58 protein-coding genes, 1 tRNA gene, 1 pseudogene and 1 riboswitch (1 of these 61 only partly in view) are annotated in these 56,763 nt (G+C 42.1%); of the genes and pseudogenes, 33 read left to right on the plus strand and 27 right to left on the minus strand.

The annotated features are described in order from the left end of the window. The first annotated feature begins 213 nt into the window (after positions 1 to 213). Positions 214 to 732: a hypothetical protein gene (locus tag JUI58_RS25850; protein ID WP_204106743.1), complete on the plus strand. Its 519-nt coding sequence runs from the start codon at positions 214 to 216 to the stop codon at positions 730 to 732. A 41-nt stretch (positions 733 to 773) separates the two neighbouring features. On the opposite strand, the gene JUI58_RS25855 is transcribed toward JUI58_RS25850, so the two are convergent. Then, entirely contained in the window at positions 774 to 1,868 is a 1,095-nt protein-coding gene (locus tag JUI58_RS25855; RefSeq protein ID WP_204106744.1) for a HAMP domain-containing sensor histidine kinase, read from the minus strand. 61 nt (positions 1,869 to 1,929) lie between these two features. Next, positions 1,930 to 3,078, minus strand: coding sequence for a WG repeat-containing protein (locus JUI58_RS25860; protein WP_204106745.1), 1,149 nt, complete (start codon positions 3,076 to 3,078; stop codon positions 1,930 to 1,932). A gap of 229 nt (positions 3,079 to 3,307) precedes the next feature. On the opposite strand from JUI58_RS25860, the gene JUI58_RS25865 reads away from it, so the two are divergent. The 4 genes from JUI58_RS25865 to JUI58_RS25880 all read left to right on the plus strand — a co-directional run bounded on the left by JUI58_RS25865 (position 3,308) and on the right by JUI58_RS25880 (position 6,367). Further along, positions 3,308 to 4,156, plus strand: a complete 849-nt coding sequence (locus JUI58_RS25865) for a hypothetical protein (RefSeq protein ID WP_204106746.1) — start codon at positions 3,308 to 3,310, stop codon at positions 4,154 to 4,156. Beyond that, a complete protein-coding gene (locus JUI58_RS25870) occupies positions 4,143 to 4,442 on the plus strand; it encodes a hypothetical protein (protein ID WP_204106747.1) in 300 nt (99 codons plus the stop codon). Before JUI58_RS25865 ends, JUI58_RS25870 begins: the two co-directional genes overlap by 14 nt. 1 nt (position 4,443) lies before the next feature. Next, on the plus strand, positions 4,444 to 5,226 hold the full coding sequence (locus tag JUI58_RS25875; protein ID WP_204106748.1) for an ABC transporter permease: 783 nt from the start codon (positions 4,444 to 4,446) through the stop codon (positions 5,224 to 5,226). A gap of 145 nt (positions 5,227 to 5,371) precedes the next feature. Further along, positions 5,372 to 6,367, plus strand: a complete 996-nt coding sequence (locus JUI58_RS25880) for a saccharopine dehydrogenase-like oxidoreductase (protein WP_204106749.1) — start codon at positions 5,372 to 5,374, stop codon at positions 6,365 to 6,367. A gap of 89 nt (positions 6,368 to 6,456) precedes the next feature. On the opposite strand, the gene thiC is transcribed toward JUI58_RS25880, so the two are convergent. The 4 genes from thiC to gloB form a co-directional block, all read right to left on the minus strand. Beyond that, positions 6,457 to 7,842, minus strand: a complete 1,386-nt coding sequence (thiC, locus tag JUI58_RS25885) for a phosphomethylpyrimidine synthase ThiC (protein WP_204106750.1) — start codon at positions 7,840 to 7,842, stop codon at positions 6,457 to 6,459. A 7-nt stretch (positions 7,843 to 7,849) separates the two neighbouring features. Next, a riboswitch (TPP riboswitch) is annotated at positions 7,850 to 7,946 on the minus strand. 69 nt (positions 7,947 to 8,015) lie between these two features. Further along, positions 8,016 to 8,564, minus strand: coding sequence for a transcriptional repressor (locus tag JUI58_RS25890; RefSeq protein ID WP_204106751.1), 549 nt, complete (start codon positions 8,562 to 8,564; stop codon positions 8,016 to 8,018). Positions 8,565 to 8,694: 130 nt separating this feature from the next. Further along, entirely contained in the window at positions 8,695 to 9,153 is a 459-nt protein-coding gene (gene rplI, locus JUI58_RS25895) for a 50S ribosomal protein L9 (protein WP_204106752.1), read from the minus strand. 66 nt (positions 9,154 to 9,219) lie between these two features. Then, the gene (gene gloB, locus JUI58_RS25900; RefSeq protein ID WP_204106753.1) at positions 9,220 to 9,993 is read right to left on the minus strand and encodes a hydroxyacylglutathione hydrolase; all 774 of its coding nucleotides are present in this window, start codon (positions 9,991 to 9,993) and stop codon (positions 9,220 to 9,222) included. Positions 9,994 to 10,060: 67 nt separating this feature from the next. On the opposite strand from gloB, the gene JUI58_RS25905 reads away from it, so the two are divergent. Both JUI58_RS25905 and JUI58_RS25910 read left to right on the plus strand, forming a co-directional pair. After that, complete coding sequence (locus tag JUI58_RS25905; RefSeq protein ID WP_204106754.1) at positions 10,061 to 10,261, plus strand: hypothetical protein; 201 nt, start codon at positions 10,061 to 10,063, stop codon at positions 10,259 to 10,261. A 26-nt stretch (positions 10,262 to 10,287) separates the two neighbouring features. Then, entirely contained in the window at positions 10,288 to 10,614 is a 327-nt protein-coding gene (locus JUI58_RS25910; protein WP_204106755.1) for a hypothetical protein, read from the plus strand. 193 nt (positions 10,615 to 10,807) lie between these two features. Here JUI58_RS25910 and JUI58_RS25915 read toward each other — a convergent pair whose 3' ends face one another. Together JUI58_RS25915 and JUI58_RS25920 are read right to left on the minus strand one after the other, a co-directional pair. Further along, the gene (locus JUI58_RS25915; protein WP_204106756.1) at positions 10,808 to 13,015 is read right to left on the minus strand and encodes a hypothetical protein; all 2,208 of its coding nucleotides are present in this window, start codon (positions 13,013 to 13,015) and stop codon (positions 10,808 to 10,810) included. A 112-nt stretch (positions 13,016 to 13,127) separates the two neighbouring features. After that, positions 13,128 to 13,367, minus strand: coding sequence for a NifU family protein (locus JUI58_RS25920; RefSeq protein WP_204106757.1), 240 nt, complete (start codon positions 13,365 to 13,367; stop codon positions 13,128 to 13,130). A gap of 270 nt (positions 13,368 to 13,637) precedes the next feature. Between JUI58_RS25920 and JUI58_RS25925 the strand changes: the two genes are divergently transcribed. Further along, positions 13,638 to 14,387, plus strand: a complete 750-nt coding sequence (locus JUI58_RS25925; RefSeq protein WP_204106758.1) for a glycosyltransferase — start codon at positions 13,638 to 13,640, stop codon at positions 14,385 to 14,387. A gap of 48 nt (positions 14,388 to 14,435) precedes the next feature. Then, positions 14,436 to 15,449 (plus strand): STELLO glycosyltransferase family protein, encoded by a 1,014-nt coding sequence (locus JUI58_RS25930; RefSeq protein WP_204106759.1) that lies wholly within the window; start codon positions 14,436 to 14,438, stop codon positions 15,447 to 15,449. 248 nt (positions 15,450 to 15,697) lie between these two features. Here the strand turns inward: JUI58_RS25930 and JUI58_RS25935 are convergent, their stop codons facing one another. Continuing rightward, positions 15,698 to 17,122: an AAA-like domain-containing protein gene (locus JUI58_RS25935; protein ID WP_204106760.1), complete on the minus strand. Its 1,425-nt coding sequence runs from the start codon at positions 17,120 to 17,122 to the stop codon at positions 15,698 to 15,700. 209 nt (positions 17,123 to 17,331) lie between these two features. Between JUI58_RS25935 and JUI58_RS25940 the strand changes: the two genes are divergently transcribed. The 4 genes from JUI58_RS25940 to JUI58_RS25955 are packed head-to-tail and all read left to right on the plus strand — an operon-like array spanning position 17,332 to position 20,040. Then, positions 17,332 to 17,982: a DUF938 domain-containing protein gene (locus JUI58_RS25940; RefSeq protein WP_348539978.1), complete on the plus strand. Its 651-nt coding sequence runs from the start codon at positions 17,332 to 17,334 to the stop codon at positions 17,980 to 17,982. A 59-nt stretch (positions 17,983 to 18,041) separates the two neighbouring features. Beyond that, complete coding sequence (locus tag JUI58_RS25945; protein ID WP_204106761.1) at positions 18,042 to 18,671, plus strand: hypothetical protein; 630 nt, start codon at positions 18,042 to 18,044, stop codon at positions 18,669 to 18,671. Then, a complete protein-coding gene (locus JUI58_RS25950) occupies positions 18,586 to 19,455 on the plus strand; it encodes a transporter substrate-binding domain-containing protein (RefSeq protein ID WP_239121722.1) in 870 nt (289 codons plus the stop codon). Before JUI58_RS25945 ends, JUI58_RS25950 begins: the two co-directional genes overlap by 86 nt. Positions 19,456 to 19,503: 48 nt before the next feature. After that, the gene (locus JUI58_RS25955) at positions 19,504 to 20,040 is read left to right on the plus strand and encodes a tetratricopeptide repeat protein (protein ID WP_204106762.1); all 537 of its coding nucleotides are present in this window, start codon (positions 19,504 to 19,506) and stop codon (positions 20,038 to 20,040) included. A 33-nt stretch (positions 20,041 to 20,073) separates the two neighbouring features. Here the strand turns inward: JUI58_RS25955 and JUI58_RS25960 are convergent, their stop codons facing one another. Continuing rightward, positions 20,074 to 21,063 (minus strand): pentapeptide repeat-containing protein, encoded by a 990-nt coding sequence (locus JUI58_RS25960; RefSeq protein WP_204106763.1) that lies wholly within the window; start codon positions 21,061 to 21,063, stop codon positions 20,074 to 20,076. A 120-nt stretch (positions 21,064 to 21,183) separates the two neighbouring features. Further along, entirely contained in the window at positions 21,184 to 21,816 is a 633-nt protein-coding gene (locus JUI58_RS25965) for a LysE family transporter (RefSeq protein WP_204106764.1), read from the minus strand. A gap of 143 nt (positions 21,817 to 21,959) precedes the next feature. On the opposite strand from JUI58_RS25965, the gene JUI58_RS25970 reads away from it, so the two are divergent. From JUI58_RS25970 to JUI58_RS25990, 5 genes are all read left to right on the plus strand, one after another. Beyond that, entirely contained in the window at positions 21,960 to 22,403 is a 444-nt protein-coding gene (locus JUI58_RS25970) for an Lrp/AsnC family transcriptional regulator (RefSeq protein ID WP_204106765.1), read from the plus strand. Positions 22,404 to 22,459: 56 nt separating this feature from the next. Then, entirely contained in the window at positions 22,460 to 23,131 is a 672-nt protein-coding gene (locus JUI58_RS25975) for a Crp/Fnr family transcriptional regulator (protein ID WP_204106766.1), read from the plus strand. Between the two features lie 8 nt (positions 23,132 to 23,139). Further along, positions 23,140 to 24,072, plus strand: coding sequence for a ribonuclease D (locus tag JUI58_RS25980; RefSeq protein WP_204106767.1), 933 nt, complete (start codon positions 23,140 to 23,142; stop codon positions 24,070 to 24,072). Between the two features lie 132 nt (positions 24,073 to 24,204). Next, entirely contained in the window at positions 24,205 to 28,104 is a 3,900-nt protein-coding gene (locus JUI58_RS25985) for a trypsin-like serine protease (RefSeq protein WP_204106768.1), read from the plus strand. Between the two features lie 183 nt (positions 28,105 to 28,287). Further along, positions 28,288 to 29,226, plus strand: coding sequence for a response regulator (locus tag JUI58_RS25990; RefSeq protein WP_348539977.1), 939 nt, complete (start codon positions 28,288 to 28,290; stop codon positions 29,224 to 29,226). Positions 29,227 to 29,289: 63 nt separating this feature from the next. Here JUI58_RS25990 and JUI58_RS25995 read toward each other — a convergent pair whose 3' ends face one another. Continuing rightward, positions 29,290 to 29,718, minus strand: coding sequence for a putative toxin-antitoxin system toxin component, PIN family (locus JUI58_RS25995; protein ID WP_204106770.1), 429 nt, complete (start codon positions 29,716 to 29,718; stop codon positions 29,290 to 29,292). Further along, on the minus strand, positions 29,696 to 29,932 hold the full coding sequence (locus JUI58_RS26000) for a hypothetical protein (RefSeq protein WP_204106771.1): 237 nt from the start codon (positions 29,930 to 29,932) through the stop codon (positions 29,696 to 29,698). Before JUI58_RS26000 ends, JUI58_RS25995 begins: the two co-directional genes overlap by 23 nt. A 183-nt stretch (positions 29,933 to 30,115) precedes the next feature. Between JUI58_RS26000 and ubiE the strand changes: the two genes are divergently transcribed. From ubiE to JUI58_RS26035, 7 genes are all read left to right on the plus strand, one after another. Continuing rightward, entirely contained in the window at positions 30,116 to 30,808 is a 693-nt protein-coding gene (gene ubiE / locus JUI58_RS26005) for a bifunctional demethylmenaquinone methyltransferase/2-methoxy-6-polyprenyl-1,4-benzoquinol methylase UbiE (protein WP_204106772.1), read from the plus strand. Between the two features lie 233 nt (positions 30,809 to 31,041). Continuing rightward, on the plus strand, positions 31,042 to 32,265 hold the full coding sequence (locus JUI58_RS26010; protein ID WP_204106773.1) for a DUF445 family protein: 1,224 nt from the start codon (positions 31,042 to 31,044) through the stop codon (positions 32,263 to 32,265). A 24-nt stretch (positions 32,266 to 32,289) separates the two neighbouring features. Then, complete coding sequence (locus JUI58_RS26015) at positions 32,290 to 33,702, plus strand: pentapeptide repeat-containing protein (protein ID WP_204106774.1); 1,413 nt, start codon at positions 32,290 to 32,292, stop codon at positions 33,700 to 33,702. Between the two features lie 14 nt (positions 33,703 to 33,716). After that, complete coding sequence (locus JUI58_RS26020; protein ID WP_204106775.1) at positions 33,717 to 34,346, plus strand: DUF488 domain-containing protein; 630 nt, start codon at positions 33,717 to 33,719, stop codon at positions 34,344 to 34,346. After that, complete coding sequence (locus JUI58_RS26025) at positions 34,343 to 34,801, plus strand: DUF488 domain-containing protein (protein ID WP_204106776.1); 459 nt, start codon at positions 34,343 to 34,345, stop codon at positions 34,799 to 34,801. Before JUI58_RS26020 ends, JUI58_RS26025 begins: the two co-directional genes overlap by 4 nt. A gap of 110 nt (positions 34,802 to 34,911) precedes the next feature. Then, on the plus strand, positions 34,912 to 36,588 hold the full coding sequence (locus JUI58_RS26030; protein WP_204106777.1) for a protein kinase: 1,677 nt from the start codon (positions 34,912 to 34,914) through the stop codon (positions 36,586 to 36,588). A gap of 85 nt (positions 36,589 to 36,673) precedes the next feature. Next, positions 36,674 to 37,138 (plus strand): hypothetical protein, encoded by a 465-nt coding sequence (locus JUI58_RS26035; protein WP_204106778.1) that lies wholly within the window; start codon positions 36,674 to 36,676, stop codon positions 37,136 to 37,138. Between the two features lie 96 nt (positions 37,139 to 37,234). On the opposite strand, the gene JUI58_RS26040 is transcribed toward JUI58_RS26035, so the two are convergent. From JUI58_RS26040 to hemL, 6 genes are all read right to left on the minus strand, one after another. Then, a complete protein-coding gene (locus tag JUI58_RS26040; RefSeq protein ID WP_204106779.1) occupies positions 37,235 to 38,215 on the minus strand; it encodes a PRC-barrel domain-containing protein in 981 nt (326 codons plus the stop codon). Next, positions 38,205 to 38,330, minus strand: coding sequence for a hypothetical protein (locus tag JUI58_RS27205; protein ID WP_275414402.1), 126 nt, complete (start codon positions 38,328 to 38,330; stop codon positions 38,205 to 38,207). The genes JUI58_RS26040 and JUI58_RS27205 overlap by 11 nt, the downstream gene beginning before the upstream one ends. Positions 38,331 to 38,560: 230 nt before the next feature. Further along, on the minus strand, positions 38,561 to 38,935 hold the full coding sequence (locus JUI58_RS26045) for a hypothetical protein (protein WP_204106780.1): 375 nt from the start codon (positions 38,933 to 38,935) through the stop codon (positions 38,561 to 38,563). Positions 38,936 to 38,952: 17 nt separating this feature from the next. After that, positions 38,953 to 39,465, minus strand: coding sequence for a hypothetical protein (locus JUI58_RS26050; RefSeq protein WP_204106781.1), 513 nt, complete (start codon positions 39,463 to 39,465; stop codon positions 38,953 to 38,955). Then, entirely contained in the window at positions 39,465 to 39,929 is a 465-nt protein-coding gene (locus JUI58_RS26055; protein WP_239121723.1) for a DUF29 domain-containing protein, read from the minus strand. Before JUI58_RS26055 ends, JUI58_RS26050 begins: the two co-directional genes overlap by 1 nt. Positions 39,930 to 40,023: 94 nt before the next feature. Further along, positions 40,024 to 41,325, minus strand: a complete 1,302-nt coding sequence (gene hemL, locus JUI58_RS26060; RefSeq protein ID WP_348539979.1) for a glutamate-1-semialdehyde 2,1-aminomutase — start codon at positions 41,323 to 41,325, stop codon at positions 40,024 to 40,026. Positions 41,326 to 41,564: 239 nt separating this feature from the next. Here hemL and tsaB point away from each other — a divergent pair, with 239 nt between their 5' ends. After that, entirely contained in the window at positions 41,565 to 42,209 is a 645-nt protein-coding gene (gene tsaB / locus JUI58_RS26065) for a tRNA (adenosine(37)-N6)-threonylcarbamoyltransferase complex dimerization subunit type 1 TsaB (protein ID WP_204106782.1), read from the plus strand. A gap of 121 nt (positions 42,210 to 42,330) precedes the next feature. Here the strand turns inward: tsaB and JUI58_RS26070 are convergent, their stop codons facing one another. Beyond that, on the minus strand, positions 42,331 to 42,978 hold the full coding sequence (locus JUI58_RS26070) for a response regulator transcription factor (protein WP_204106783.1): 648 nt from the start codon (positions 42,976 to 42,978) through the stop codon (positions 42,331 to 42,333). A gap of 180 nt (positions 42,979 to 43,158) precedes the next feature. Continuing rightward, positions 43,159 to 44,142: an endo-1,4-beta-xylanase gene (locus JUI58_RS26075; protein WP_204106784.1), complete on the minus strand. Its 984-nt coding sequence runs from the start codon at positions 44,140 to 44,142 to the stop codon at positions 43,159 to 43,161. A 79-nt stretch (positions 44,143 to 44,221) separates the two neighbouring features. On the opposite strand from JUI58_RS26075, the gene JUI58_RS26080 reads away from it, so the two are divergent. The 3 genes from JUI58_RS26080 to JUI58_RS26090 all read left to right on the plus strand — a co-directional run bounded on the left by JUI58_RS26080 (position 44,222) and on the right by JUI58_RS26090 (position 47,063). Beyond that, the gene (locus tag JUI58_RS26080; protein ID WP_204106785.1) at positions 44,222 to 44,959 is read left to right on the plus strand and encodes a hypothetical protein; all 738 of its coding nucleotides are present in this window, start codon (positions 44,222 to 44,224) and stop codon (positions 44,957 to 44,959) included. Between the two features lie 342 nt (positions 44,960 to 45,301). Then, positions 45,302 to 46,336, plus strand: a complete 1,035-nt coding sequence (locus JUI58_RS26085) for a leucine-rich repeat domain-containing protein (protein ID WP_204106786.1) — start codon at positions 45,302 to 45,304, stop codon at positions 46,334 to 46,336. Between the two features lie 136 nt (positions 46,337 to 46,472). Continuing rightward, complete coding sequence (locus JUI58_RS26090) at positions 46,473 to 47,063, plus strand: leucine-rich repeat domain-containing protein (RefSeq protein WP_204106787.1); 591 nt, start codon at positions 46,473 to 46,475, stop codon at positions 47,061 to 47,063. Here the strand turns inward: JUI58_RS26090 and JUI58_RS26095 are convergent. The 6 genes from JUI58_RS26095 to JUI58_RS26120 all read right to left on the minus strand — a co-directional run bounded on the left by JUI58_RS26095 (position 47,049) and on the right by JUI58_RS26120 (position 55,595). After that, positions 47,049 to 47,474: a hypothetical protein gene (locus tag JUI58_RS26095; RefSeq protein WP_204106788.1), complete on the minus strand. Its 426-nt coding sequence runs from the start codon at positions 47,472 to 47,474 to the stop codon at positions 47,049 to 47,051. The two genes, JUI58_RS26090 and JUI58_RS26095, sit on opposite strands and share 15 nt — an antisense overlap. A gap of 137 nt (positions 47,475 to 47,611) precedes the next feature. Continuing rightward, a complete protein-coding gene (locus JUI58_RS26100) occupies positions 47,612 to 48,010 on the minus strand; it encodes a hypothetical protein (RefSeq protein WP_204106789.1) in 399 nt (132 codons plus the stop codon). A 54-nt stretch (positions 48,011 to 48,064) separates the two neighbouring features. Then, entirely contained in the window at positions 48,065 to 48,292 is a 228-nt protein-coding gene (locus JUI58_RS26105) for a hypothetical protein (RefSeq protein ID WP_204106790.1), read from the minus strand. A 161-nt stretch (positions 48,293 to 48,453) separates the two neighbouring features. Further along, a complete protein-coding gene (locus JUI58_RS26110; protein ID WP_204106791.1) occupies positions 48,454 to 52,242 on the minus strand; it encodes a PA14 domain-containing protein in 3,789 nt (1,262 codons plus the stop codon). Positions 52,243 to 52,447: 205 nt separating this feature from the next. Continuing rightward, the gene (locus JUI58_RS26115; protein WP_204106792.1) at positions 52,448 to 54,991 is read right to left on the minus strand and encodes a PA14 domain-containing protein; all 2,544 of its coding nucleotides are present in this window, start codon (positions 54,989 to 54,991) and stop codon (positions 52,448 to 52,450) included. A gap of 217 nt (positions 54,992 to 55,208) precedes the next feature. Continuing rightward, a complete protein-coding gene (locus tag JUI58_RS26120; protein ID WP_204106793.1) occupies positions 55,209 to 55,595 on the minus strand; it encodes a ferredoxin in 387 nt (128 codons plus the stop codon). Positions 55,596 to 55,698: 103 nt separating this feature from the next. Between JUI58_RS26120 and rplS the strand changes: the two genes are divergently transcribed. After that, positions 55,699 to 56,064, plus strand: a complete 366-nt coding sequence (rplS, locus tag JUI58_RS26125) for a 50S ribosomal protein L19 (RefSeq protein WP_204106794.1) — start codon at positions 55,699 to 55,701, stop codon at positions 56,062 to 56,064. A 134-nt stretch (positions 56,065 to 56,198) separates the two neighbouring features. Beyond that, positions 56,199 to 56,271 (plus strand) — tRNA-Trp (locus tag JUI58_RS26130). Positions 56,272 to 56,586: 315 nt separating this feature from the next. Further along, positions 56,587 to 56,763: pseudogene (secE, locus tag JUI58_RS28300) on the plus strand (preprotein translocase subunit SecE); the annotation flags it as partial. Further along, on the plus strand, position 56,763 holds a 1-nt sliver of the coding sequence (gene nusG / locus JUI58_RS26140; RefSeq protein WP_204106796.1) for a transcription termination/antitermination protein NusG. 650 nt of this gene lie beyond the right edge of the window; just 1 of its 651 coding nucleotides falls inside the window; the start codon is cut by the window's right edge — 1 of its three bases falls inside, at position 56,763; the stop codon falls past the right edge of the window. The pseudogene secE and the gene nusG, both read left to right, overlap by 1 nt.

Consider the following 56,763-nt stretch of genomic DNA (forward strand, 5'->3'; position numbering starts at 1 on the left):
AGTTCAAGAATCTCCCGCTCTTCTTGGTCAGCATTCCCTTGCGCCTTTCGGCGACGCGGGGTCTGACCGCAGAACGCTAAAGCGTTTAGCGGTGAGAGTATGTCAATTATTTAAGTTGTGATGAGGGTGTATGTAATGCTGAATTCTATCCTACAAAAAATCCCACAAATTTCAGTCAAACAAATTTCAGTCAAACAAATTTCAGTCAAGCTGATGAGGTTTCGCTTCTGGCGGTTTAATGTTTGTTTATCGATCGCAGTTGGGATGGCGATCGCTAATACTTTTCCGGCGATCGCTGATATGAGAATTGAGGAGTTAAATAAGGAAAATTTTCCGGTTGCAGAAGTCGAGGTTCGCGATCGCACTGAACAGATGAGTGTTGATTCTCCTCTAGCTGATGGGTTTTATCTCTTCGGTGGTTCTCCCCAAGCGGAACAATATGGGATTACTTATATCGTTTTTGAAGTTCGTCAAGGTAAGGTAAACGGAGCATTGTATGAAGTTGATTCTGAATACCATTGTTTTGTTGGTGCGGTAGACAACCAAAATCTGAATTTATCAGTGGAGGATTTTGAGGGAGAGGTTTATCCCTACGCGATCGCCCTCGAAGATCGTGGCACAATTGCCACAAACGATGGCATTATGCGTATAGTTGGCTTGCAAGGCTATCATCAACTAACAAAATTAGGGGATATCGATAGCACGCTCTTACAATCCTGTGGAGAGGGTTGATTTTATAATAAAGTTTCAGGTTTTATGATCGAGTTTTGTAATCAAACAAGGGGAAGATGAAAGCGAAATATACTTCCTTTACCGAGTTCGCTTTCTACTTCGATTTTGCCATTTTGTAACTCGATCAAACGGCGAGCGATGGCTAAACCAATTCCCGTTCCTCCAGAGTAGCGCGATCGCGATCGATCTGCACGCCAAAATCGCTCAAAAACAAAGGGCAAATCTTGCTGGGAAATACCGACTCCGGTATCTTCGACGGCGATCCAAAGGCGATCGCGATCTCGCCATCCTTTGACAGTAATTGAACCTGTTTCGGTATAGCGCAAGGCATTTCCGATTAAGTTCACTAGCACTTGTTCGGTGCGATCGATATCGGCAATCACGAAGGGAAGATTTTCAGCATATTCTAATATTAAAGTCGGACTATCTTCCATTAATTGATCAGAAAAACGCTCTGCTAAAGAAGTTAATAAGGGATATAAATTAACCGATTGTAAATAAATCGGCAAATATCCCGCTTCTGCTTTAGAAAGTTCTTGTAAATCGTGGGTTAATCTTTCTAAACGCTTGGTTTCGCGAACTAAACGTAAATAGATTTCTGGGGAAGGTGCGATCGCGCCATCTGAGAGTTCTTCTAAATATCCTCGTACTACTGTTAACGGCGATCGCAATTCATGGGTGAGATCGCTAATTAATTCTCTCCGTCTTTGTTCGACTCCTTCTAAACTATTAGCCATACGATTGAAACTCATTGCTAATTCATTTAATTCGGGAATATCAGTCGCTGGCATTCTTTCCTCCAATTTTCCCGAAGCAAATTTTTGTGTAATTTCCTGCATAATACTTAAAGGTTTAGTAATCCGTTGAGCAAGCCAATAACTCAATCCTCCAGATGTGCTAATACCAACTGCAAAAGACCAAAATGTGCCGCTATTTAAGGCACTTTGAAATCCATTGATCAAATAAGTTCTGGCTGAACGAACAGTTAAAAATCCTCTTCTTTCTAATTGTTCTAAACGCAAAATAAAAAATCGTGGAGAAGAATATTTAACAATTGCAACAAACGTACCCAATCCCAAAACAATGACGAGAATATGGGAAAAAAATAAGCGCGTTCTTAAATTAAATTTACTCATTAACTTGCTTTATTATTGTAGATTATTTGTTATTCATTAACTGAAAATAAACAGTAATTGTTTAATTAGTTGGCAACCAAATAAAACGTCCGGTTTTATCAATATAGCCTATTTTTCTATTAATTTCGACCTGTGCTAATCCATTAATAAAATTACTTGCTCTCTGAAATTGAGGTAGAATAACCAATTCTTCCTTGGGGTTAATAAAGCCAATATTTTGTCCATTTTTAATGCAAGCTAGTCCTTCTGAAAAGTCCCATGCAGCATCATATTTAGGGGAAATAACAATCTTTCCTTCTCCATTAATAAATCCCCATTTTCCACCTAATTCGATAGTTGCCAATCCTTCTGAAAAATCCCCACCTTCTTCAAATTGAGGTTCAATAATTATCTCTCCACTCTTATTGATATAACCGATCTGATCGCGCAAAGAAATATAAGCCAATCCTTCTGAAAAGTTTCCCACGCGCTCAAATTGAGGTGCGATCGCAATCTCACCCTCCTCATTAATAAAGCCCCATTTTTCGTCTATTTTAATCGCCGCAAACCCCTCTTGAAATAGCCAAACGCGGTCAAAACTTGGTGCAACAATCATCTCACCCATTTTATTGACTAATCCCCATTTTTTGCCCAATTTAACCGCCGCTAATTCTTGTGGGTTAAAATCTAAAGCATCCTCAAATTTTGCTGGGATAACAATGTCACCAATGCTATTAATAAAGCCCCATTTTCCTTCTATTTGAACGGCGGCGAGTCCTTGAGAAAAATCTCTCACAGCTTCAAATTGTAGCGCGATCGTAATCTCTCCTTCTTGATTGATAAAACCGCTTTTTCCTCCTTGAATTACCTGTGCTAACCCGGCAAAAAACTCGCCAATATGCTCGAATTGTGGTTCAATAATAATATTGCCATTGCGATCGATTAATCCTCCCTTACCATCGATGGCGATCGCCGCGACTCCTTGAGAAAATCGCCTTGCTGCCAAGGAAAACATAAATTGGGGTTCAATAACAATATTTCCCTCTGTGTCGATATAACCCAATTTTCCCTCTTTGAGAATAGGAAATAATGTGTTTTGTTCGGTTTTCTGTTCGCTGGATTGCACTTGTTCTTCCTCCTGAGAGTCCTGTGCTAAAATAGTGTTCGCTAAAATCTGTTGGGGAAACCCCAAAATTGTTAAACTTAGAAGCAGTGAAATTGAATGTTTCATTGTCATATTATAGCTTGTGGTTTAAATAAAGGAGGGAGAAAATTCATTATTCACTATTAAAGCACTAAGGCAGTATCCTAATTAACAACCAAATAGTTTATTAATGTTCCTAATTTCCTTTATTTTAAAATTTTATAAATTAATTACACAACATTATACATTATTCTAGTATACTATCGTTAAAGATGAAATACATCACCAAGTACATTGGTTCTTTGTAACTAAGATTATGCAAGATATAAATTCACACAATACCATGAGGGTCAAATTCAAGAATCCACCATTGAGAGAAGTCGCTTTTTCGGTTAATTTTGAAACGCTAAAATTTTCTTCTGTGCATTTTGGTAGGTATTGGGAAATGATTAAAAATGAGTTTCCTTTACTGCCGGAGGATAAACCACCAAGCTCTAGAGAAGAAGAGGTTTTTCTATTATCACTACCACCTCTTCGGAAAGTTTGGTTTAGGAGTGAAGTACAAAAAAATCCCGAATTTCTATCACCTGTACAACCTTTACCCGATCTAGAATCCAAGACTGAGTTGACTTTTTTTAACAATAAAGAACTAGATTTGCTGAAATGGTATTTTCAGAATCCACCAAATAAGAGAATCAAGATTTGTAAGAAGGTTGCTGAAGATATCAGAACAATAGAAGAGATTTTGGAAATTCTAAAATGGGGAAATCAAAACAATGTTAGAGATGGTTATGACGGTGCGATCGCTCTTTTAGCTGAATGTGATGGTAATCTTCTAGCTCAATTAATGCTTTTGGGACATACACCCTATGGTCAATATATTAATATTTTCTCTCCTGAACAGTGGGAAATATTAATTAAATCTGTTGCTTGTTCGCAAAAAATACAGGTAATGAAAAAATATATTTTGATAGTAGGATTCATGAATAATTACAATCTTTGGGGTAGATTAGTTAAATCTGCCATAATCGATTTTTTCTGGATTGTAGAAGATGAATTAGATGATATTGAGCTAATTCATCCAATTTTAGAGAGATTTATCCGTAAAGATTCGGATTTATATATTCGTAAATATGCCCAAGAAGCTCTTGATGATATTTCCTAATTTTATCTGGTTAACCGATCAAGAATTAGATAGTGTAGGTATTAAAAAAAATCAAATTATGGAAGGAAGGTGTTTATTTGCTCAAAAATTGCATTACGATATTGAAGTTCAAAAAGAATCAGCAATACAGTTATGCGATTTATTAAAACAAGATAATCGTCAATCTCTACGCTGTAAGAAAAAACAACAAATAAAATCAATACTTACTCATCAAGAGAAAATAGGATGTAAGGCACTTAACGATAATCAAGAACTCTGTCAATGTCAGTTAAAAGGTTTTGTCTAAAATGCAACGTTATTTATTAGTTTTGAAACTATTTTGGAGTACCGCGATCGCCGCAGAACTCGAGTATCGTTTGAATTTTCTCATTGCTACTCTTAGCAGTTTAACCAATCTTTCCGGTAGCTTATTTGGTTTATTTCTATTTTATCGCACGGGTTATGAATTCAAAGGCTGGAGTTGGGAAGAAGCATTAATTGTTTTGGGTGTTTTCACTTTACTCCAGGGATTTTCAGCAACATTTCTCATTCCCAATCTTAATAAAATTGTCCAACAAGTTCAAGAAGGAACATTAGATTTTGTGCTACTCAAACCCATTAGTAGTCAATTTTGGCTCTCAGCGCGAACGATTTCTCCTTGGGGTTTACCCGATGTTTTTTTTGGCATCATTATTGTTCTTTATTCCGGCTCTCGTCTGAGCCTAAATTTTAGTAATTATCTACTTAGTCTCATTCCTATTTTCTTTGGTATCGTTATTTTATACAGCCTTTGGTTTATGTTGGGAGCAACCAGTATTTGGTTTGTAAAAGTTTATAATGTTACGGAAGTTTTGCGCGGTTTATTGGAGGCTGGACGCTTCCCAATGGTAGCCTATCCAGCTTTATATCGCGTCTTTTTCACCTTTATTGTCCCCGTTGCATTTTTGACGACAATTCCCGCACAAACCCTCCTCGATCGCGTTGAGTTTTCCTGGATTTTAGGATCGGGTATTTTGGCGATCGCGCTTTTTTATTGTTCCAATCAATTTTGGCGATTTGCCACTCGTTTCTATACCAGTGCGTCAAGTTAGAATGAATGAATCTTTATCAACGAGGTTATCAAAGACAGGATATCCTAGAGTTATAAAGATAAAATCTAATATTTTTGTTTACAACCGCGATCGCGCCTTCCCTCTTGAGAGATAATAAAAGACTGTTCAGATCGAGAAGGAAACTATGACAGCAGCACAAAATAAGATTAAAGTCGGTGTATTGGGTTTTGGGGGATTAGGACAAGCTGCAGCAAAAGTTCTTGCACCCAAACAAGAGATGATATTAGTTGCAGCAGCCGATCACAAAGGATATGCTTACGATCGGTTGGGACTGGATGCAGATATTTGCGGTAAAATCTATCAGGAAAAAGATTCTCTCGGTTATCTTGAACCTCACGGAATGCTCAGTAACAATAGTATTCAAGATTTATTGGAGAAAGCAGATGTAGACGGCTATTTTCTTGCCCTTCCCAATTTACCCAATACTTTTATGGCTTCCGTCGCCCAACAATTTATTGACGCAGGCTGGAGGGGAGTGCTAGTAGATGCCCTGAAACGCACTTCTGCTATGGAACAAGTATTGGAAATGCGAGAAGCCTTACAAAAGGCTGGAATCACCTATATGACAGGATGCGGCGCAACTCCAGGGTTATTGACGGCGGTGGCAGCGATCGCCGCCCAAAGCTATGCAGAAATACATGATATTACTATTACTTTTGGGGTGGGAATTGCCAATTGGGAGGCATATCGCGCTACTATTCGCGAGGATATTGCTCATTTACCAGGATTTGACGTGGAAAAAGCGAGGGCAATGAGTGACGCTGAAGTTGAATCTTTCTTGGATAAAACCGAAGGGATCATCACTTTAGAGAAAATGGAACACGCTGATGATATTATGTTAGAATTGGCGGGAATTTGCAGCCGCGATCGCGTTACCGTTGGTGGAGTTGTTGATACTCGCAATGCCAAGAAACCTCTCAGCACTAATGTTAAAGTGACGGGGCGCACTTTTGAAGGGAAAACCTCTACTCATAGGTTTACATTAGGGGACGAGACGAGTATGGCGGCTAATGTTTGCGGTCCTGCTTTTGGCTACCTTAAAGCTGGGGTATCATTATACCGTCGCGGGCTTTATGGCCTGTTTACCGCAGCAGAAATTATGCCTCAATTTGTTAAGTAATATCTAGAATTGGCTCTATATAGTTTGATAGTTTGGATGTTGTAGAGACAAATTTAATGTCCCTACAACATCGAATGCAGCCTTATACTTTATGCCTGCATGACAACTTCAGTTTCCTTCTCTTGTGCTAAGAATTTCTCTAATTCCGTTAGCGCATCCGCATCAACTTTTGTTTGCATGGGACAGAATTTTGGACCGCACATGGAACAGAATTCCGCCGTTTTATAAATATCGGCAGGTAAAGTTTCATCGTGATACTCTCGGGCGCGATCGGGATCGAGGGAAAGTTCAAATTGACGATTCCAATCGAAATTATACCGCGCTGCTGAGAGTTCGTCATCGCGATCGCGGGCTCCTGGGCGATGGCGGGCAATATCCGCAGCATGGGCAGCTATTTTATAAGCAATTAAACCATTGCGAACATCCTCAGCATCCGGCAAGCCCAAATGTTCCTTGGGTGTAACATAACAGAGCATCGCCGTTCCATACCACCCCGCCATCGCAGCACCGATCGCGGAAGTAATATGATCGTAGCCTGGGGCAATATCCGTCACCAACGGACCGAGAACATAGAAAGGCGCTTCAGAACACTCTTCCATCTGCTTTTTAACATTAAACTCGATTTGATCCATCGGCACATGGCCAGGACCTTCTACCATCACCTGTACATCATGTTCCCAGGCGCGACGGGTTAATTGTCCTAGGGTTTTTAACTCTGCCAACTGTGCTGCATCAGAAGCATCGTGAGTACAACCAGGACGCAGAGAATCTCCCAAACTGAAAGAAACATCGTACTTTTTAAAGATTTCGATAATTTCATCAAAATGGGTGTAGAGGGGGTTTTGCTTGTGATGGTGTAACATCCACCGGGCAATAATTCCGCCCCCTCGGGAAACAATTCCCGTAATGCGATCGCGCACTAAAGGCAAATGCTCAATTAAAATACCCGCATGGATGGTCATATAGTCCACCCCTTGTTGGGCGTGTTTTTCGATGATATGCAGGAAATCATCCGGGGTGAGTTTTTCAATCGACCCATGTACGCTTTCCATGGCCTGATAAATCGGCACCGTCCCAATGGGAACCGGAGAAGCCTTAATAATTGCTGTGCGAATGATATCGAGATCCCCGCCACCCGTCGAGAGATCCATTACCGTATCCGCACCATATTTAACCGCCAAATCGAGTTTGGCCACTTCCTCCTCTAAATTGGAAGAATTGGGAGATGCGCCGATATTGGCATTGACTTTGCATTTAGAAGCAATACCAATGCACATCGGTTCGAGATTAGTATGATTAGTATTGGCTGGGATAATCATACGTCCCCGCGCCACTTCTCCCCGAATTAACTCAGGAGGCAGATTTTCCCGTTTGGCGACATAGTGCATTTCTTCCGTGACTATTCCCTGACGGGCATAGTGAATTTGCGTCACGTTTGTTTGACCGCGCCGTTTAGCAACCCATTCTGTACGCATATTGAATTCCTCTTAATCATGGCTTCCCTACGCTGGTGCTAACCAGTCTCAGGTTCTCAGGGTATTTCTCAGCCTGGATAGTCCAAGCACCCCTAGCTCGAGGTGTCGATCTTAGCACTGCTCAGAACAAGAACAGGAAATCTTAAAACTTTTCACGGATTTGTTAAAAAATATTATTCTTCCTCGGGGCGATCGCCTTGCTTCTGACTATCTTCCCTAGCATGACTTTCTGAAATGGCGCGGGAACAAGACCAATTACTCGGTAAAGCCGACGGCCAGCCTAAGCGCAAGGCTTCTGGGCATATTGTCATCACCGTTAATTGACAATCAATGAGTTGAAATCCTTCTTTTTCAGTTTGTTTCAGACTTTGTTTTAAAATCGAATCGTTATTAAATTCAATGGTTTTGTTGCATTGAATGCAAACCATGTGGTGATGATGGTGAGGATAGGGTTGGTTGAGTTCGTAGTGCTTATGTCCCTCCGCTAATTCCAATTCCCGCAAAATTCCCATCCGCGCCATGAGTTTGACACTACGGTAAATGGTGGAGAGGCTGATGCTTTCGCCGCGCTGTTCTAATAGTTGAAAAAGCTCTTCCGCACTTAAATGATTTCCCCTCGGTAAATTTTGAAAAACGTGCAGAATTTGTTCTCGTTGTGGAGTTAAGCGCCAACCTCGGGAATTGAGTTCGGCTTTGAGGGTATTGGCGGTGTAGGGCAGCATAATTCTCAGAAAGAGCGACTTATTGAAAATGATAGTTTGTTTTCTGAGCCATTTTCAACAATTTTTCTTAATTGAGAATATTTATTAACAGGAAATAGGGAACAGATATTTCTCTTCCCCTGACTTCCCCTTAAAGTGGTGCAACTTCAATTTCAACCATTGCGACTACTTCCGGATGCAGCTTGACTTCAACTTGATAATTGCCCAATTTGCGAATATCGGGAATTGTAATATCGCGTTTGTCAACCTCTTGACCTGCTTTTTCCTGGATGGTGTCTGCAACATCTTGCGCTGTTACAGTTCCAAAGATAGCTTTTTCTTCTCCAGCTTGCTTTTTAATCGTCAAGCGTCCGACGGTTGCTAATGCTGTTTTGCGGGCTTCAGCTTCTCGTTTGATCTCCAGTAAGCGCAAACGCTCTTTTTCTTTTCTTTGTTCTACCATTTTAATGATGCCGGGGGTTGCTCGCACGGCGAATCCTTGAGGAACGAGGAAATTGCGAGCATATCCTGGAGCAACATCAACGACATCGCCATTTTTGCCGAGTTTGCTGACATCTTTATTTAAAACAACTTGTACGCGCTTGGCCATAGTTCTCCGTAAACCTAAAATTTTTTCTACAATTTGGTCACAATCTTCTACTTTACAACAAAACATTTAAAACAAATCTTTTTTTCCTCGTAAGCGAGCAAAGGTTTTGACTGGATCTCTCGTTCCCATTGCCTGTTGAATTTCGGCACTATCCCAACGGAGGAACGGGTTTGTGGTTTTTTCAATGCCAATGAGAGAGGGAATGGTGGGTTCTTGGCGCGATCGCAGTTCTTTCACTGTCTCATAACGAGCCTGCAGGTCGGTATTGTGGGGATCGACGGTTAGGGCAAATTGGAGATTTTTCAGGGTATATTCGTGAGCGCACCAAATTCGCGTATTATCGGGCAAATTTCGCAATTTTGCGAGGGAATTCAGCATTTGCGCGGGAGTTCCTTCAAATAAACGCCCGCAACCTCCTGCAAATAAGGTATCGCCGCAGAATAGTTCTCCAGGTTCGCGAGAAAGATGAGGTGGAAAATAGTAAGCAATGTGAGCGCGGGTATGTCCGGGTACAAAAAACACTTCTCCTTTGCGATCGCCAAACTCGACGCGATCGCCTTCCTTTAAAAATATATTCTGTCCAGGGAGGCGATCGCGATCTTCTGTACCTCCATATACCTGCAAATCGGGAAAATGTTGCAAAAGTTCTTGATTCCCGCCAATATGGTCCCAATGGTGATGGGTGTGAAAAATTGCTATCAGTTTTGCACAGAGGCTGTTTAGCTGCTGTAAAACGGGATCTGCTAACGCTGGATCGACAACAGCCGCAATATTTGTAGTGGCATCATGTAGCAAGAAAATATAGTTGTCAGAGAGTACGGGAATGCGAATAACTTGCATGAGAGAAAAACTTTCTTTACCTTAATAGTATTGCCATTTTAAACAAAAGCGATTCGGGTGTAGAACAATGTCAGACAAATCTTCCAGCAATTCCAAATTTCCCCTCGAGCAAATTCTGAAAACAGGCCGCGTGACTCGACGAGAACATTTTCAATTAGTGAGTTTGTTTTTATCGGATCTGGCCGTCAGCGATCGCGATCGTAAACAAATCAACCAGATTTTTGATAATTTACAAATGGGAAAACTTCACTCTGTTGAGGGTGAATAGTTTGATTTATGATTTTGGTATTCGTGATGAGTAATTTAGATGACAGTGCGATCGATCGTCGTTTGGAAGAAATGGCACAGGAAATCGCAGAATGCAGAACCGGGCAACAAGAAAACACCAATTCTCTCGAAGAGTTGAGACATTTAACATCAGAGTTGGCAGATATTGCTAGACTACACCAACAAGCACTCAGGTTATCTCAGCAAAGGGAGATAGAAGACAGAACTGACATTCGAGAAATGCAATCGGAAATGCGAGAAATGCAACTAGAAATGCGAGGTTTACAGGTAGAAAATCGCCGCATTCTTGACATTTTACTGAATCAGCAAAATGAGAATGGGGATGGGAGTTAAAGGCGCGATCGCAATTTTTAGGGAACTCCTACAAACCAGCTTCTCCCAAAGCGCGATCGAGTTCTTCCGATCGCATCGACCCAAGATAAATTATCAATTACCGTCGTCTTGACAGCAAGCAAGCTATCCTAAGAAAGTGAAGCTCTAAGAATCCTTTTTCTATCGTGACTTTCGATTTTGGGGCTGAATTTGACTAAGGGGAATTCACACTAATTAGCCGAGATTCAGGAATATGTCCAGAGAATTTGCCCTCATCCGTTAAAACTCCAACCATGCGGATAGGATAATCGGGATGAATGTTGAGATCGTGCCAAGGAATCGCTAATTCCAAACATTCATTTAATGCCATACAAGCATTACACTTGCGCCGATGCCACTCCTGATATTCTCCCGCTTCATCTAACCAAATCTCCCCCGATCGCAAGTTAATCCCTAAATGATGGTGAAACCCATAATTTAAGGGTTCAATATCCAGCAATTCCGGTAAAGGTGCTGGATTATTACACATTAAAATACCGGGATAAAACCACAGTAAATGTAACTCTGAAGGTAATTCTTTAAATAGATCGATTCCCGATTTAAAATCCAAACGGAGATAGAAATTGAGGTGATCCAAGCCATAAAATAAACGCTGTACTGTACTGCTTTGGTGCATGGTTCCCCTTGCACCGCCAATTTCCACCAATCCTGCTTTATCCCAGTCCTGTTCGTCCCCAAACCCGTCAATAATGGGATGAATAAAGCTACTGGGAAGGCGATCGCCGTGGATGTCGTGACGTTCTACCTCCTCCTTTAAAGACTCGGGAACAGGTTCGCCTAATGCTTCATAAATCTCGATTAAGTGTTCGCGAAATAGGCGATCGAACATGGCATCTTGGTTAGAAGAATGTCCTTCCCCAAACCACCAAAACCAATCAGACCCTTCCGCAGCATATAACGCTTCCCATGCCCTCGGGTTCTTCTCTTCCGTTGCTTCTGGATGCCGATCCAAAGTCTTTCGCGCTTCGTAAAGTAAATCCCAAGCGCGATTTTTCACCGGATCGCCGATCCAAGTGGTAAAACTGCCATCCACCCAAGAGCCGCTATGGAGCTTTTCCAGAGGGATTGTTTGCGTGGGGGGGTATTTCGTCAAAAACTCCGAAACCGTTACTAATTCGAGATTCTGCTGCTGGCTGAGACGTTGATAGAGATTATTCAAGAAAGGTAAACCATCTTGTTGATAAAATTCCCAACAATTTTCCCCATCTAAAGCAATAGTCACCAACCAAGGTTCATGTTGGTCGTCCCTGCGAGAGTTGGCGATCGCCTGCAAATGTCCCACTAAATCCTCTGCTGCATCCTGGGGAGACATAGCACTATAAGTAAACCCGATCAAATCCGACAAACGGTGATCTCGAAAGGCGATCGCCACATCTCCATAAGGAGTTTCCAAACGATAAGGACGATATAACACTTCCGGATCGTAGAGATTTCCCCCTTCATCCCGATGGAAAAAGCGATCGAGACTCCATCCCAACACAGCCTCATCGGAACAGATCCACTTAAACCCCTCTCGCGCAATATAGGGTAAAACTGCCGGACTCACCGACTGTTCCGACGGCCACAACCCCCGAGGATTCCGTTCAAAACGTTCCCGATATATTGCTTTAGCCTTGTGGAGATGTCGGGGAATATCTTCAGGCCACTGAAAGCGATGCTTAGGTAATGCCATATTTGGCACCGCAACCCGTCCCGCATGAGTATCCGCCAACAAAGGTAAAATAGGGTGAGTGTAGGGAGTCGTCGTAATTTCTAACTGTCCCATCTCCTGCATCTGTCGGTGTTTGGGAATTATTCGCCCTAAAATTTCTTGTTGTTTGCAATAAATCCCTTGGCGATCTTCTACCGTAAAATCTTTCCCTCTTCGCAACCATCCCGCAATCTGGGGATCGTCCCAAAACAAAGGATCGATCCAAACCAAATTATGCCATGCCAATAAATCCCCATAATCCCTTGCCTGCCAATTCTGCAAACACCATTGCTCTCCTTTTTCTTGACTTTGATGATACAATTGCGCGTAACGAGGATGGGGATCGATCAAAGTGTGATGATTGCCATCAAAAAAATGTTCGATGATAAAATTCTTTTGCTCTAAACTCAGTTGTGTTTCCGGAGTTAAAGCCACTGCCAAATAAGGATCGATCGCTGTCCCAGCAATATAATCTTCGATCTGCAAAATCAGAGAAGGAACGAGATTAACCGTTTGGTGTAGCTGGGGATACTTCTCCAATATTAGGATCAGATCCAAATAATCTTTGGTTCCATGCAATCTCGCCCAAGGCAAGCGATACTCACCTTTTGTGGACTTGTAGAGGGGTTGGTGTTGATGCCAGATAAAGGCAATGTAGAGGGGATGAGACACGATCGCAAAGAAGTAAACCGAATAGAAATGATCGAAAAAAATCGAATCGGTGTTCACTATAACCCGATTGTTCGATCTTAAATCTATATTTTTCCTTTGCGATCGCCAAAGTTTACATAACTTGTTCCACTTCTACCACTTCGGGAATTTTTTCCCGCAAGCGACGTTCAATCCCCATTTTTAATGTCATAGTCGAACTGGGACAAGCACCGCAAGCACCCTGCAAGCGTACTTTAACAATTGGTCCGTCAATATCGACCAATTCAACATTACCCCCATCCGCCATCAGATAAGGACGCATCTCGTCGAGGACAGTCTCAACGTTTTCATCTGTTAGTGCTAAAGTTGACATCGTTTGCCTCTTTCCTATTGCGATAACTTCCCTTATCCTAGCGCGAGCAAGGGTAAAATTTTTCTCAACTTCATCTCTATCTGCTCGATCTAAAGGTAGATTTTGATGACTTTTGGGGAATTCTTATAAGAATACTGAGTTGCAAGTTGCAGATAGGTTGCAAGTTGCAGATGGTAGTTAACTTTTTGGCTATATACTTCTTACATAATGATTGTTTCCACCTCCCCATCTATTTCACTTAAAAATATTGATTTAGGTATTGTTTGCCCAATGTCTAACGAAAGTGAAATTGTATGCTCATTTGTCGATTCTGTTTTGTCTTACTGCAATGAATTTCAATCAGTGCATTTTTTTATTGTTGTCGATCGCGCCAGTACAGATGGCACGATTGATATTCTCCATCAATTATCGCAAACTGACAACCGTATTTGTGTAATCTGGGACGAGTCCAGTCGCTGTGTTGTCGATGCCTATCTTCGTGGCTATCGCGAAGCCATTGCAGCAAAGTGTGATTGGATTTTAGAAATTGACGCAGGATTTAGTCATAATCCCGAAGATATTCCTAAATTTTTGGCGAAAATGCAGCAAGGATATGATTGTGTATTTGGTAGTCGGTTTTGTCCTGGAGGAAAAATCAGCGATAGTTCTCTTAAGCGTTATTTAATTAGTTGGGGTGGTACTTTTGCCACCAACTTTCTATTAGGCACAAAACTAAGTGATATGACCAGTGGATTTGAGATGTTCACTCAGAAAAGCCTACAAGCCGTCCTCGATAATGGTATTCACTCTAAAAATCATTTTTTTCAAACAGAAATTCGTGTCTTTTGTCATCATTTTCGGATTGTTGAAGTTCCCATTCATTACCGTTTTGCCAGTTCTCGAGTCAAGAATAGTATTATCCTAGAAGCGTGTAAAAATTTGTGGCGCTTGACAAGCAAACGTCTTCAAGGGAAATTGTGGCAGTCACAACTTACCCTCGAAGATTCTCATCATAATTTTCAGGAAACATCAAAGTATTAATGTTAATTGAGCAATATCAGTAAGTTAATTATTAATTCTCTCATTACTATGGATAGCAAAGTTGCCCTAGTTGTCACCTCGATCGCGCAGCCAAATATAGCATTAAAAAAACTATCTCAATGCGTCCAAGATCGGAATTGGTCTTTTATTATTATTGGTGATGTGGCCAGTCCTGCTGATTTTTATCTGGAAGGATGTGACTTTTATAATCTTTCTCATCAGTTGGCATTAAATTTAAAATTTGCTCAAAGTTGTCCCGAAAGACATTACGCAAGAAAAAATATTGGCTATTTATTAGCCTTACAAAACAACGCTGAAATTATAATCGAGACTGATGATGATAATATTCCCTACCAAAACTTTGAAAATCCGCGTCAACGACAGCAAACGGCTCCTGTTATTTCCGAGAGTCACTGGATTAATGTTTACCGCTACTTTACTGAAGCAAATATCTGGCCGCGAGGATTACCCCTGGATACTATCAATAAACCACTTCCCGATACTTGGGAAAATTTAGAGATAGCGCTTGTAGATTGTCCCATTCAACAGGGTTTAGCCGATCGCAACCCCGATGTAGATGCGATTTATCGCTTAACTTTACCCTTACCCCAAGACTTTCGACGCGATCGCCGTTTAGCATTATCGAGAAATAGTTGGTGTCCTTTTAATAGTCAAAATACAACTTGGTGGCGCGATACATTTCCACTACTATATCTTCCTGCTTATTGTTCCTTTCGTATGACAGATATTTGGCGCAGTTTTGTCGCACAACGCATTGCATGGGAAAATAATTGGCATATTTTGTTTCACGAACCGACAGTATGGCAAGAACGAAATGAACACAATCTCATGCACGATTTTGAACAGGAAGTGGTCGGCTATTTGCACAATTATAGATTATGCGAGGCATTGCAAGAATTAAATCTACAATCGGGTCAAGACAAATTGGCTGATAATATGCGAATTTGTTACGAAAAACTTGTTAGTCTATCAATTCTCGATCGCAAAGAGTTGGAATTACTCAATATTTGGCTCGAGGATATAAATTTCTTGACAAAATAAAGACGAAATAGTAGGATGCTTAAACGAAATATAAAAAAAACTGCAGAAACGCCTTGGGGGAACGCCACTACAGAGATCGGGGTGTGTGCAAATGGTTTGCATTGCTTATGTTTCCATAATAAGGACTTTCCTAAGCTCATTCAACCTCTAAAATTCATATAAAAATAACAGAAATCTAATATCTTGTTGGAATATTTGGAATATTTGGAATATTTGTCCATAGCAGTACACGCGATCTTGTACGAAAGTTATGACTTCTGAAAATAGCGTCGATATAGCTCACAATTTAAAGTTGCTTTGTTATTGTCCAACTTAATTAATCCCATACTATATAACTTGTGAGAGACGACGGGTTCTAATTCCACAGATTTTTTTGCACTAATAACCTCTTGAAATGCACGAACGAGTTCTGGTTCTGCTTGTAAATTTGTCCAATGACGGTGTAGATGATGGGCATAAATTCCCGTTGTTGTTGCTGCCGTTTTTAACAGTTGAGTGAGGGTTAATTCATCTTGATGAAGATTATAAAGTGCAACTTGCACGAGTCCTGGATGTCCTCCCACTAAAGCCATTAGTTGCTTGGCTTCTTTCCCATCCGTCCAGTTCAATTCGTAGCGTCGAGCCAACTCCTGCACCTCTTCGAGATTAAAACAGTTTAATTGTACTGGTAGCCCAACATTAAAGGGGGATTGGGTTAATTGCAAAGGAACATAAATCTCTGTCGAATGAACGACAATAATGCGAAGATTTTCCCAGATGCGAACCTTTTTGGCTTCCTCAAACCACGATCGCAATAACGGTAAGAAATCTTGAGCAACTTGAGGATACTCAAAAATGCGATTGACTTCATCAAAAGCTAAAACTAAGGGAGTCTTGATGTGATCGAGGATATAGTCCTCCAGATAGAGCATACAACTAACAGAAGTGCCAATATCATCATCCCAATAGTTATCCACTTTTGACTCAATATCGAGTTGACGGCTAATATTTGCACAAATCCAGCGTAAAAAGAGCTTGAAATCGCCAAGAGTCCTGCTATCGGTTTGCTGTAAGTTCAAATTAACCGTATGATAGTCTTGCTCTTGAGCATAGTGCAGAATCCGCAGCAATAATGAAGTTTTCCCCATTTCTTGGGGTGCTTTGATCCGCACGAGAGCGCCAGGTTGAGTGATTTGTTTGCTAATTTGTGCTTCTATCTCACGACGCGGAATATAATATTGAGAATTGATAGGTAGAGCGCTATTGGGGTAAGGTGGGGACTTGTATTGACCTATGATTTCCTCTTGAGGAAAAAGAGGAGATATGTCCTTTGGTAATTGCGGTATCAATGGGGCTGATTTCTTCGGTTGCGAAGATGAATCTAGTTTGATTTCAGTCGTGATATAATTTTCTAATATTACCCGGCAATTTTTTTTTGTTACGCGATCCCCGATGAGATCTGAGAGTCGCCGACATAATCCAGGGGCAACGACATTGCTGATGTAGCCTTTACTATAATCTTCCTCTTGAGCAATTTCAATATAGGTTTTATATTGCCATATCCCTCGTAAGAGCAAAATTTCTGTTGTATTGAGACAACGAATTTGGGAAGCAATCAATTTGTGGTTGAGAATCTCAATAAGTGAATCGATATCCATAGCAACTTTAGAGAGATTTAAAGGTAAGTTAATCATATCTCTTGTTTTCAAGTTAATATTTTTTTCAGGGATTTCAGAGATTCAGTATTAAAAATATTAACAAAAGATTAGCTATCTTTCAATCAATATTGAACAATCCACGGATTTGCCGTAAATATACTCAAAAATCAAATTCATATTTTGTTGTTTGCAATCTAATGAGAGTATTAAGGATATTTGTGATTAACTTTCAAGACCCGATGACAATAGATGTGAATCCAGAACAACGAAAATATGCTGCGGCCACTCTTCGCAACCGTCAACCGATTTTAGAGGTTTTACAGGAAGTGCTACCGCCGAGAGGAACAGTTCTGGAAATTGCGAGTGGAACTGGAGAGCATAGCATCTATTTTGCTCCAAACTTGCAACCGAGAAAATGGTTAACCAGCGAACCCAACCCGTTATTGCGCTTGAGTATTGAAGCCTGGCGATCGCATTCCCCCAGTGAAAATCTCCATCCCGTCATTAACCTCAATGTTTGCGATCGCCCTTGGCCAATCGAAGGAGAAGGAACTGCTGGAAAGAGATACAATTTTAATACCGATCCCATTACGGCGATCGTGAATATTAACATGATCCATATTTCCCCCTGGGAGGCTTGTCTAGGGCTAATGGCAGGAGCAGGGCGCATCCTCCCTCCTCAAGGTATTCTCTACCTTTACGGACCCTACAAACGAGACGGCGAACATACTGCCCCGAGCAATCAAGAATTCGATCGCTCCCTGCGATCGAGTAATCCCGAGTGGGGAGTGCGGGATATCGAAGCCGTCATCGCCGTTGCTCAATCAGAAAACTTAACTTTCCTCAAAACCGTCGCCATGCCTGCCAATAACCTATCCGTAATTTTCCAACGGTAACGGGAAAAATTTCCCCTCTTCAAGGGTAATTAATAATTAATAATTAATAATTGATTAAGATGCGTGCAACATGGATGGTATTGCTGGTGATCGCGATCGGACTGACTCTGCTCCAGAATTGGTCTCCTTCTTTGTCCTTAATTCTCTTTGGTCGTGCAACCCTCCCCCTTCCCTTGGCGGCATGGTTAGGGTTGGGGTTAGGGGCGGGCATTGCAACCAGTCTGCTCGTTCAATTACTCAATTATCGTCCTTCTGTCCCCTCCTCTGAAGCTAATCCCGAAGTTGCACCGCGCTATCGCGACGCACCCCGAGAAAAGCGCCGCACTCGTCCCCCAGGAAAATCCGACTGGGAAATTCCCCCTTCTTCTGAATGGAATCCTCTACCAGAAGAAGATGGTGGCTGGGATATCGATCAAGCCCCCACAACAGCCACGATTCCCCAAACCAATTTCCCCCAAAGCGATATGCGTAAAAATGCTTCTAGGATTGAACAAGATTCCCCACCGAGACAGCGTACTCCTCAACCAGAGTCCCAAAGTTCCCCAGAGGCTCAAGACCCTCCAGAATCTAATGACAGGCCATCTCAAGCCGCCGATGGCATTTATGATGCAAATTATCGCGTTATTACTCCTCCTGATGTGGAAGAAAGTCAATTCTCGCCAGAAGAGAAAAAAAACTGGGATTTTTAAATCTTTGTTCTTAATTGTTGGCTTTTGGTTCTTGACAGTTGAGGGATTATCTGCGGCGGAATTGGCGGAAATTCTGGAGCGAGGTCAATTGATTGTGGGAGTTAAAGATAATCTTCGTCCTTTGGGTTTTCGCGATGAAGAGGGTAATTTACAAGGGTTGGAGATTGATATTGCCCGAAAATTGGCGGAGGAATTGCTCGGCGATCGCCAAGGGGTTATCCTGCAACCTGTCACTAATGCGGAACGTTTAAATGCGGCGATCGCCCAAGATGTTGATCTGACGATCGCCCATGTTGGGGTTAATTCTTCGCGATCGCGTTTGGTGAATTTAAGTCGCTACTATTATTTTGACAGCACGGGGTTTATTACCCGAGAAGTTGGTATCAACAGCCGAATCGATTTAAAACATCGCCAAGTTGCCGTTTTAGAGCGATCGAGTACCATCGCGATCGTGCGCCATGCTATCCCGGAAGTGCAGTTAGTGGGGGTAAAATCCTATCAAGAGGCTCTGGGTCTTTTAGAAGCAGGGGAAATTGCCGCTTTTGCTGGCGATCGCAGTCTCTTGACGGGGTGGGTGCAGGAATATCCTCAATATCGCTTGCTGCGCGATCGCCTCGGGGGAATTCCTTTAGCAGTTGTTGTCCCCAAAGGATTACAGTATAGCGAGTTATATTTGTATGTTAATGACGCGATCGCGCGATGGCAAGATTCGGGATGGTTGCAAGACCGCATTAATTATTGGGGACTGGGAAATTTCCCCGAGGATGAGGAAAATGGACAATAAGATGGCACAATTGTTTATTGAACAAACAACAAATAATAACAAACAAATATGAAAGAACAACTCCCAGTCATTTATATTTCTTTTTTGCTGGTTTTACTAGCAGGAACGGCGGTTTTTTTATTTCAACAAGTCTTTCGCACTCGTCGCCTTGAGAACCAGTTAGAAAAATTGCAAAAGAAGCTAAAAGGAGGCGATGGAACATCAAAAGACTATTATGAATTAGGTAGTATCTATTTAAAGAAAAAATTATACGTTCAAGCTGCTCAAGTGTTGCAAAAAGGCTTAAAATCAGCCAGTAAAGAGGAGATTGAACCGGAAAATTTGGCTTTGATTTATAATGCACTCGGCTTTTCTTATTTGTCTCGTGAACAATATGATCTGGCTATTCGTAACTATAAAGAGGCACTGAAACTCAATCCCGAATATGCGATCGCCAATAACAATCTTGCTAATGTCTACGAAAAGAAAACAATGGACGCAAAAGCCTTAGAAACCTACAAACAAACCTTGCAATATGCGCCAGAAAACAACATTGCTAAACGACGAATTGAGGCATTACAAAAGCGTTTTGCGACTCCTGAATAGAATTAGTAATTCTGATGTTCCTTTATTCCTCCTTTATTCGGCGATCGCGCCATCCGGCATGATTGTTTTTGAGAGAATGGCCAATTTCCAATCCACATTTTGCGATCTTGCACCTCGCAAATTAGCCCCGCTTAAATTGGTTTCTTGTAAATCTACCATTTGCAAATTTGCACCCCATAAATAAGCATTTCGCAAACTAGCTTTATGCAAATTGGCTTCGCTTAAATTGGCTTTATTCAAATTCGCACCAGTTAGATCGGCTTCAGTTAAATTGGCTTCAGTTAAATTGGCTTTGCTGAGATTTACTTCGCACAAATCCGATCGCAATAAATTAGCGTGTTCTAAATTAGCAGCTTGGAGATTAGCACGAGACATAAATGCCGTCCGAATTTGAGCATTACTGAGATTTGCGACGCTTAAATTAGCACCGCTTAAATTAGCACCGCTCAATTTTGCGGCACTCAGATCGACTCCATCAAGATCGACTCCCTGAAGATCGACCCCATTCAAATAGGCTTCGCTCAATGTAATACCATTTAATGTAGCCCCGCGCAAATTAGCCCCACTTAATCTGGCTCCAGATAAATTCGCCCAGCTAAAATTCACATTTCTTAAATTAGCCGACCGAAAATTAATGCCTTGCAAATTTGCACCGCACAAATTCACTCCTTCTAAATTAGAGAGACGTAAATTAACGTGCTTGAGAATTGCTCCGCTTAGTTTCGCACCTTTAAGGATGGATTTAACAAATTCTGAACCCGTCAAATTGGCTTTAGTTAAATCGGCATCAGTTAGACTCGATTCTCGAACTTTTGCAAAGCTCAAATCGGCACGAAAAAGAAAAGCTCTCGTTAAGTTTGCACCTTTAAGATTTGCGCGACTGAGGTTAACTGCACCTAAATAAGTATCCGTTAAGTCAATATCAGGAAGTTGCGCTTTTTCTAAGTTAACTCCCATAAGATTAACTCCAGAAAAATCCCGTTCTCCTGCGGCGTAGCGATCAAGCAATTCCTGTCTATCCATTTTTTTTCTTTCCTTCCTCTAATTTCTTAATTGTTTCCCCAAATTGCTCCGATCTCTAGTATCTCTGATAGGGTTAAATCTTGATGTTAATTTTCTTGAATATTGCCAACAGCTTACTTTTTAGGAGTGAGCGATCGCTTTCATTAAAGACCATAATGGGAGAATTCCGTAAGTAATAATACCAATCCCCGAAAAACGATTCAACCAGCGCAAATCCCTAAGATTAAAGGTTTTTTGCAGGCGATCGATACCAAAGCTGAGGAACAACCACCAGGCAGCAGAGCCAGTAAAAACACCGAGAACCAAGATTAATGCTTCTTGATAATTTCCCCCATTATTCACTAATCCCAACCCAGCAAAAATCCCGATAAAAGAAAGAATGGTGAGAGGATTGGTTAGAGTGAGGAAGAAGGTAGAAAAATAGGCGCGAGAAAAACTAGATTTCGCTTCTGTAATTGTCTCCGGTTTGGGTTTAGCGCCAAAAGTTGTCACTCCCAGATAGAGCAAAAATAGTCCCCCGATCGCTTGAAACCAAAAGAGGCGATCGACTAAAAAATTAGAGACAATTGTTAAACCAAACCCAGCGATACAACCATAAACTCCATCGGCTGTTGCGGCACCTAGTCCAGAAATTAAACCCATTAATCTGCCATAAGTTAAGGTACGATGAATACACAAAACTCCGATCGCGCCAACGGGAGCCGCAACAGCTAATCCAAGGGAAAAGCCTTTTAAGAAAAGAGAAATATCCATAAGTTTTGCAAAACTCAAGATAAAAAATGCTAATATTTAATTTACAAACAAAAATTGTTAAATTAAAGCATAAATTTAATTTATTTTGCGTTTTTATGCTAGAAAATTAAGGAAAAATATCGTTGAAACCTTAAATTTGTAAAATGCAGTTAGATGAGACAGACTGGCAAATCTTACAAAAGTTACAGCAGGAAGGTAGACTCTCTTTTTCAGAGTTGGGGCGTAGAGTAGGTCTATCTTCTCCTGCAGCAACAGAACGAGTGCGAAAATTAGAGGATGCGGGTATTATTACAGGGTATTGCGCCCAAGTGAATGCAGAAGTTTTGGGATTGCCGTTAAAAGCCTTTATTCAACTAACGACAACCCCCGATCGCTATCCTCCTGCGATCGCGACAATGAAAGCATTACCGGAAATTTTGCGGAGTTATCACGTCACGGGAGATTCTTCTTTTGTCGTTGAAGCGATCGCCTCCTCTATGTCTCACCTTGAAGCAATTATCGATAAGTTAAGTCAATACGGACAAACTCGCACTTCAATTGTACTCTCTAACCCAGTTTTTAAGAATAGCATTGAATATCCCCATTAACTTCTCTAAAATAAAAGCAGATATATACCCATTCAGGAAAAAAGGATTTAAGTGCTATGGAAATTTATCACCTTAGAAAAAATACACTTATTTCCTTTTTAAAGTGGCCAGAGATTATCACTTGGGGGCAAAACCATTACCGCGATCGCACTTTCAATCAAAATGAACGCATTCCTATCCGTGCGGGTTTATTATATTTGGTGCAATCTGGTGCAGTCTCTTTAATGGGCAATGCTCGAGCAAATATATTATCTCAGAAAATTAGTCCAGAAGAAACCAAAGAGACATTTTTAGGTTTAATGGGGACAGGTTATCCATTTGAAGTCACAGAAAATACTCACTTTAAATTAAGGGCGTTGGCTCGGGTTGATTCTACCTCAGTTATTTGGCTGTATTGGCACGATCTAGACAACTGGCCAAATTTTCGTCTGGAAGTATCAGATTTCTTTCGTTATCAACACCAACGGCAACTTTTGTGGTTGACTGTCTTAGGACAGCGACAAGCGATCGATCGCCTTTGGGGGTTTTTAACGCTTCTAATTGAGGAATATGGTAAAACAGTAGACAAAAGAGTTTGTTTCCCTTATCCTTTAACTCACTCGCAAATTAGTAATGCGATCGGTTCAACGCGAGTGACGGTAACTCGTCTTATGGGAAAATTGCGCCAACAAGGTTTAATTTCTGTTGATGCAGATAGTACCATTTGTTTGCTCGATCGCAATAAGTAATTAAGATTATGCAGTATATTGACAGTGCGAAAACCTTTCAAGGGGCAATTGAAGAATTTATCGAAGCGAAAATTCTTTGGTTAGATACAGAAGTTGCAGATTATCAGAGTCAAAAACCCCAACTTTCTCTGATTCAAGTTTTAGCAGATCCCAAGGACGTAATGGGCGATCGCGTTGTTATTTTTGATGTTCTCGATCGCCCTGAATGGGTGAAAGATTTTGTTGATTTGATTATGGAGGATACTCGGATTGAAAAAGTGTTTCATAATGCCAGTTTCGATCGCAAGTTTCTCGGCAAAAGCAAGGCGGAAAATGTGACTTGTACCTTAACAATGGCGAAAAAAATCCCCTATTATCTCGTTCCTATTCCTAAATATAGTTTACAAGCTCTTGTCGAGCAGTTCTGCGATGGCGACAAGATTAACAAAAATATGGATAAAAGCTATCAAGTCAGTGACTGGGGAAAACGTCCCCTATCTTCTCAACAATTAGATTATGCGAAGATGGATCCAGTGTATGTCGCCCAGATTCACCAAAAACTTTTAGAACTCGTAAAAGTTGCCTCCCCGAAACCAGAAAAAGAAGATCTTCAGGCTCTGACTTTGCGCTATCGTCAATTAGAGCATCAATGGAAGAAATTAGATACAGAAATCAATCATCTTAAAGAGCGTCTCAAGGTAGCAATGAAGGCACAAAACGTACAAGATAGAGAAGGTTTTAAACTTTCCCATTTTCAGCGCACCAGTAGAAAAATTGCTTTTTCTGCTTTAGTCGCAGCCAGTCAAGAAATGAATTTAGAACTAGATTTTCCGATTACGTTAACGAAACCCATACAAAAACAATTGGGAGAGGCGATCGCCGACTTACCGATCCAGGAAGAAATTACGACAATAACGCAATTAAAAATTGCAGAACAGGATGAAGAAGATCTGCCATTTTAATAGCAATAGAACCAATAGAGATCGCCAGAAAATTGAACATAATAAGCCAAATTCGCGCCTTTCCGCCAATCTCCCATTTTCGTCAATCCAAAACTCGCTTATAATTGCAAGCAAGATATTCTCCCTCAAGCTATGCCAGACCTCTCAGACGTGCAAACCTTTGTTTCTCCCTTGCTTTCCGAACTCGGATCTAGCAGCGATCGCCCTGACGGTAGCCGCCGGGAACCGCGTATTGTCGGCGGCGTTTTGGCCAGCGATGGAGAGTATCCTTGGATGGGGGCGATCGTCCGCGCTAACGAATCTAATAATGCAGCCGCCCAGTTTTGCGGGGGAACCCTGATCCACCCCGAATGGATTTTAACCGCCGCCCATTGCGTTGAAGGGTTGAACGCCGATACGATAGAAGTTCTCCTCGAAACCAATTCTCTCAGTAGTGGTGGTACCCGTCACAGTGTCGCCGAAATTGTTTTACACCCCGACTATAACCCCGCCACCTTTGAATCCGATCTGGCACTCATCCGCCTTTCTACTCCCGTCACTAATATTACCCCCGTAGAATTGCTGAAGTTTGAAGATCCCTACAATCAAACCTCTCCTGGCATTGTGTCTACGGCGATCGGCTGGGGGGCTTTAAGTAATGGCGGACCGAGTGCGACTCGCCTCTATGAGGTCGATGTTCCCATTATTGCCAATGAAGTCGCGAATAATCCCCAATCTTATAACGGTGATATTACAGATAATATGCTGGCGGCGGGGTTTCCCGAAGGAGGCAGAAGCGTCGGACCGGGGGATAGTGGCGGTCCGTTACTGGTCAAAGAAGGCGATCGCGATGTTCAAGCGGGAATTGTTAGCTTTGGTGTCGGAGTTGCTTTTCCCAACTTTTATGCCATTTATACGCGGGTTTCCTCCTTTACCGACTGGATCGAAAACTTTGTTACCTTACCCGCAACCCCCATCGGCTTGAGTGTTGCTAATCTTTCGATTCAAGAGACGGAAACCGACGAAGCGATTGAATTTACCGTTAATCTCACCGGAACTCCCTCTGCCCCCGTTACCGTGGATTATACGATCGCCGACGGCACCGCGATCGCGATCGCCGATTATGAAGCAGGCATCGATAGTGCTTTAAGCGGTACCTTAACCTTTGATACGGGAGAAACCAGTAAAACCATCGACTTAGTGATTAAAGGTAATACGGAGATAGAACCCACAGAAAGTTTCTCCATTACCCTCAGTAACGCCAACGGTGCAGAAATTGTCCGCCCCAAGGCCACCGCCTTTATCCTCGATGACGATAGCCCCCCCGTTGCCCGTAATGACGTAGCCTCAACCATTCCAGGTTTCGCTGTTTTCATTCGCGTTCTGTTGAACGATACCGATAGTAACGGACAAGCCATCAAAATAGAGCGTTTTGACAGCACTTCCGTTAACGGCGGTACAATCGTCCAGCAAGATAATTTTTTGGCTTATATTCCCCCCTCGGGCTATATTGGCAACGATCGCTTTACCTATACCATCACCAATGAAGACGGCAGAAGCAGCACAGCCACCGTTAAAACCGTTGTTTTAGAACCCACCCGCTTTATCGATCGCATTGGCGATCGCAATCCCCTCAATAGCTTCAAAGTCCAAGAATTCAGCCATCCCACCCTCGTCGATATCGATGGCGATGGCAAACTGGATGTATTTGTCGGTAATGATAACGGCAATCTTGAATTTTTAAGGAATATTGGCACCCCCACCAAACCGAGATTTGCAGCCTCACAAAATAATCCTTTTAATCTCACGGGAGTCGGTACCGATAGCGCCCCCACCTTTATCGATATTGACGGCGATCGCGACTTTGATGCTTTTGTGGGCAATAGTGTCGGTAATGTTCTTTTCTTCCGCAATAAAGGTACACCTGAACAACCCGACTTTGAAGCCCCAGAAACCAATCCCTTTGGCTGGAGTAATATTGGCACCTATGCCGCCCCAGTTTTTGCCGATATCGACGGCGATCGCGACTTTGATGCCTTTGTGGGAACTGCCCTCGGAGATATTCGCTTTCTGGAAAATACCGGAACCCCCAATAATCCAACCTTTGCCCAACCTGTTTCTAATCCCTTTGGACTGATAAGCATCGGGGGTTTTAGTTCTCCCAGTATTGCCGATATTGACGGGGATGGCGACCTAGATATCTTAGCGGGACGCAATGCAGAAGAATTAATCTATTTCGTCAATACAGGGACGACAACAACCCCGGATTTCATCCCCGTTTTTGGCCTGCCCAGCCCCTTCAGAAATAGTATCACCGGAGTCTTTAGCACTCCCACCTTGGGGGATATCGACGGCGATGGCGATGTTGATGTCTTGATGGGAAATGCCCAAGGTACGATTAAATTTTTAGAAAATTTTGGCACCGATCGCGATGGAGACGGCGTATCGGATCAAATGGAAAAAGTCGCCGGCGATCGCAACTTAGATGGCATCCAGGACAGCCAGCAAGCCAATGTTGTCTCCTTGTCCACCTTTGACGGCGATCCAGGCAAAATCAGCACCTTCATCACCCTTGCAGCCACCTCTAAAGAGACACGCTTTACCTTTGCGGAAGGCATTAGCAATCCCGCCTTAAACGCACCGAGAAATCCTGTCTCCCGAGGAGGGCAATTTCCCTTTGATTTTCTCGATTTTCGCCTGCGTCCTCCCTCTTCTTCCTCCTCCGTCACCCTCAGTTTGCTTCTCCCCGACGAACCGGAAAACCCTGGTTATAATACCTTCTGGGTTTACGGACCCGAACCCAAGGATCGCAATCCCCACTGGTTTGAATTTGTTTACGATGGCAACACTGGGGCGCAATTCTTCGATCTCGATGGCAATGGCAAAAGCGATCGCATTCTCCTGCACTATACCGACAATCAACGGGGAGACCTGGATTTTCAAGGAGGGGCGATCGCCTCGGTTAGCGCCCCAGGGGTTATTAACACCCCCCTCAATCTGCAATTGCAAAACAACGACACCTTTGCCGTCACTGGCGATGGGGGATTTGCCAGCTTAGAGATTACCCTACAACCCAGCGACAGCGATCGCATTGGTGAAGTAGGTATCTTTAAAGTAGATGCCAGCGATCGCGTTAATGGCGTATCCCCAGACCAAGATCACTTTCAAGACACGGCACTGCGGGCAGGAACAACTATTTTTAACGTTCTCTCCAATAAGTCCGACGATCTCATCGGCGGTTTGAACTTAACTCGCAATTTGCCCGTTGCTTCCGGCGATCGCTTCATGTTCTATTTCATTACTAAAGGAAGCCGAGATACAGTCCTGTTGAGGGGTGTAGGAGAACCAGAAGTTTATTTCTCCTCGACAGATGCCAATAATTACAACTTCGACCACCTGCACGTCACGGGAGGAAATAACGCCTTTACCCTAGGATGGGAGGAATCTATTGAGAGGAGTGAACGAGATCACACCGATCTAATCATGAGCATTAAATTAAACCGCAACCCTCTCTCCCTGCAAGACCTTGCCGCCAGCGCCCAAGGAGGGCGAGAATCAGAATTAATCGACCTTAGAGACCTAGAGGGTCAAGATATTCGCTCAGTTTTTCCCACCGTCCGCAGTGAAGCTGCATTTTCTAATACCGTTGGTTTATATAAAATAGAAAACGAGTCGGGAGTTGTTCGTCATCCCGTTACCGGGCAGCTTATCGATCCTGGCAGTTCTGGCTATATTGAAGCAGTATTGTTAACCAGTCAGCAACAAGGGGGTGGCATTTCCTTCGATCGCGGTGGTGGAGGTAGTGTTACAACTTTACAAGGTGGCGGTCTTTTTGCTCCTTTTATCATTGCTGACGGGACAATTGACGAATTACTTGATAATGATGCCAGTAACGATCCTGCCATTTATTTTTCCTTTGCCAAAGGTAATAGCGATGCCCGGGATCACATTCAATTATTGGGGGATAATATTTACGGGTTTGAGGATATGCCTGAATTAGGGGATAAAGATTTTAACGATATTATCTTTAGCGTTGAATTCGCGATCGGGTAAATCCAGTCCTTGAGCAATGAGCAGTCCCCGATGAAGCCCAAAGCCCAGACTAACCTCTTTTTGGTTAATCGGGGTAATTCAACTCCTGATAGGATTGAAAAATAGGGGAAGATAGATTAGGGTGAACTTTCTTCTACTAAGGATCGACGATCCCAATTTTTTACAGATACGGCTTGTACTTTTATGAGTTATTCCTTGTCCGATCTTGATAATGTAACGCGCCAAATAACAAGCATGGAAAGACCAAAAAAACCCAAAATGCTCGTTGTCGATGACGAACCAGACAATCTCGATTTACTCTATCGTACTTTTCGGCGCGATTTTAGAGTCTATAAAGCAGACAGTGGCGTAAAGGCCTTGGATGTTTTGCAAGCTGAAGGCGAAGTCGCCGTCATTATCTCCGATCAGCGTATGCCGGAGATGAAAGGAACAGAGTTTTTAAGTAAAACCGTCCCCGAGTTTCCCGACACGGTACGCATTATCCTGACAGGATTTACCGATGTTGAGGATTTGGTTGAAGCGATTAATTCGGGACAAGTTTATAAGTATATTACTAAACCCTGGGACCCTAATGAGTTAAAGGAAGTTGTCGATCGCGCTGCCGATACTTATAAGATTCTCAAAGAGCGAACAGAAGAATTACACCGCGCCCAAGAACAGGCAACTTTACTGGAGGCGATCGCCACAGTTGCGAGTACTTATTCATCCATCGAAGATTGCCTCGAACCCCTTGCTAAGGCGTTTGGAGAGAGTTTTATGGGGGATGGTTGTAGTTTTCATGCCCTTGAAGCAGAAAGCCTAACTGTATCGGGAAGTTATAGTAAGGGGGGCGATATTCCCTTGACCTTAGAGGGGGATTCCCTCGTGCAAAGCGCCCTTTCTGCCGGAAAAACCGAAGTTTGGGTCAATGATAACAGAAGCGAGCCACCCAGTGAGGCATACACGAATGCAGGGGTACAAGTTCACTTAGTTCTCCCTTTGATTTTCCGCGATCGCACGCTTGCTTTACTATCTTTGCAATGGACGCAATCTCCCAAACCCAACGAAGAGGAAATCAAACTCATTCATCTCGCCTCTCAGCAAGCTATTTTAGCCCTTGTGGCTGTAAGTAGTAATGGGTAAAAGGCAAAAATTTTGACCCAATAGGTAAGGCGATCGCAATGGGGAGAATCGGCGATCGCTTCCCTAAAATTTTAGATTTATTTTGTTTAAGAAATCTTTGTAAGTGACAATTTCTGTCTTTTCAAAACTCTTTAAACTTAATAAATCTGCATCTCCTGTAATCAAAAAATTAGCTTGACTATCTTTTGCTAATGCTAATAAAAAATTATCTTTAGCATCTCGACAAAGAGAAACTTCTGAAACAATTTCTATCGATAAACCTACAATATTCAACAAATCAATCAATTCTTTAACTTTTGCTACAGAAAAATATTTTTGGAGTTTTGGTCTTTGTGTCACCAAATTGATTTCTTCTCTAATTTGCTCGCATAAGATAATTTGTATTGTTTGGTTAACGATCAGTTCTTTGAGATTAGTGACTTTTTTCCCAATCAAGAAACTAATCCAAAGGTTTGTATCTATAATAACCTTAATGGGCTGATTGTCTGGCATAAATTTCGCTTCTTACTGCTTCTACTTCTTCAGAGATAGTTTCTAAGGACAGTTCATCAGTTTTCAATGATTCTAAAATGGCTGTTAATTTACTGTCTAAGACTTCTTTCTCTAGTTCTTGGCTTAATTGCAGTTTTTCTGGATATGGCAACTGCTTGACCAAGGTTAAAACCTGCTCAAAATTTAAAGGAAGTTGATAGTTGGTTGAAGTCATCGAGATTGCTTGGGGTTTATCAGTATTTTAGCTTGATTTTTTTGACTTGCAAAAACTTTGGCATAGTTATACCATCAATCTTAAGAAATTTTTACGCGATCGCAGTTCGTTGTTGGACTTTAGACCCAAAAATTATCATTCTTTCCGGCAGTTGTCCTCTAAACTTGTTTGCAAACCCTACCCATGACAGATTCTGATATTCAAGCGCTATTCGATCGCATTGCTCCAGTGTACGATCGCCTCAACCAAAATTTAAGTTGGGGGTTACATCGAGTCTGGAAGCAAATGACAGTAAAATGGGCAAATCCCCAACCAGGCGATCGCGCCTTAGATGTTTGTTGCGGGAGTGGGGACTTAGCATTTTTATTAGCTAAACAAGTGGGAAAAGAAGGACAAGTTGTCGGTTTAGACTTTTCCTCGCAACAACTGGCGATCGCCTGGCAAAAAGCCAGTCAAATGATACCCTCTCCCCCGATTAATTGGGTAGAAGGCAATGCGATCGATCTCCCTTTTCCCGAAAATCATTTCGACTGTGGCACAATGGGGTATGGGTTGCGAAATGTCCCCGATATTCCCAGGAGTCTAGCAGAATTACACCGAGTGCTTAAGCCGAGGGCAAAAGTTGCTATTTTAGATTTTCACCGTCCTGCACTTCCCCTCATGCAAGACTTTCAACAATGGTATCTTGATAATATCGTCGTTCCCACCGCCGAAAAATTTGCCCTCAAAGCCGATTATGAGTACATTTTTCCCAGCTTAGAACGTTTTCCCCTCGGCACGGAACAAGTTAAACTAGGGAAAGCAGCCGGATTTAAAACAGCGATCCACTATCCCATAATGGGGGGCATGATGGGAGTTTTGGTGTTAGAAAAATAGAAAAATTCTCACTCCCCGCTATCAACTATCAACTATCAACTATCAACTATCAACTATCAACTATCAACTATCAACTCTAACTCCCCGCTATCAACTATCAACTCTCAACTATCAACTATCAACTATCAACTCTCAACTATCAACTATCAACTCTCAACTCTCAACTCTCAACTATCAACTATCAACTCTAACTCCCCGCTATCAACTATCAACTATCAACTATCAACTATTAAATGACCGATTTATGGATTCTGATTATCCCTCCCGTAGCAGGGGGAATTATAGGCTATTTCACCAATGATTTAGCCATTCAAATGTTATTTCGTCCTTATAAACCTATTTATTTCGGCAAGCGTCGTCTTCCCTTTACTCCAGGTTTAATTCCTCGCAACCAAGAACGCCTTGCTGGGCGTATTTCTGATACGATTATGGGGTCGTTGCTGACCCCAGAAGAGCTACAAAAATTAACTAAACGACTGTTGACCCCCGATCGCGTCCAAGGCTCCCTATTATGGCTGCTGCGTTTGGCGATCGAGCAAATTCAGGAAGATAAAGAACAGAAAACCGCCAAAATTCTAGCGGAAGTTTTACGAGATTTATTTAGTAATTCTCTACCGCGATTGATTCAAGTTTTTGCTAGAAGAGAAGACTTTCTCGAAGATCAAATCAATCATATCTTCGATCGCGTCCTCTTGGATTTTCGCCTCAGCGACCCTCAAGCGCGTCAATTTGCCGATTGGATATTACAAGTCGTTCTCCCCCCCGATCTCCTGCGACAGGCGATAGTAGACTTTCTCACCGATCGCAATATTGCCATTATCGATGAAGGATTTCGGGAAAAAACAAGCGGTACAACTTGGGTAGTAGCCAATTTATTCGGGATCAAAAATTCCCTTGCTCGCTTGCGAACTTTCTGCTTAGATGAAAAAGAAATTGCCAATGCACGACTGAAAGAATTAGTTTTATCTTTAGAAATTCGCGATCGCATTCGTCTTTGGTTGCAAAATCTTTCCCTGCAAAATCTTCCTCTCTCCACAGTCCGACAACTTCGCAAAACTACCCGAGAAACCGTTCGGATTTATATTCAAGATAAAGGTAGCACCCTCATTCAAGGGTTGGGGAGTTCCATTGATTGGGATAAACTGGCGGTTATTTTAATTAAGCGACTGCGTAATTCTGAGGTGCTTAATACTTCCCTTGAAACGATAAGTTGGGAACTTGCTTTGATTCTGGAACGTTATTTAGAGCGAGATTTAGAAAAATTAGTGGCTCAGGCTATTCCGATTTTAGCGATCGATCGCGTGATTGTTAATCGTATTAACGCAACTTCTCCGGCACAACTGGAGACTACTATTCAGGGTATTGTCAAAAGCGAACTACAGGCGATCGTTAATTTAGGAGGGTTTTTGGGTTTTCTCATTGGTTTGTTGCAATCGATTTTCTTAATATTGCGATGAAAACAGGATGAAAAATGCGATCGCATGAATATAGGTGATTTTCTCAACCGTTTAGACTTAAGAAATCAAAATCTGAGTGGCAAAAATTTAGCCGGGGCTGAGTTAAAAGGAGCTAATATTCGTGGCGCAAATTTAACGAAAACAGACCTGAGTGAAGCCATGCTCAGTTATGCAGATTTAATTGAAGCTAATCTCCAAGGTGCCAATTTAACCCGATGTAATTTAACCCGAGGAGTTCTTAATTTAGCCAACTTAACTGATGCCAATTTAAGAGAAGCAAATCTGAGTGAAGCTAATCTAGTGGGGACTGAGTTTACGCGAGCTAATCTTTCTGCTGCTAATTTAGTGGGGGCTAATTTAGTGGGGGCTAATTTAGACCAAGCTAATTTAGTGGGGGCTAATTTAAGCGGTGCGGATTTGCGAGGTGTACAATTAAATAATGTGAGTTTTAAAGGAGCGCTTTATAGCAATCGAACTATCTTTCCAGAAGGGATTAATCTGCAAAAATTGGCGGCGCATTTATTAGCACCGGGAGTCTCTTTACAAGGGATAGATTTAAGCTATGCTAATTTGAGTCATGCCGATCTGAAAAATGCCGATCTGCGACGAACAAATTTAATTCGTGCGCTTTTAATTAGTACGAATTTAGGGGGTGCAAATTTAGGGGGTACAAATTTAAGTGGTGCAGATTTAAGTGGTGCAAATTTGAACGGAACTCTCTTAAATAAAGCGGTTTATAATCATCAAACAATCTGTTCTAATCTTATTGAACTTTCTGATTTGGGTGCCTATTTAATTGCCCCCCATGTTTCTCTGAAAGAGATTATTTTAACTGGGGTTAATTTACAAGAAGCGGATCTGATTGGTGTCGATCTCGGTGGAGCAGTTTTAAATGATGTTAATTTCAGTCAAGTGGATCTCAGTCGCTCTATTTTGCGAAAAGCAATGCTCAAAAATGTTAATCTGATGCGAGCAGATTTAAGGAAGGCAGATTTAACGGGGACAACAATACAAAGCTCTAATTTGGCTTTAGCCGATCTGCGAGGTGCTGACCTAACCAGAATAGAATTAGACGGTGTTTGTTTGCAAGGAGTCGATCTGCGAGGTGCAGATCTAACAGGTGCAAAGTTACTCGATTGCGATCTGAGTTTTGCCGATCTACGGGGGAGCGATCTAACCCGATCTTATTTTCGCCGGGTCAATTTAGATGGGGTTAATTTACGCAAAACAGAATTAATGGGTGTGGATTTAGAGGATGCTAATTTAACGAATGCAGACTTCAGCGATGCTGTTCTATTTCGGGTCAATTTACGGGAAGCTAAGTTACAGGGAATTAACTGGAAAGGGGCAGATTTAAAAGGTGTTTTTCTGCCTAAGTCTAAATTAAATGAAATAGATTTAGCTGAGTTAAGTTATAATGAAGATTCATCGGGATAGATCGAATCAGGATGATGAAAAACCCACTTTTTACCATAGGTCATTCTAATTTAAGTCTTGAAGTTTTTCTGGAACTCTTGCAAAAACATGAGATAACGGCTTTGGCTGATGTGCGATCGCATCCTTACAGTCGTTATTTACCTCATTTTAATAAGCCATCATTACAAGAGGCTCTAGAAACAGTAGAAATTCCTTATGTTTTCCTCGGTCGAGAATTAGGGGCGAGGCCAACGGATTTAAGCTGTTATATTGGGGGAAAAGCTATTCACGATCGCATTGCAGCAACCCCTTTATTTCACGCAGGAATTCAACGGATTATCAAAGGATTAGAATCTTATCGTATTGCTTTAATGTGTGCGGAAAAAGATCCCTTGACTTGCCATAGAACTATTTTAGTTTGTCGAAAGTTGCAAAATTATGATATAATTATAAATCATATTTTGAGCGATGGACAACTTGAATCTCAAGAAAGTATTGAGAACCGTTTACTCGTTTTACATGGCTTTCAAACTGCAAAAGGACAACCTCAGCAGCTATCTTTATTTGATCTGATGGAAGCACCTCCCTCTCGCGAAAATTGTTTGTTACAGGCATATCAAAAGCAAAGCGATCGCATTGCTTTTATGGAGAAACAAGAAAAATGAGTCAAGCTAATTCCCAAGGGATTAATTTATTTACAATTGGTTTTACGAAAAAAAGCGCCCGAGAGTTTTTTGAATTATTAAGGCGATCGGGGGTTAAGCGTATCATCGATACAAGGTTAAATAATGTCTCGCAATTGGCAGGTTTTGCTAAAAGAAAAGACTTGGAATATTTTTTAAATGTTATTGGCAATATTGAATATTGTCATTTACTCGATCTTGCTCCCACGAAGGATATTTTAGACCCTTATAAAAAACAAAAGGGAGACTGGAAAACTTACGAGAAAAAGTTTTTAACGTTAATGGAAGAAAGAAAAATCGAGAAAAAAGTTTCTGCGGAATTGCTCAATGAAAGTTGTTTATTGTGTAGTGAAGCCCAACCCCATTTTTGTCATCGGCGTTTGGTTGCTGAATATCTTAACCAAAAATGGGGAAATGTTTGCATTCACCATCTTTAATCTTCTGAATAGAAGCATTTAGGAGACGCGATCGCCAATTTCCCCTCGCGATCGTTCATAATTTAGTTCATAATTTAACCTTGTCGCGATCGCAATAACAACAAAATACCATGTCGCCATCGGCAGCTACTCATTGCATCAATCCTGGCTGTTCTGCACCCTATCCACAACCTGGACATCATAAATTCTGTCAGCGCTGTGGAACAGCCTTATACCTCCAGCAACGCTATATTCCCCTGCAAAAATTGGGATCTGGAGGATTTTCTGCTATTTATACCATTTGGGATTTAGAAACCCGTCAAGAAAAAGTCTTAAAAGTTTTAACAACCTCTAGCGAAAAAGCCGAACAATTGTTTGTTCAAGAAGCGATTGTTCTGCGAAGTTTACATCATCCAGGGGTTCCTAAAGTTGCCGATCGCCATAGTTCTTTCACCGTAAAAACCCCTGATCGCGAAATTCATTGTTTAGTGATGGAGAAAATTATCGGCAAAAATCTTGAGGAAATTCTCGCAGAACGCTACCCTCAAGGATGTCCGGAAGTTTTGGCCTGCGAGTGGTTATGGCAAGTCGCGACAATTCTTAATGTTTTGCATAAACGGAAAATCGTCCATCGCGATATCAAACCGTCTAATTTAATGTTGCGTACCGATCGCGGCACTTTTGGAGAAACGCAACTGGTTTTAATCGATTTTGGTGGGGCAAAATCTATCGATCCTAATCCCAGTTCTACCAGGCTATTTTCTTCGGGCTATAGTCCTCCCGAACAAATGTCCGGTGGAGGTTCAGAACCTACGGCAGACATTTATGCTTTAGGACGTACTATTATTCATCTTCTCACGGGACGCTATCCGGTAGAGATGGAAGATATCGAAACAGGGCAATTACAATGGCGCAATTATGCTAAAGTCAATCCTCGTTTAGCCACATTACTCGATAATATGACCCATCCTACCGCCGATCGCCGCCTTCAAAGCGCTCGGTCGGTAAAGCGAGAATTAGCGCGGTTAACGACCCTGCGATCGCGACGTAATCCCTTTGCTAAACTAACACAAACTTGGCCAAAAATAAAACAGCCTTTCCTTCCTTTGGGTTTGGCGATCGCTAAAACCGTCAGGGGAACTCGACGCATTAGTGCGATCGCCTACAGAAAAGTGAGTTTTGCTTGTCTGGAAACCCTGCGAGAAATGGCATGGGGAGGAATGGGGGCAATTGTAGGGGTTTTGTTGGGTCAAAGTCTCATCACTTATACAATTTGGGGAGATGAATTTACCAACGGAATGAACCATTTTATCGCGCAACTTGCTCTCGATGTTACTATTAAAGTTGAACCAGAAATGTTAGTGGTGGCGATCGCAGGGTTGGGGACAGCTTGGGGACTCGCAGAACCGAAAAGTTACCGACAGCGTAGCCATCCTTTTTTTGCCGGGATTGGAGGATTTTTGAGTTATGCGATCGGCTGGTTATTTTGGTTGGGTTTTCCCGATTCTTTGCAAGGGCAATTGTTAGGATTTTTAGGCATTAGTGTCGCACTCTTAACCTTGGGTCTGGGATTATCTGATTATGTTATCATCCATGTGATCGCCAGTGTTTTCGGCACGGGAGTATTTTTTTTAGGGTTATTAGAATGGTGTAATATTTCCCTGCAAACTATTCCTGAAGTTTTATCTTTTTCTTATTTCTTTTTAACCACGGGAGTTTTTGTTTTAATGGGTATGGCGATCGCCCTTTCTTTAAGTTTGAGTTATTTCCTAGTTGTACCCATTTGTCAATGGTTAAAAGGAAAATAATTTTCTTATTTACTGGTTTGATATTATAAAGACTCTATTTTTCCTCTTTTCTTAGCTTACCCATTATCTATCATCAATTTTTAACATGGCATCTCCTCCGGTACAATTTGAGCAAGATTCTCCCTTCCCTTTGCTAGAAAGTGCATTACTGAATCTGTTACAGCGCAAGGAAAGAACTTGGGGATATTTTCAAGTTAAAGAACAGAACAACGATCATTTTCTTTGTATTCCCAGTTTACCTAGACTGAGAATTTCTAAAAGTGAAAAAAATTACGGTTATCGCGCTTATTGGGTTAATAAAAAAGAACCATCAATTACAGTCCAGCGTAAAGAAAAAATGATCTTAGATATTAAAAAGAAACGCGAGAAAAAACAAAAAACTTACGAAATTTTGCAATATTTTGATGAGAGGGAAAATCTCCAGCAGCAAAGAGTAAATGGCATTCTTGCTAACCTGATCAAGGTGGAAATAGAAAACAATTTACCACCAGCAGGAGTGCATGAATTCCAGCCTATTGTAGTTATTCTCAGGCGCGATCGCAGCCTCTAAAATATCTCATTCAGCTAACAAAAATACCCAACAACAACACAAAAACTATGCAGGGAGGTTAAATTTAACCTGCCTGCATAATTGAAATTGAGAAACCTAATAGTTATCCTCGTATTCTGGCATCTTGGGTTTTTCCGGAATATTGAGTTTTTGCGGCTTATATTCATTAGAGTCTACATCATCATCCCAAACATCTCGTTTAACATCATCATCGTACTTATATTCCCGTTCTGGTTCCACATAAGCACGTTGTTCGTAAGTCTCCCGAGGGGCATCATCCCAGTTAGACTCTTCCTCCTCGCGATCGTAAGGGCGATCGTAAGGATCTTCCTGGTATTCAGGGATCGGCATAGCCCTTGCTTGACGACGCGGTAGGGTTCTCGGTTGTGATTCTTCCCATTCATCCTCATCCCATGCTGTTTCTGCCTGTTCTCGGCGTTTTGGGGGAGGATTTACGGGAATACCAGTAGGTAATTGATTGTCCGAACGAACCACCGGAGTCGAATAGATATCCTCCTCATCTCGTTCCCAAGGTGGACTGCCAATACCCAATCGTTCTAAAATACCCACAGAAATCTGAACAAGATGGTCTTCTGAGCCTTCAAAGACAATAATGCGATTGGGACCGCTACTGATGATATCTTCTACGGGGAGTTCGTAGGTGCTGAGAATCTGTTCGGGAATTTGCGGCAAACCTAAAGAAGCAATAATAAGGGAAACAAGCTGACCGTCTTCTAAGTTAAATTGAAAATCCCGCACTCTACCGAGGAGTTCTCCAGATTCGGTGATGACCTCACAATTCACTAACTTGCTGTAGGCTTCAACATCAACATCTTCAATTACGTCTTCATCGGGAACAAGGATGACATCTCCGGTTCTTTCCACCGTCGTTAAATACATATATTTGGGCATTCCCGTCACAGAGAGAATATTATCTCGTAGTCCAAGTGCAACCACTTCCCGGCGATCGATATCCACTAAAAGGGTTTTGACAACACCCACAAGTCTAGCGTTGTTGTTGGCGATTACCTTGGTATTGATAAAGTCAGAGCGAAGGCGAACAGTGTCAGTGGTCATCGTGTCCTGCATTTGGAGCATCTTTGATAATAAGATAATAAGAAGAATCTAAATATTTTATGTCGCGGGGGCGATCGCTGTATTCTAATTCTTCGATAATAGCGTAAATTTTCAATTTTTATTCCCGATACTCAGGGAAAATTTCCTCAAGCTATTGTTATCTATCAGGGAGACAGGATCGATCACTAAATAAAGATGGGAAAGATAGTATTGTACACCCGATGGCTTTTTTGTTGCCAAAATTTAAGATTTATTTAAGTTTTGGCAACAAAAAATCTCTAGAATCTCTTTAGAACTATTAGTGATACTCACTTCAGGATTATAAAAGTTAGGAAAAGATTTTGACTAATCCGCCACAAATTTTAATGCGCGATCGCTATTTTGTGCCTTTTGACATAAATTCAATAAATCCTCAAAGAATTTCTGAATCTCCTGAATTTCTATTTGTTCAGCTTCAATTTCCGTAACTTTAATATCTTTTAAAAGTGATTTGAGATACTCAATATCTTTTAATAAAAGAGCCACTTCAATCGGAGATAAAAGAGCATCACCTTCTTGGCCATAGTAATATTGCCAAAGTTGTGCTAGAATTTGAAATTCGTGTTGATGTTGTTCTGTAATATATTGATATGTAGCCAGCCAAATTTGTTCTGGTAGTCCACAATACCCTAATTCTTTGAGAAGGTTGCCTTGCAGATCGCAAATGTAAATATCCCGCATTCTTCCTCTTTTTTAATTTATTGACCAGGGAACTGAGTAACAACGATATTGCCGTTAGTGTCGTAGATAACACTTCCGGTTCTTGTTAGATTACAACTATTATTTCTGCTTGTTCCTATATTACCGTTGAGAGTCGCTACAGCTTTGATGCGACCATTATTTTGATGTTTTTCAACGCAAGTATTAGAGTTTTTAATTGCATTACAAAACTTTCGCATATTAGCTTCACTGCCACAATAACTAGGAATAAAAATACTCTTATTGTCATTAACACAACTGGCATTACAATGGCGATCGCGGATATGCCGGAAAGCTAAATTAGTACAGTCAATGCTAGGACAACCTCCCGCAGCATACAAATTAGGAGAGGAAGAGATAGGAGTGTAGGTAAGAGCAGAATTTGTAGGAGTGTAGAGGAGAGAAGAGTCATGGGTTGGAGAAGAATGTACCCTCAAACCAATGGCGATCGCAATAGTCAGCATTGCTAAAGTAAATTTGATTAAAAATGAAACAATATTTTTTTTGTTCATTACTTTTCTCCTTGGGATAAAAAATCAGAATTTAAAACTTCTTCAGAGGTAAAAGGAAATTTATGAGGAAATATTTCGATCGCCAATCCTGTTTCCTCTGCTGCATCTTCGCGTGCATAATCATAACATTCTCTCAATATCTCTAAATAGAGTGGTTTAAGACTGGGACTATCAGTTAAAAGAAAAGTAATTTGGCGACGTTGTTCGCGAATTGTACTCAACCAACTTTTTGAACGTTTGTCTTCTTGATATTTACATTTCAGTAAATGAACCAACAAAACAATTAAACGACTTTTTAGTTCTCGTTTTTCAGAACGTCCCATGCTTGCTAATTCTTCAATTAAATTATGGCGATCGAGTGCGTTCCATTCATTAGTTTTTAATTGTCGAATAGTTTCCTGCAACCATAACTGAAAATCGCGATCGTAAAGTGTTGAAGTAGATATTTCTGAAACCTGCATCATTTCACAATATGAACTACGAGAATTGTAACAAAAAAAGATGAGGATGGTCAACCCAACCCCCATCTTTTGTACTTAACTCTTCGCAAGCTAGTCTTTACAAATCTGCCATTACTTTCTGGGCTGCTTCTAAGGTTTTATCGATGTCTTCATCAGTATGAGCTAAAGAAGTAAATCCCGCTTCAAATTGAGAAGGAGCAAGATAAATTCCCTGTTCCAACATCCCACGATGATAGCGAGCAAATTTCGCCAGATCCGACTTTTTGGCATCATCGTAATTGTGGACAGGATCTCCCCCGAAAAAGAGGCCAAACATTCCACTAATATGACCGCCAGAAGTTGCGTGACCCGTCTCTTTAGCAATTTTTTGCAAACCTGTAATTAATTTTTTGGTGACGCGATCGAGATGTTCGTAACTACCAGGTTTTTGCAATAATTTCAAAGTTTCGATCCCCGCAGTCATCGCTAAAGGGTTCCCAGAAAGTGTTCCCGCTTGATACATGGGACCAGCAGGAGCAACCATTGCCATAATATCCTTACGACCACCATAAGCTCCAACGGGAAGACCCCCACCAATCACTTTCCCTAAAGTTGTCAGATCGGGAGTTACGCCAAACTTCTCTTGTGCGCCACCGTAAGCGATGCGAAATCCTGTCATGACCTCATCAAACATTAATAATGCGCCATTTTCTTGCGTAATCACGCGCAATCCTTCCAAAAATCCGGCATCGGGAGGAATAAAGCCAGAATTGCCCACCACAGGCTCGAGAATAACACCAGCTATTTCCTCGGGATTGTCTGCAAATAGCTTTTTAACGGCTTCTAAATCATTGTAGGGAGCGTTGAGGGTATCGCTGGCGGTTGTTTTGGGAACTCCAGGAGAATCCGGTAAACCTAATGTTGCCACCCCGGAGCCTGCTTTAACCAAGAACATATCGGCGTGACCGTGATAGCAGCCTTCAAACTTAATCACTTTATTGCGTCCGGTAAAGGCTCGCATCAAGCGCAACACGGACATACAGGCTTCTGTACCTGAATTGACAAAACGAACCATATCAATGCTGGGAACAGCATCAATGACCATTTCCGCTAGGATATTTTCTAGGGTGCAAGGAGCGCCAAAACTGGTTCCTTTGTCTAAGGCAGCTTTTAATGCTTTAATCACGTCAGGATGGGCATGACCGCAAATAGCGGGACCCCAAGTGCCGACATAATCAGTATATTGGTTGCCATCAATATCCCAAATTTGGGAGCCGTTGACGCGATCGAAGACGATGGGTTGGCCGCCAACGGACTTAAATGCTCTCACGGGAGAACTGACTCCTCCAGGCATCAATTTTTGAGCAGCCGTAAAAATCTCTTCGGATTTACTGGTATTCAAAGATGTAGTTGCTACCAAAATTTTCTCCTTCTTTGTAATTGAATCTTGTTTTGCGCGATCGCCATGTTTGCCTTGAGAGGCAAGGGAATGAGAATAAGGGGACGATCGGCAAAAATATACGCTGCGATCGCGTTTGCCCGTTACAGGTTGCCAATTCCCTTTAAACTTTGAGATAGGCGACATTTTAACAGTTATCCGTTATCCGTTATCCGTTTTCAGTTGTTCCCGACTCTCTATCTCCTACTCCTCACTCCCTGATGCTCTTCGATTCTCCTCAAACTTACGCTCTCGCGCTGCATACCACCAGTTCTCAATTGGGATTGGCGATCGATAATTTTTCGGGAGATTCGCGCGATCGCCTTTGGAACCTACAGCGAGAGTTATCTACTCACTTGCATTCCCATCTAGCAGACTTTATTCAACCCCAAACATGGGCGGATCTGGCTTTTCTCGCCGTCGCTAAGGGTCCTGGCAGCTTTACCAGTACCCGTATTGGGCTAGTAACGGCACGTACCCTCGCCCAGCAACTCGATCGCCCTTTATTTGCTATTTCTTCTCTAGCGGGGTTTGCTTGGTCGCAAAAGGAGTTATTTCAGCCAGGCGATCGTATTATGGTTGAATATCCTGGCAAACGCGAAGCAATTTTTAGTGCAATTTATCAATTTATCTCCGATCGAGATGGGTTCGAGACAATTCTGCCCGATGGGGTTATGACTTTGGAACAGTGGCAGAAAAAACAACAAGATTTAGACTCTTCCGCAATTCTCCTTCAAGTCCCGTTAGATTTAGGGCAAACTGCCAACAGCATTTTAGAATTAGCTGCCCTTGCCTGGAAACAAGGCGATCGCCCCCATTGGTCCCAAGCACTCCCCTTTTACGGACAACACCCTGTTAATAGTTGATAGTTGATAGGTAAGTAGTTGATAGTTGATAGTTGATAGTTGATAGCGGGGAAGTTAGTTGATAGTTGATAGCGGGGAAGTTAGTTGATAGTTGATAGTTGATAGCGATGCACTGAGTTTGTCAGGCTTGATTGCTTTCGATCGCCCATCGCGCTAACTCCGTGCGATTTTTGAGTTGGGTTTTGTGTAACATATTAGAAACATGACTTTCAACGGTTCGCTGACTAACGTTGAGTTGGTCAGCAATATCCTTATTTTTCATGCCTTGGGCAACTAACTGCACAACATTCATTTCTCTGTCTGTGAGTTCGACTCCTTCGGGAACATGAAGAGTCATCGTCATATCAATGCCTTTTTTAGAAATATCTCGGTAGCGATCGACTTGACTGAGAGATGATTTGACCTGAGCCACCAATTCTTCTGGTTCAAAGGGTTTGACCATGTAGATATCGGCTCCTTTACTTAGGCCCTTGACGCGATCGCTACTTTGTCCTTTAGCAGAGAGAAAAAGAAAAGGAATCCAATTGAGTTTGGCATTTTCTTTCACCTTTTCCACAAACGTATAACCGTCCATTTCTGGCATCATGACATCACAGATAATCATGTCGGGAGTGTTCGTTTCCAGAATTTCTAAGGCTTCTTGACCATTTTCGGCAGCGATGACTTCATAGCCTTTCCATTCCAGATAATCCTTAACTAAAAGAATTAAATTGGGATCGTCATCCACCAACAGTAGTTTTTTGTTCTCTTTTTGAGGGGTTTCTTTCATAGCATTAAACAACGCTTTTGAGGTGTACGGTTCTTCAGTTTCAATGTACTTTATCCAGTGCGGTTCGCATAATTGCTTGAATCGTTTATATTATAGGACTAACACATTAAATGAGTGAAAATAAGACATTACAAAGAATTTACAATCGAATCGTTTTTTTGTCATCCGTTAATTCTCTAACTACTGCACGAGTTGCACTGTACTGTAACAATAACGCTTAAGCACCGTTTCCAGGGCAAAATAAGCGGGTTTGGGCTGCAATTCTCGGTCAAAGGTACAAGGGGTGGAGTTGCGATCGCCCTCTGGGGGTTTGTAAAAGGCATGGCAATCGCTCAACCCCCAAAGATTAAAACTTTTACAGCCAGAAGTGAGAGCCACATCAAGAACTTTAGCATAGGCTTTCCCTTGTAAGGCGTACTTTGCTTGTAAGGGTAGGTTTTGGGCGGGAGGATAAATAGGAATAGAAACTTCGCTAATGTGAACCGCAACCCCGAGGCTTTGCAGTTGTCGGATTAGGTTGGGAAGTCTCCATTTGGCAATCCCTAGGGTTCTAAAAACTTCGTTATGCACCTGCAAACCCACACCGTGAATGGGGATGCTATTCTCTTTCATTTCTTTAACCATTTGCGCGATCGCTTTCCATCGCGTCGGGGTGTGGAGGCGATAATCGAGGTAAATGAGATGAGCATGGCGATCGGCTTCGTGCGCCCATTGAAAGCATTTGGGGATAAAATTTTCGATCTGACTCCAGATAGATTTGCGAATTTTGCCATTGTCGGCGATCGCTTCGTTGACCACATCCCAAGCAGTGCAGACATCTTTATAGCGATCGACGGTGGTGAAAATGTAATCTCGCAGGACGTTTTCAAGTTCCAGCTTTGTGAGTTTTCGTAACCAAGAAGCACTACTTAAATGCCAGCAGAGGCAATGTCCGCGCAAGGTCAGATTGTGAGTACGGGCAAATTCGGCAAGGCGATCGGCTTTGGCAAAGTCGTAATCCTGGGGAGAATGGCGAATAGAATAGAATTTCATCTCCCATTCGGGAACAAGAAAGTCGAATTCGCGAGGGAGAATGGTATGGAGAGGGGATGTTTCGTCAAGGAGGATTTTGTGGTTGACGGCGGTGCCAAATTTGAAGTTAGGAAGGTAGTTTTTGAGCGGCATGATGCGATCGTGTGGGTTGGAATTGAATTTTTGCTATGATTATTTAGCTTGATAATACTAAATAATATAATACTGGAATATGCTCGGTCATTCTTGGGAAAAACGTATTATTCGTAAAGGTGAACATTGGTGGAAGCACGCTAGAGAGAATTTTGAGTTTTCTCAGAAATTTTATTCCTTCGATCCTCAACAACATCGTTACGCTTTGATTGGCGATAGCAATGCCAATATTCCCGAACTTTCCGCCTTTAGCCAATATTTCTGTTGGTCCGTATCGGGATGTCCAGTCAATGAGATATGGTTGAAGCGATATCTCGATTTTCTCAGTCCTCGCACGGAGATTATCTATTGGTGTTGTTCATCGGAACTCAATAATATTCGCATTCTCGATCGCTTGCGTTCTTGCTTGCATTATCCTCCTGAAAAGCGGTTTTGGACTTATGCTATCTGGCAGAGATATTGTTATAAAGCCAAGTATTATCAAACCATTAACCAACAAGATCGAGAACTATTGTTAAGCAATTATTTGGAAATGGTGAATTGGATTCTTAATACTTATCCCAATGTAATTTTAGTCCCACATTTATTATTAGCACTACAGAAAAAATTACCGGATTGGCTCAATCTACCGCCGACTTATCATTACTTGCAAGAACAACATCCCTCGAGAATAGCAGGTTTTGAAACAATAGATCGTTGCGAAAAAGAAGGATGGTGTATTGATGAGATTGGACATTTGAATGTGAAGGGATATCGTGCTTTAGCCCAAAAATTAGAGGAAGGGCGATCTTCACATCAGAACGATATTCAAAACTAACAACCTGCTCCAGCATACCAAAGTAGAGAGCCTAATTCTGGCGATCGCCATATTTCCATTAATCTCTGTCCAAAGACGAAAATCCACATGAGTGCCATAGTTTCCACCTGTTCCCCCCATTATAGTTGAATTTAAGGTCTTTAGATTTTAGGATAACTCGATTTCCATAGCCTCCAGCCCAACCAGCAAAAATAACATCTCCTCTGTACCAATTCTTAACATCAGTTTTAGCAAAAGCCTCAATGCGCTGTTGTTCAAGTTCTTTAATATTGTCTATTGCTGTTGTTCTCTATTGTAATAATCCGATCTAAAATAGGAAAAGCTCAATAGCAAAATAGAAAAATGAAGAAACCTGAATCTAGTGGCTGGAAAATCTTTCTTGCTCTTATCCTTGGAATCATGGGAAGTCAACTTAGTATTGCTACAAGTCAAGCCAACCCGAATTATACGAGTTTTAAAGAATTATGTTTGGCAAAGGAGAGTTTACCAGAAGAAACTCGCCATACGGTAGCACTGTTACTAAAGAAAGTAGAAACAGACGATTGTGATGAAGCTGATTGGAGAGTATCACGTCTGACTTTATTATCATGGAGTGGTAAGAATATTACTGATATTAGTCCTTTGCGATATTTAGTAAATCTTACTAGACTTAACTTAAGCGGTAACAATATTAGTAATATTAATTCTTTACAATATCTAACAAGACTAAGTAAAGTAGATGTGTCTCGTAATAAAATTGATAATATTGAACCACTCAAATATCTTATTTTTCTTACCGAAATTGAGCTACATTATAACCAAATTAATGATTTGACCCCCTTATCTAAATTAAAAGAATTGACAATTGTTAATTTAGGTTCAAATAAAATTAGTGATTTAACTCCTCTTTCTAACTTAATTAATTTTGAGTATCTTGACTTAAGCAATAATCAAATTAATGAGCTATCACCTCTTTCAACTCTGAACAATCTTACAGATCTCGACCTAAATAATAATCAAATTGATGATTTGAAACCCATCTCTAACTTGAATTCTCTTTATACACTCTATGTAACAGATAATCAAATTAATGATTTAACTCCTCTTGCCTCTCTTACTCAACTAACATCTCTCAGCTTATCAAGAAATAAAATTATTAATTTAGTTCCTTTAACTAACTTATCTCAAATGCTTTTTTTAGATTTAGATAATAATCTGATTCGCGATATCAGTCCTTTAACAAACCTTTCTAATCTTCGAGAACTCAATCTAGAAAATAACCAGATTGAGGATGCGACTCCTTTGGCAAATCTAAAAACTATAGCTAGTCTTTGTTTGGAGGGAAATTCCTTGCATCTAACCTCTGCACCTCTTCAGTTTTCTGACTGTATCTACTAATCTTCAAGTTAATCTAAATACAGAATAGCAAAAATCTTAGCTATTAGAAAATTTGCTCCTCTTTCCCAAGCAACTCCAAGTCCACAATTTTACCTTCTAAAATTGATAGAATGAGAAAGGTTAGAACGTTAGAAAAATGAAAAAAACGAACTTTAGAAACTGGAAAATTGGACTGGCTCTCATTCTCGGAGCGATCGGCAGTCAATTGGGGATTGCTGCAAGTCACGCGAACCTAAATTATACGAGTTTCCGGCAATGGTGCGAGGCTAAGGAAAGTTTGCCCGAAGAAACTCGGTATACAGTAGAAGTATTACTTAAATCCATAAGAACGGAGGATTGTTATGATGCCAATATTAAACTATCGATTTTAAACAATCTTCTGGGGCTTAGTCTTCTTGACAATCAAGTTAGTGACTTAACTCCCTTAGCTTCTCTCATACAGTTGGACAGTCTCGATCTCAGTAACAACCAAATCGAAGACGTTTCTCTTTTGGCTAATATGTCTCGACTTCAGTTTTTAGAGTTGCAAGACAATCGCATTCAAGATGTCAGTCCCTTAGCTCAATTAGTTGATATCAGAATAATCAATTTAGATGACAATCAAATTCAAGATGCCACTTCTTTAGGGGTTTTTCAGAACAGAGAAAGTGTTTGTTTAAGAGGAAATCCTCTCACTCCCACTTCCGCTTCTCTTCAATTTTCCTGTGGAGAGCTATACGAACATTAATGACCGCTCAATACTTTGACAATGTTGTTCAAAAATACAATCTCCTCCCAAAAATATATTGATATACAAGAGTTCTATGAAGCGAAAACTCAAAAAAAGTAATGCTACTACTGAAATTATTGCAAATCCAAAGCTGATACGTTTTAGGAATTGATTTGCTCTATATTCTCTCAAAAAAAAGAATAATGAAACTGAAGATGTTAAGATTGAAATAATGATACCAACAGCAGTAAAAACAATAAAACCCAATAAAGTTTGACCACTAACAATAGTATTTATTCTTGGATCTGAAATATCGTAATAAGGATATAACAAACGATCGAATGTTACATAAAAAATAATTGAGCAAGAGACTGAATTGAGAACAGTTAAGAGAAAGATAACTGCTAAAAAACGTAGTTTTAATTTCATGATTCATCCTATTTAAACATTAACAATCACCATTTAAGACTCTATCAAGCTGATAAATATTAACTCTTTTTTGAACTGCTTCTCGATCATAAAAATCGGCATATCTTTCTGTCCAACCCATATGATTGAGCATAATATCATTCTGTTATCATAATTTTCAAATAACCATCGCCAGCTACACTATCAACTTCAACTTCAATATAAGTATCTGGAATCAAGGGTTTAGCAACAACTTGACCGAAGTTTTTTGGCAATATTCCATACTGAAGTTCTACTAATTCTTGGCTTGGAAAAGAAGAAATACGCCATAAATACGTGATTTTTCCTAAGTTATCTCGTGAATAAAACTCCACACTACTTATCCGCATAGGAGGCCGATTGCAGTTTTTGCCTTGAGCAAAACGAACTTTAAAAGAACTAGCTCGCGTATCAATCGGAATAATACAGTGTGGTGGAGGGTGACAACTGGATAAACCTAGTAAACAGCTTAAAATAATTCCCCAGTAGAAAAATTTATTAGTAATAAGTTTTACCATAATGTCGCGGCTCCATCTTTTGTCCAAACTCTCCTTGTGTGATTGGTCAGAATCTCATTCTGTTACTCTGACCTTTAAATAACCCCCACCAGCTACACTATCGACTTCAACTTCAAGGTAAGTATCTGGAATCAAGGGTTTAGCATCAACTTGATCGAAGTTTTCTGGTAATATTCCATACTGAAGTTCTACTAATTCTTGGCCTGGAGAAGCAATACGCCATAAATACGTGATTTTTCCTAAGTTATCTCGTGAATAGAACTCCACACTAGTAATAGGCATAGGAGGCCGATTGCAGTTTTTTCCTAGAGCAAAACGAACTGTAAAAGAACTGGCGCGTTTATCGATAGGAATGATGCAGTGTGGTGAAGGCTGACAACTGGATAAACTCAGTAAACAGCTTAAAATAATTCCCCAGTATAAAAATCTATTAGTAATAAGTTTTACCATAATGTCGCGGCTCCATCTTTTGTCCAAACTCTTCCCATATAGCCGAGTAAAGTATTGTAATCTTGATGATCTTGATTGGTGGCATTCCCAGTTGAATCTTCAATTTTTAGCTTAAGTATGTAGTAATCCTCCACAGCTCGTGCTTGTTGTTCTGCGTTCCAATCTTCCCAAGGATTTCCTGCATTGTGAGCATCTCGCCATTTATAAGCATTGTTTCTATTTCCCGTTGTTACCTGTGCATACGCTTGAGCAATTAAACTGTTCACAGCATAACCCCAACCTCCATTTTGATACTGCCAAACATGAGCCATTTCATGAATTAAAAGTTCGCGGCCTGCTTCTGTCAGAGTTGTTCCATCAATTGCAAAAATTGAACTACCATTATATGTAGAACTAGGATTGATAAGAATAGTATTTCCTAGCACCATCGCAGCAGAATTCAAATTGCTGACTTTCCGAATTTTAATGAGACTATAATCTACAGTATCTCGAAAGATTTCTCGAGCAACACTGATTTCGCGACTGCTCAAAACAAAATAATTTTGAGGCTCGTTTTTGCGTTGATAACAATCGGCGATCGCAGTATCACGTATTCTTTCCAACTCCAATCTTAATTCATCGCTGTTATATATATCATAAATTCCCCTATTATTATCTATCACATCAATTGCTCCTTGAAAATGTATACGAATATCCATAATACAACTACGGATATCATCTTCATTAAAAAGATGAGGCTTGATTGCTGTTTGATAAGGAACTTCTGCGACCAATTCGGGATCTCCATCAGTTCTCAAATCATAAAAGAAAGATGTGTTGTCTAGTAACGAGAGTTCTACATCTGTGGTTGGTACACTCACAGATTTGATATTCGATCCTGTTCCCGAACTAAAACCGATTAAAGCACCTGTCCCTCCTAATCCATTGAATCCATTTGATTTTAACCCACTCGTCCATTGCATATCGTCATAGCCCAAAATTATCCAATCTCCCTCTGGATCGTTTTCTAAATACAGTTGGAAATTATTCGTTTTATCATCTTTTGAGCCAAAATAACTGACATCTTGCCAATTAACTTGAATGTAAGAATTACCGCGATCGCTAACTCCCTGAGAAACAGAAACCTCCCCACTGTCTTGAGTATCAACATCAGCCCAAAAAGGAGCAATCATCGGAATATCCTTGGGAAAACCCTGAGAATCGAACTTTGAGAAAGGCTTTCCAAACGTCACCGTGCCATTATTATTGAGATAAAAACTATCGTAAGTCTGACCATAGAAATCAAAATCAAACCCCAAAGGAATCGCCGTCGAAGAATCATCATCATTTCCCACCAACTTATTTTCGCTTAAATCGACTTTTTTCGGCGGCTTCCCTCGCGTTAGCAACTTGCCAATCTCCAGACCTTCCACACCCGAAAGACCTAAAGCAATCTCCGTCTCCACCTGGGTCGAATCTTTCGCCACCGGAAACTCCGGTATAAATCGCCACTGTACCGTCCCCTCTCCATGCAACACTTCGGGTATCCGGAAATCTTCGCTGCCAGTCTGTAACGTCGTACTCACCGATTCGGGCAAGTAAAAGTCAACCTCTTTAATCTTGACAAACTTACCCAACTCATCATCTAGCTTCTCATGAAACGCCACCGTAGCCCCCATCTCCTCAAAAGCCTCCCGACCCCCAACCACATCCAACCAACGATAAAGCGCATAAGGAGTCTCCACAGTCTGGGTTTCCTCATTCCCAAACGTTACCTTCTCCTTCACCGTCACCACCGACCCAAACAAGCGATCCTTCTCCAACCCAGAAAGGTCGATCGCCTTCAAAACCCCCGCCAAACGCTTATCACTATCCCCCTGATTAAGAGTAAAAGACTGCTCGACAAAATCCAAATCTCCCGTCTTCTCCAGAAACGCCGCCAACGGACCCTCCACCTGCACAGAAACCTCCCGTTGGTCTACATTACCCCCAACAGTAGGAGCCGCAAATAGAAGCTCAAAATCATCATTATCTCCTTCCACCAGCAACTCCCCTCGAAGCTCCTCTACCCGAGCAATATGAGTTTGCCAATACCCACCCGATCCACTACCACCATCAATAGGTAATTGTGGTAAAGGAGAAGGAGAATCGCAATCAATAATTCCATACCAACAAGTACCCGGATCGGGATTATTGGGATTATCTGCCGAATCAAACCAAGGAGTATCAACCCAAAGCAAAGACACACTCTCCTGAGAAGGACTACTCCAATCGAGATTCACCCATCCCCCCGCAATCTCCTCATCATTATCCAAATACTCCACCACAATCTCATAAGACCCACCCGCATCTAACGGGAGAGAAACACTCTCCGAAACATCCTCCCCCAACGGCAAATTCGTCCCATCGATCGCCAACACCCCATCAATCCAAACCCGCACCGGTTCCGCCGCATTCACCTCAAACGTATACACCTCATCATATTGAGGAGAGATCGTCCCCGTCCACGTTGCCTCAAAAATCGGCTCCTTCGGTGGATACAACTGAGAAGAAGGAATCGTTTCCTTAACCTGAGAATTACTCGACCACAACAGTTTCGCCGTCGCATCGCCAGTATCCTCAAAATACTCCAACTTAATATCGTACTTCTGACCCGCCTCCAGAGAAATAGGTTGACTGACATTCTCCGTCACCCCGTGAGTCGTCCAATTATCCACAACCAACACCCCATTCACCCACAACCGCACCCCATCATCACTCTGGGTATAAAACGTATAATTCTCATCGTAAAGCGGCTCAATCTGCCCCGTCCACCGCGCACTATAAGTATCCGCATCCATCCCCTCATCCGGAGAACCACTTCCCCAAGCAAAATCCACCGACCCATCCGTGCGACTCGTCACCCAATCCGTGAAATCCTCATTATTAAAATAATCTCCCTTTAACCCCGTCCCTTGACCCTCTACCCCCACCGGAATCGTCAACTGTTCCGGATACAAAAACTCCTGGGGAATCACCCCTAAAGACCGAGAATCACTCTCCCAGAGCAACTTCAACTGAGCATCCCCCACCTCATCCTTATAATCCACCTGAAAATCATACTTCACACCCGCTTGCAAACGGAAAGGAATCTCCCCAGCAATATCCACACTGCTATTACTATCACTCCAATTCTCAATAACCTTGTACCAAGTATTTGTATCGGGATCGCGAACCCAAACCCGCGAACCCCCATTAGCACGAGACGTTAAAGTAAAATCCTCACTATAAGGTGCTTCCAACTTGCCCGTAAACCGTGCCGACCAATTATCGTTCGGTAAAGACCCATAAGCCGGATTCCCCCCATCCCATTCAAAATCAATCCCTTGAGGCGTTCCTCCCAAATTAGCCGTGCTACTGGGTTCTGTGCTGTTGAAATAGAGAGCATTTACCCCCGTCCCTGCTGCTTGTACTTCCGGTGCATATTCCGGTTCAATCCCATAGATATACTTTGTGGGAATCACTTCTCGCGTCCTTGAACCACTTTCCCACAGCAATTCTAAATCTGCATCCCCGATTTCTTCTTGGAATTCTGCCTTGAAATCATATTTCACTCCTGCTTCCAGAAACACTCCTGGACTGGTGTTGAGTTGGGATGTATTGGGGTCTTCTTCCCAGTCTTCTATCAATTCCTGCCATTCTCCTCCCGGTTCGCGCAACCAAAATCTCACTTTTCCATCGGCGCGGGTGGAGATGTTGTAGAGGTCTGTGCTGGGGGCTTCGATTTGTCCTGTCCAGATTCCTGACCAACCATCTGGGGGCATATCTAGGTAGGGCTTGCTGAGAAAGCCCTATATAGCAATTCTGGAGGCTATACAGCATACACAGTAGTAGTTTCATCGCTGCGATCGCCAATCCAGCCAGAAATTTTCCCCGAAAATGCAAGAGTTTTGAGTGGCTATGGGCAAAAACCTTGGACTTTTTTTGCGAAGAAAAGCTGGAAACTCTTATCTGGTATGGCTTTCAGGCTTATACAGCAAGCCCTAGGTAGGAGGGAGAATGCCCGCCCCAGTCTCGGTTGGCTTCGTTTTCTTGCCAGGTAAATCGCTTCTGGGAGAAGTCTTGGTGGAGATAATAATTGGCTTTGGGTCCTGTTCCTTGTGCTTGCACGCCGGGTTCTTCACTTAAGTCGTCGGCATAGAGGAATTGAGTGGGGATGACTTCGGGGGAACGGCTGGGACTTTCCCAGAGGGTTTCGATGCTGGAGTTTCCGGTGTCGTCTTGATATTCGATTTTGATTTCGTATTGGTTTCCGGCGCTGAATTCAAAGGGGACTGTGCCGGTGCGTTCTCGAATACCTCCGTTATCTTCTTCCCAGCCTTCGAGGATTTTATGCCATTCTCCTTGTTGGTCTTTAATCCAGACTCGGGTGCGTCCGTCGGCATGGGTGTGGAATTGATAGGTTTCTGATGTGGGGGCTTCGATGCGTCCTGTCCAGATGCTGGAGTGTCCGTCGGGGGGGGTGACGCTCCAAATGCTGCCTTGGTTGCCCCAGTCGTGCAGGATTTGACTATTTTGGTTGTTTTCTCCGCCGAGTAGCCCGAAGTCGGGGTGGTGATAATGTTTGACTTTGAGTCCTGTTCCGGTTTGTGTGGTGTTGGGGAGGGGGTGTTCTCCTGGGTGTAGGTAGGTGCTGGGGATGGTTTCCTGGGGACGGCTGGGACTTTCCCATTTTAGGTTGAGGCTGGCTTCGCCGATATCGTCTTGATATTCGATTTTGATGGGGTAGTGGGTGCTTTGTTGCAGGGGGAAGGGGATGGTGATGTTGTGGGTGGTGGTGCTGGGGTCTCCTTGGTTCCAGGTGTCGAGGAGTTTGTGCCATTCTCCTGTGGCGGGGTTTTGCAGCCAAATACGTGAGCGTCCGTTGGCTTCAAGGGTGAGGTCGTAGGTTTCGCTGCTGGGGGCTTCTAGCCATCCTGTCCAGCGTATGGAGAAGCGATCTGCTCCGACGCTACCCCAGGCTGGGGTTCCGAGTCCCCAGAGGAAGTTGAGGTTGGGGTCGATGCGGCTGGTTTGCGGTTGTCCGAAGTCTTCTCTGTTATAGTATTCTCCTCTTAGTCCGGTGCCGTTGAGTTCGGCTGTGATGGTTTCGCCGTTGAGGGTGAGGGTGAGGCGATCGCTTTCTTGTTGCAAGGCTTGTAGTTGCGGGTCGTCGAGGTCGATTCCTTGTACTACGCGGGCGAAGATTGCGCCTTCGTCTCCTGGGGTATCATCGGTTTCGAGTTTGACATCGAGGTAGTGTCCCAGTTCTTCGAGGATGATGTTACTGATGATTTGGGGGTTCTCGGCGTGGGTTTCGAGGATTTCTTGGGACAGATAAATGGTGTTCGTTTCGATACCATAAGCGGCGTTGGCGCTTCCGAGTTCGCTTTGGGTGAGGATTTCGAGTCTGGGGAATTCTTGTCCGCTAATGATGTTGGCTACGGCTTCGGTTACGTTTTCGAGTTGGATTTCTTCGCCAAAGGTAAATTGTACTCTTTCGAGGAAGTCGGGTTGTTGGCTGAAGGTTTCGAGGTTGTCGGCGGCGTTGTTGACGGCTTCGATGACGATTTCGGTTAGGTCTGGGCGATCGCTGATGATTTCGATGATAGCTGTATCTTCGCCTACGGGGATAAAGTCGGTTTCGATGTCGGCAAATTCGAGGATTTCTTGTCCTAGGTCGCTGTCTCGCCAGTCTTTCCCATCGGCGATGACTTCATCGATGTCGGGGGCTTCTCCTCTGGCTCCTCTCACTTGAAAGATGATATCGTTATAGTCTTTGTCGTACCAGTTGCTATCAAAACGAACGTCTTCAAAGACGAAGGTTTGTCCGTCTCCGGTGATGTCGGCGATTTGTCCCCAATGTAGTGAGTCGTTAGGATTGGCGGTGCTCAGGGAAAATAGGGGGGTTTTTGAGCCGCCGATGTTGGGGTTCTCAAAGACTTGCTCGACTTCTCCGTTAGGGACGAGCATGATTCCGAATTTATCTCCGGCTCTCATTTGAAAGGTTTTTGCGCCTTGATATTCTCCCTGATTAAAGTTTCCTTCTCCTAAGTTTCCTGCAAATCTGGCTCCTTCTTCTCGGTCTGAGATAACGATATGTCCCCATTCCGTGTCGGATAAGGCTCTGTTGGCGGCTTCTTGGATGAATTCTGGGGAGCCTGGTTCGTATTCTTCCATTCCTTCTAGACTGAAGATGGCGAGTTCTCCTTTATATTTTCCGCCATCGTATAGGAAGTCGATCGCTATTTCTCCTGTTGCGCCTACTTCAAATGTCCCTGATGTGAAGGGTTCTTGGGGGAGAAATGGCTGTATTTGCAAATCCTCTGGGTTTCCATCCTCTAATATGTCAATCTCATCCAAGAAAGAGAGGTTGTCTCCCTCTAATAGTGCGAGGTCGGGTGCGTCTTCTCCACCAAAATCAATGAGGGCGCTGGGGGTGAGAATCGGTTCTAGGATGAAGGCTTGAAACCTATTCTCAGTTTCTTTTTGGGTGGATTCTTGACGCGAGAATAAACGAATAAGCCAATTCATCGGTTTCACACTATGAGGGAGTTGGGATGATAAGTCAAGGACGCGATCGCGTTCTTTCTCTGACTTGAATAAGTATGGTAAGGCAAGGAAATTAAAACTGCAAATTAACCGATCGGTGGATTTATCAGTAATATTGCGGGTTTACCTTGACTCAGAGTTCTCTTTTTGTCATATTTCTTAATAATAGGGATTCAGGATTGGTGGGTAAAGCATGGGACTAAAGAGCGGTTAGGGGGTGCTGACAGAAAATATACTCTTCAACCGGGCGATCGCCGATTAAATGCTCTTGAATAATGCGTTCGATAATTTCCGGTGTTGCATTCCGATACCAAATACCATCGGGATAAACCAGCAAAATCGGTCCCTCGCTGCAAACTCGCAAGCAATTGGTTTTCGTGCGAAAAATACAAGTCTCGCGATCGCCTCCCGGTTCGTCTAAACCCAGTTCCCCCAAGCGTCGTTTCAGATAATCCCAAGACTCTAACCCGACTTCTTTCCGACAGCATTTCGGTTTAGTCTGATCCGCACAGAGAAACAAATGTCGCTGAATTTTTTGCAATCCGAGACTTTGTACGCAGGATTCTAGTTTTTTTGTATCAGACATTTCAATTATTAATTCTCAATTCTCAATTATCTTCTCATCCCTCTTCCCAAAATTGTTCCGTGCGGGGTACTATAGAAGACTGTGAGTTTTTGGGCTAAAGGTTATGAAAGCGGAAGAAATGATTCGCTCAATTGAGGCAGAACACCTCAAAGACAGCTTACCCACAATTCACGTGGGCGATCTCGTTCGCATTGGAGTTAAAATCCAAGAAGGCGGCAAAGAAAGGGTACAGCCCTACGAAGGCACTGTAATTGCGAAACGCAATGGTGGAATTAGCGAAACCATCACCGTGCGTAAAATCTTTCAAGGTGTTGGTGTAGAGCGGGTTTTTCTGCTCCATTCTCCTAGAGTGGTTAGTATTAAAATCCTGCGACGGGGTAAAGTCAGACGCGCTAAACTTTATTATCTGCGCGATCGCATCGGTAAAGCTACCCGGATTAAACAACGCTTCGATCGCGCCCTTGAATAATTGGAGAGAGAATATTTTTTGGCAAAATACTGGCGTGTGTTCCCCCTTTTACGTTAAACTGAACTAATGAATGCTTCAAATTGATTGACTGGGTTAATTTGCTATCAATCAAGCTATGAACTGAAGGTTCACGAGCGCTCTTAGTTCAGTTGGTAGAACGCGGGTCTCCAAAACCCGATGTCGGGGGTTCAAGTCCTCCAGGGCGCGTTAAAAGGGTAAAGTAGATATACCCTATATGTATTGCCTTTCCCCTGTTGGCTAAACAGGTCGAAAAGTCCTTTCCCAATAGGGATGACAAGTCATTGTCCATCTGCAAACAAAATGGGGAGAAAATCCACCGTGGCCAAGAAAAAATCGTCAAAAAAGGACACCAGTAACAACAAAAATAAATCTCAAAATGGCGCTCAAAATGCACCCCAAAATCAAGGCGATCGACAAAATGTAAAAGATAGCGTCAAAAATAGTCCTTCCCTCGAGAAGGAAAAAGCAGCCCCAGTCCCTCGAAAAGATACTGGTGAAAAATTTAACGCCGTTAAATTTTTTCAAGAATCGAAAGAGGAACTCTCTAAAGTTGTCTGGCCGTCACGACAACAATTAATTAGCGAATCTGCTGCTGTAGTTTTAATGGTGACATTGGTTGCCACGACGATCTATTTTGTCGATAACTTATTTGTGTGGTTAAGTGGCAAGGTGTTCTAA

Origin of the sequence: Spirulina sp. CCY15215, assembly GCF_016888125.1 — a bacterium.
Lineage (GTDB): Bacteria > Cyanobacteriota > Cyanobacteriia > Cyanobacteriales > Spirulinaceae > CCY15215.

What these genes read in the sequence shown, in the direction of transcription:
- JUI58_RS25850 (WP_204106743.1), top strand. Translation starts at nt 214, where the DNA reads ATGAGGTTTCGCTTCTGGCGGTTTAATGTTTGTTTATCGATCGCAGTT.
- JUI58_RS25855 (WP_204106744.1), bottom strand. Translation starts at nt 1,868, where the DNA reads ATGAGTAAATTTAATTTAAGAACGCGCTTATTTTTTTCCCATATTCTC.
- JUI58_RS25860 (WP_204106745.1), bottom strand. Translation starts at nt 3,078, where the DNA reads ATGAAACATTCAATTTCACTGCTTCTAAGTTTAACAATTTTGGGGTTT.
- JUI58_RS25865 (WP_204106746.1), top strand. Translation starts at nt 3,308, where the DNA reads ATGCAAGATATAAATTCACACAATACCATGAGGGTCAAATTCAAGAAT.
- JUI58_RS25870 (WP_204106747.1), top strand. Translation starts at nt 4,143, where the DNA reads ATGATATTTCCTAATTTTATCTGGTTAACCGATCAAGAATTAGATAGT.
- JUI58_RS25875 (WP_204106748.1), top strand. Translation starts at nt 4,444, where the DNA reads ATGCAACGTTATTTATTAGTTTTGAAACTATTTTGGAGTACCGCGATC.
- JUI58_RS25880 (WP_204106749.1), top strand. Translation starts at nt 5,372, where the DNA reads ATGACAGCAGCACAAAATAAGATTAAAGTCGGTGTATTGGGTTTTGGG.
- thiC (WP_204106750.1), bottom strand. Translation starts at nt 7,842, where the DNA reads ATGCGTACAGAATGGGTTGCTAAACGGCGCGGTCAAACAAACGTGACG.
- JUI58_RS25890 (WP_204106751.1), bottom strand. Translation starts at nt 8,564, where the DNA reads ATGCTGCCCTACACCGCCAATACCCTCAAAGCCGAACTCAATTCCCGA.
- rplI (WP_204106752.1), bottom strand. Translation starts at nt 9,153, where the DNA reads ATGGCCAAGCGCGTACAAGTTGTTTTAAATAAAGATGTCAGCAAACTC.
- gloB (WP_204106753.1), bottom strand. Translation starts at nt 9,993, where the DNA reads ATGCAAGTTATTCGCATTCCCGTACTCTCTGACAACTATATTTTCTTG.
- JUI58_RS25905 (WP_204106754.1), top strand. Translation starts at nt 10,061, where the DNA reads ATGTCAGACAAATCTTCCAGCAATTCCAAATTTCCCCTCGAGCAAATT.
- JUI58_RS25910 (WP_204106755.1), top strand. Translation starts at nt 10,288, where the DNA reads ATGAGTAATTTAGATGACAGTGCGATCGATCGTCGTTTGGAAGAAATG.
- JUI58_RS25920 (WP_204106757.1), bottom strand. Translation starts at nt 13,367, where the DNA reads ATGTCAACTTTAGCACTAACAGATGAAAACGTTGAGACTGTCCTCGAC.
- JUI58_RS25925 (WP_204106758.1), top strand. Translation starts at nt 13,638, where the DNA reads ATGTCTAACGAAAGTGAAATTGTATGCTCATTTGTCGATTCTGTTTTG.
- JUI58_RS25930 (WP_204106759.1), top strand. Translation starts at nt 14,436, where the DNA reads ATGGATAGCAAAGTTGCCCTAGTTGTCACCTCGATCGCGCAGCCAAAT.
- JUI58_RS25935 (WP_204106760.1), bottom strand. Translation starts at nt 17,122, where the DNA reads ATGATTAACTTACCTTTAAATCTCTCTAAAGTTGCTATGGATATCGAT.
- JUI58_RS25945 (WP_204106761.1), top strand. Translation starts at nt 18,042, where the DNA reads ATGCGTGCAACATGGATGGTATTGCTGGTGATCGCGATCGGACTGACT.
- JUI58_RS25950 (WP_239121722.1), top strand. Translation starts at nt 18,586, where the DNA reads ATGATGCAAATTATCGCGTTATTACTCCTCCTGATGTGGAAGAAAGTC.
- JUI58_RS25955 (WP_204106762.1), top strand. Translation starts at nt 19,504, where the DNA reads ATGAAAGAACAACTCCCAGTCATTTATATTTCTTTTTTGCTGGTTTTA.
- JUI58_RS25960 (WP_204106763.1), bottom strand. Translation starts at nt 21,063, where the DNA reads ATGGATAGACAGGAATTGCTTGATCGCTACGCCGCAGGAGAACGGGAT.
- JUI58_RS25965 (WP_204106764.1), bottom strand. Translation starts at nt 21,816, where the DNA reads ATGGATATTTCTCTTTTCTTAAAAGGCTTTTCCCTTGGATTAGCTGTT.
- JUI58_RS25970 (WP_204106765.1), top strand. Translation starts at nt 21,960, where the DNA reads ATGCAGTTAGATGAGACAGACTGGCAAATCTTACAAAAGTTACAGCAG.
- JUI58_RS25975 (WP_204106766.1), top strand. Translation starts at nt 22,460, where the DNA reads ATGGAAATTTATCACCTTAGAAAAAATACACTTATTTCCTTTTTAAAG.
- JUI58_RS25980 (WP_204106767.1), top strand. Translation starts at nt 23,140, where the DNA reads ATGCAGTATATTGACAGTGCGAAAACCTTTCAAGGGGCAATTGAAGAA.
- JUI58_RS25985 (WP_204106768.1), top strand. Translation starts at nt 24,205, where the DNA reads ATGCCAGACCTCTCAGACGTGCAAACCTTTGTTTCTCCCTTGCTTTCC.
- JUI58_RS25990 (WP_348539977.1), top strand. Translation starts at nt 28,288, where the DNA reads ATGAGTTATTCCTTGTCCGATCTTGATAATGTAACGCGCCAAATAACA.
- JUI58_RS25995 (WP_204106770.1), bottom strand. Translation starts at nt 29,718, where the DNA reads ATGCCAGACAATCAGCCCATTAAGGTTATTATAGATACAAACCTTTGG.
- JUI58_RS26000 (WP_204106771.1), bottom strand. Translation starts at nt 29,932, where the DNA reads ATGACTTCAACCAACTATCAACTTCCTTTAAATTTTGAGCAGGTTTTA.
- ubiE (WP_204106772.1), top strand. Translation starts at nt 30,116, where the DNA reads ATGACAGATTCTGATATTCAAGCGCTATTCGATCGCATTGCTCCAGTG.
- JUI58_RS26010 (WP_204106773.1), top strand. Translation starts at nt 31,042, where the DNA reads ATGACCGATTTATGGATTCTGATTATCCCTCCCGTAGCAGGGGGAATT.
- JUI58_RS26015 (WP_204106774.1), top strand. Translation starts at nt 32,290, where the DNA reads ATGAATATAGGTGATTTTCTCAACCGTTTAGACTTAAGAAATCAAAAT.
- JUI58_RS26020 (WP_204106775.1), top strand. Translation starts at nt 33,717, where the DNA reads ATGAAAAACCCACTTTTTACCATAGGTCATTCTAATTTAAGTCTTGAA.
- JUI58_RS26025 (WP_204106776.1), top strand. Translation starts at nt 34,343, where the DNA reads ATGAGTCAAGCTAATTCCCAAGGGATTAATTTATTTACAATTGGTTTT.
- JUI58_RS26030 (WP_204106777.1), top strand. Translation starts at nt 34,912, where the DNA reads ATGTCGCCATCGGCAGCTACTCATTGCATCAATCCTGGCTGTTCTGCA.
- JUI58_RS26035 (WP_204106778.1), top strand. Translation starts at nt 36,674, where the DNA reads ATGGCATCTCCTCCGGTACAATTTGAGCAAGATTCTCCCTTCCCTTTG.
- JUI58_RS26040 (WP_204106779.1), bottom strand. Translation starts at nt 38,215, where the DNA reads ATGACCACTGACACTGTTCGCCTTCGCTCTGACTTTATCAATACCAAG.
- JUI58_RS26045 (WP_204106780.1), bottom strand. Translation starts at nt 38,935, where the DNA reads ATGCGGGATATTTACATTTGCGATCTGCAAGGCAACCTTCTCAAAGAA.
- JUI58_RS26050 (WP_204106781.1), bottom strand. Translation starts at nt 39,465, where the DNA reads ATGAACAAAAAAAATATTGTTTCATTTTTAATCAAATTTACTTTAGCA.
- JUI58_RS26055 (WP_239121723.1), bottom strand. Translation starts at nt 39,929, where the DNA reads ATGATGCAGGTTTCAGAAATATCTACTTCAACACTTTACGATCGCGAT.
- tsaB (WP_204106782.1), top strand. Translation starts at nt 41,565, where the DNA reads ATGCTCTTCGATTCTCCTCAAACTTACGCTCTCGCGCTGCATACCACC.
- JUI58_RS26070 (WP_204106783.1), bottom strand. Translation starts at nt 42,978, where the DNA reads ATGAAAGAAACCCCTCAAAAAGAGAACAAAAAACTACTGTTGGTGGAT.
- JUI58_RS26075 (WP_204106784.1), bottom strand. Translation starts at nt 44,142, where the DNA reads ATGCCGCTCAAAAACTACCTTCCTAACTTCAAATTTGGCACCGCCGTC.
- JUI58_RS26080 (WP_204106785.1), top strand. Translation starts at nt 44,222, where the DNA reads ATGCTCGGTCATTCTTGGGAAAAACGTATTATTCGTAAAGGTGAACAT.
- JUI58_RS26085 (WP_204106786.1), top strand. Translation starts at nt 45,302, where the DNA reads ATGAAGAAACCTGAATCTAGTGGCTGGAAAATCTTTCTTGCTCTTATC.
- JUI58_RS26090 (WP_204106787.1), top strand. Translation starts at nt 46,473, where the DNA reads ATGAAAAAAACGAACTTTAGAAACTGGAAAATTGGACTGGCTCTCATT.
- JUI58_RS26095 (WP_204106788.1), bottom strand. Translation starts at nt 47,474, where the DNA reads ATGAAATTAAAACTACGTTTTTTAGCAGTTATCTTTCTCTTAACTGTT.
- JUI58_RS26100 (WP_204106789.1), bottom strand. Translation starts at nt 48,010, where the DNA reads ATGGTAAAACTTATTACTAATAAATTTTTCTACTGGGGAATTATTTTA.
- JUI58_RS26105 (WP_204106790.1), bottom strand. Translation starts at nt 48,292, where the DNA reads ATGCCTATTACTAGTGTGGAGTTCTATTCACGAGATAACTTAGGAAAA.
- JUI58_RS26110 (WP_204106791.1), bottom strand. Translation starts at nt 52,242, where the DNA reads ATGCCCCCAGATGGTTGGTCAGGAATCTGGACAGGACAAATCGAAGCC.
- JUI58_RS26115 (WP_204106792.1), bottom strand. Translation starts at nt 54,991, where the DNA reads ATGAATTGGCTTATTCGTTTATTCTCGCGTCAAGAATCCACCCAAAAA.
- JUI58_RS26120 (WP_204106793.1), bottom strand. Translation starts at nt 55,595, where the DNA reads ATGTCTGATACAAAAAAACTAGAATCCTGCGTACAAAGTCTCGGATTG.
- rplS (WP_204106794.1), top strand. Translation starts at nt 55,699, where the DNA reads ATGAAAGCGGAAGAAATGATTCGCTCAATTGAGGCAGAACACCTCAAA.